Consider the following 57671-nt stretch of genomic DNA (forward strand, 5'->3'; position numbering starts at 1 on the left):
ACCTGTCCCCCTGGCTCACAATGGAAATGAATTGCCACAATGTGTAAAATACAGAAAAAGAGATTAAAAGGAGTTTTTCTATGAGACTATTAGTGCGCGGTGAGAGAGCAAAGCTTGATGACTTTAGTTCTTCTAAACAGCTGGAGGTTGCAGTTGAGGTTCAGTCCGGGATGGAGGTTGATGTTACATGCTTCGGCCTGGATGGAGATAAAAAGCTTTCAGATGATAGATATATGATCTTTTATAATCAGCTTCAGTCACCTGCCGGGGAAATTAGCATGAAAGCCCACAGCAGCGGAGCTGGTACATATGAAATCGATCTGGACAAGCTGCATCCATCCGTAAAGAACCTAGTGTTTACGGCAGCAATTGATGGAGAAGGTACCATGTCGTTGGTTTCATCCGGTACCCTCACTGTGAAAGCGGACGGACAGCCCATTTTGCAGTACAGCTTCACAGGCAGCGATTTTCAAAATGAAAAAGCAATCATAATTGGCGAGTTATACTTGAAGGATATTTGGCGAATTGCCTCGGTGGGAAAAGGATTTGATGGAGGCCTGGCCGCACTCCTTCAGCATTTTGGCGGAGAAGTGGCCGAAGATGAGAGCGGACCGGCGCAGCAGCCGGTGCCAGAAATAGCACCAGCCACGCCTCACGCCCAACAAGCAACGCCGGCCCAGCCGACTCCGGCACAGCACCCCGCCAACAGCAAAAAAGTCATGCTGGAAAAGAAGATGGAGCAGAAGGCGCCAAAAATTCTCGATCTCTCGAAAAAAGTGAAAGTGTCCCTTGAAAAGGCAGGCCTTCAGGACCATAACGCCAAGGTGGCATTATGCCTCGATATTTCCGGCTCCATGGCAGGCCTGTACCGTTCCGGGAAGATCCAGGAATTTGCCGAGCGGATTTTGGCACTTGGCACAAGGTTCGATGACGATGGCTCGATTGATATCTTCCTGTTCGGCCAAAATGCCCATCATGCCGATGAGCTGACCATCGATAATTTTAATGGCTTTGTAAACAGGCTGAACCAGGCGTATCCGCTCGAAGGCGGCACCTATTACGGGAAGGTAATGAAAGAAATTCGCCAGCATTATTTCGGATCTGCAGGAAAACGCTCCAGTCCGGAAGCCCGTAATATGCCGGTATATGTCATGTTTGTAACAGATGGCGCCACCTTTGATGAACGTGAAACGCGGAATCACATTCAGAACTCTTCCTACGAACCGATTTTCTGGCAATTCATGGCCATCGGCAAATCCAACCGCGACGCAAGCAAAAAGAAAGGCCGGCGCGGATTCTTCAAGGCCATGTTCCAATCTGATTTCACCTTCCTCGAAGAACTGGACAACATGGACGGGCGCTACCTCGACAATGCCGACTTCTTCAGCGTCGAAGACCCGAAGGCAATAGCGGAAGAAGAGCTTTATGACTTGCTGATGCAGGAGTATCCGGAATGGGTGAAGAAGGCCAGGAGCGGAGGATTGATTCGGTGAGCCAGGGGGACAGGTCCCTTGGCTCATCTCTGGAAACCATAGGAATTCTTTTTGTCATTTATTTCGTAAGCGATCTCCTGGAGTTTCCATACCTCTTCTTCAGGAAATGATACAGTTGAAATGTCCTTTGCAACTCCAAATAGATTAAACGACTTTATGGTGATACTATCTTTCTGGTGAAATATAAGGTCAAATCGATTCGGCAATTATAAACTAACAGATATGAGAGGCCGACGACTACGATAAGAAACAATAGGAACTTAGATTAATTTTTAATCTTAATTCGATTCGGATTACTCACTATATACCCGCCTCCTTAAAGAGCCACAGGGACAGGTCCCTTGGCCCAGTTTCAAAAAGAGCCAAGGGACCTGTCCCCATGGCTCAAAGCTTTCCCGCTATTCCTCAATCCCTTTTCTGCCAAGCACAATTTCTTTCATTTCCTCTGTCCCAAAAGCACCCAAATTCAATACATTTTCATCCGGCCAATAAACGAAGTTAAAAGACGAACCATCCATAAGGTGGATCCTCAAAAACACTCTATTATCACTGTTAATTTTCTTGTGAGCTTTATCATAACCTGCATATTTCAGTGAAAGGAATTCTTCAACGAAATCAACTGTTTCCTGCTCTGTAAAATCAGATACATGACTCCCATCATAGTCGCTTTCAAGGCTCATCTTCTTCACCTTGCCTTCTATATCTAATAGTTCTGAGATTGTCTTCGCTTTCTTGTTTTCACTGACTTGATAAACTTTATTGCCCGCAAGCACTCTGAAATCAGATCTGTACCCGGCAATTTCAAAAATTTCTGTCCCAACAGGAAGAAATGCAGCATCACCATTTCTCAGCTTATGATTGGAACAGGCGTTGTCTGCTAACATATACCTGACTTCGCCTATTTTTTGCCCTTTTTCTGGAGCTTCTCCTTCCGATAACCCTTCATCTTCACCCTCGTATTTAATGCCATTTATCATCACTACATCTACCCAGGATATCTCTGCATCCGGACATCCGCCGACTGCATTCTTGAAGCTAGAACACGCAGATAATACGAAAACCAGTAAAATGAACAAAACGCTAAGCTTTTTGGCCAAACAACCACCCCTTTAACGATACGTTGCCTTTATTTATACAGAAAAACCTATAGCATCCCCTTTAGTCTGAATACAAACTTTCACCTTCAACTTTTAATTTTGTAAAATAAGGAACCAGCAGTGAACCTAAAAAGGCCAGCAGAATTCCACCGCCGAGGTCTAAATAAATGTTGTCAAAGGGAGCTATGATACCGGCAAAAATAGTCAATGGCCCTATTACAAAAAAAGTATTTACCAGCCTTCCCCCCAATGTTACATAGTGTTCAGAGCCACAGTTGTCACATATTACTGGCTGGTTTACTTCTCTCCATAAAATACGATATTTTTTCCGCCAGTTGAATGGAGCATGGCATTTCTTACAGTTTTGCAAATAGCTAACACCCATTCTTTAACCTCCACTATCCATCTGCAATTCCTTCTGAGCGCTCGAAGCTGTTGTGAGCCAGGGGGTCAGGTCCCATGGCCTGACTTGAGCCAAGGGGACAGGTCCCTAGACCCAACCTCAAAAAGAGCCAAGGGACCTGTCCCCTTGGCTCTTATCTATGCGAGTCATGAATAGGATTGAACAGATCTTCTTCGGCATTCCTGACAACGGAGAAATGCTCTACATTGTAATGGCCATGCAAGGTCTTGTTATGGTGCTTGATGATCTGTTCGGCCGGCAGCACGTCACTGTCCGCTGTTGAATGGCCATCCCCCACTAAAGTGACATCAAATCCGCTGACTGTGGCCGTCCTGACCGCAGTGTCAATGCAATACTGCGTAGCACAGCCCATAATCACAAGATGCTCAATTTCTTGGGAACGCAAATGCTCTAAGAGCCCTGTCCCATGGAAAGAATTAGTGGCCGTCTTATTGAAAGTTACCGCATCCTCAGGAACTTCAATTCCATTATGGACCTGAAATCCTTCTCCTTCCCCACCTGCAATATCAAGGTCTCTGACAAATACAGCCGGAATATCCTTTTCCCTTGCTTTGCCAATAACCAGATTGATATTTCGGATCAGCTGCTCTTTATTAAAAACCGGACTGCTCTCACCATGACTTCCATCAATCAATGCCTGCTGGGCATCAATCACCAATAATGTCTGCTTCAAAATGATTTCCCCTTTCAACTATAAAATGCTGTTGGCTAATTAACTGCTTCTTCTATCTCCCTTATAACCATCCATCTCCGTTAATCAGGCCCCAATTTTCAATTGGTAAACAACCTTGCCAGTACCTCTCCATCCTTCACAATCAACTGCTCATAAAACACGACAGCATTTTCGTTATTTCTTAGTCTGATGACCCTGTTCTCAAACCTCTTCTCCGCACCCCGAAAATGCCGGATCGATTGTCTCATGCCGTCTACCGCTGCTCGCTTCGTAAAAAAGACTGGTTTTTCATTCCCGCCATTGAAAAAGGCCACATAATAATCATCGGCCATCTTTTCTGCCAGGGATGTATCCCCTGAGTTCATAGCATGGCTCCAGCCGCGAATAAATTCATCATGCATTTTGGTGAATTCGTCTAAGCGATTATAGACTTCAAGCATTGTCATCCTCACTTTCATTTTCCGCTTAAAGCTCTATTTCGGCAGGGAGAGGTGGATTTCCTTCTTGGAGCCGGTGAATGAAAAGAACCTGTCCCCAATTTGGGTACAGGCACCTTTTTTAAGTATGTAAAGGCCGTAAGCAGCCTACTGATTCAAAATAAAGATCGATAAATCTCCCCAATAATCCCCTTCATCTGATGAACCCCCGAGTCCGTATTCATCATGATGACAAGGCCGGCCCCCTTATATGGATAAGCAGCCATCATACATTGAAAGCCGACTCCCCATCCAAGAGAGGAGATTTCAAGCTCTTTATCCGATCCGTCTAAAAACACACCCAGACCTGCCCAGTCTTTGCCTTGCTGCTGGATTATTTCCTTTGCTTTCTCTGCAGAGAGACCTATTTTGCTCTCACCATTTATTGCATTCATCAACTCAATAACCAGCCCGGCTAATTCAGCAGGGGCTGTCCATAGCCCAGATGCCGCTGGATATGGATAAACAGAGTACTTTTCCTCAATCAACTGTCCATTTTTGTCATGTCCGCAAGCATAATCCTTACCCGAAATCATCCTTGGAAAAGAGCTGTTCTCCATTTTTAATGGCTCAAAAATCAACTCATATGCGAGCTCCTCAAATGATCTTCCAGTCACATCTTCAATCAGCAGCTGCACAATGCAATAGCCGGCATCTGAGTAATGAAATTCACTCCCTGGCACATATGCCGCCTCTATGGGGACACTGCAATATGCTGTTTTTCCTTCCAGCAGCTCAGCCATTGAGGATGCTTCGTTTCTAAAACCCAACTCCATAAAACTTCCCGCCGGATCCACCACTCCTGATTGATGGCTGAGCAGCTGGCGCAGGGTGACCTTTTTTTCCACAGTGACCCTATTATCAGGAACCTTCCAGCTTTGCAGCCTGTGATTGATATCCTCATCCAAATGAAGAACCCCTCGTTCCGCTAACACCATCACCAGCATTCCTGTCAGGAACTTGCTTATTGAGCAGGCATTGAATATAGATTCTGCCTGCACAGCATTGTCAGTTCCCGCTTCCAACAGCCCATATTGGTCCAGCCTGCTGATCTGGCCATTTTCAATCAGCGCCAGACTCAGCCCCTTTACCTGATAATAATCCATCCGTTCCTTTACGTTGATGAGATTATGTCCCATTCCGCACCCCTGTTTTTTTAACATCATTATACCATTTAGTGGAAAGTACTTTCTCTTACCATATAAAAAAAAGCCTGTCCCCCTCATTGGTAACAGGCTTTTAGCAGTGTGATAAAGACAAACGGATAACCTCCTCTTAAGACAGTGCCGCGCCAGCTTTCAAGATTCTACCGGCTAAAACGCATCTTCTCAATTAAATGTTGTAAAGCATACAATAAATACGCTTTATAGTGGATATAGAGAAAGAACTGGAAATAGCTGATACGAGTTAGGCGGACAATCTTTACCTTCTTGAGAAATGGCAGGAAAACCCATGCGAAAACCACATGAAAAAGAGCATTTAGCAGGATGAATTTTTTAAAATTGCCGTATGAATATTTAAGGATCCACAGAGAAACTGGCATATAAGGACCTATATCAAATGGCAATTCATCCCTTATAAATGATTTAGGCTGATCATAAAATTTCCACCACTTTTTGTGACGTCCATAAAGATGGTTCGTTATCTCAAATATACTGATGATCGCGCCTGCAATTCCATATCGCTTGAAGCTGCGCTTACCGATAAACAGCAGCGAAAACCAAGGGATCATAATGATCGATAAATTAAATACCACATGCCGCCTCGATAACATAAATGAACTTCACCTCACCCTGAACGGTTCCTATCTTTATAAGGTATCCAGATAAGAGGAAAAAATCCAGTTACTGATTGCAAAAGGACTTCTCGTTGCAAAATTGCTCTTACCACCAAAATTGCCCAGCAGGATTGTTTCACATGGAACATAAAAACCAGGGGGACAGACCCCCTGGCCCATTCTTAAAAAGAGCCAAGGGACCCGTCCCCCTGGTTCCTCAAAACCCCAGCCAATTCCTCCAGTCTTCCCCGGGATTCAACTAGATATCGCATTCCTTCTTTCCGCAGGTATCCCTGTTCACAGAACTGGGCGAGTACATGCAGCAGGTGCCGATAGGAAACTCCGAGGAAGTCGCAGACGGTTACATGCTTCTCTTTATACAAATCCCCGTCCGCTGTTTGCAGGATGAAGTCTGCAAGGCGGTTTTCGAGCGGGAAGGCGAGGCTTTGGGAGTATTTAGCAGCCATATTGGTGGCTTTGAGGCTGAGGAATTTGGTGAGTTCACGCAGGAATAGCGTGTCCTCGAGCATTTGATTACGGTATTGGGTTAGGGGAATGGCAAAGCAGATGGTGCGGGTGGAGGCCTGGATGCCTTTTGTGTAGTAGACCTCATGCAAAAGCTCCATCTCGCCGATATAGTCATGAGTGTTAATGAAATTGATGAGAGAGACTTTGCCGTTTTGATAGGTGATGTAAATTTTGGCTTTTCCTTCGATAACATAAAAGAGGTAATCAGGGCGCATACCTTCGCGTATGATCCATTCGTCGCGCTGGTATTCGTGGACTTCGATGCCTTCTTCGATAGGAAATGAGAAAAGATGGGCAATGCTGTGCTTCTCAAGGTGACGCTGCTTTTCTTTCTGCTGAACTTTTTTCATTTTGCATCCCCGCTTCCTTTTTCTCTCAAAACAACCTCAAAATATGAGATATCTCATATTATTTTACTTTTCCTCTTGGTATGATGCAATCATTGGAGGAATGAACGATGAATTCACAACGCTGGATGAGTAGACAATTTTTTAGTTTCTTTTTTACCTGGGGGATCTTTCTTCCCTATTGGACCGGATGGATGATCCATACAAAGGGAATGACGGTTGGCCAGGCTAGCCTGATTATGAGCCTGGGGCTTGTAGTGCGCGGCTTGTCAACACTGTTTGCCTTCCCCTATCTGTCAGGGAAATTCAGCAGCAAGGTATTGATCAATGGAATGGGCATCGGGACTTTCGTTATCCTGCTGCTTTGCATCCCGGCTGATTCGTATTCGACTTTGCTTGCTGCAGTTCTTTTTCTGCACTTCTTTTATCCGACCCTGATGCCGGCGATGGACACGGCTGCCGGTGTGCTTGTGCAGCATAAGCAGCTGAAGAATTACGGGAAGAGCCGCTCATGGGGATCTCTGGGGTTCATTATCAGCGGTCTGATCCTGACGATGTTCACTGGCCGGTTCGGGGACGGCTTCATTCTTTGGGGGCTGCTATTCGGTGTATTTATGCTAACCTGCCTGGGGATGATGCAGGCTCCTGATGTGCTGTCCCAGAAGCCAAAGGCGGACGCCAGGAGCAGAGGCTCGCTGCTGAGGCCATTCAAGGCCCAGCACTTCGGGATTGTGCTCGTGATCGTCATCCTGCTGCAGGCGGCACATGCCTCTTATTACAACTATGGCTACATTTTTCTGCAGGAAATCGACGCGCCGAAATACATGATCGGAGCGATCCTGAATATTGGGGTCGTCGCAGAAATCCTGTTCTTCCTTGTCGCCGACCGCGTCTTCCGCAATGTTTCACCCGGTTCCCTGCTGGCACTAGCGGCTCTCGGCAGCACCGTTCGCTGGATCCTTGTGTTCGCCTTCCCGAATGTAGCGATGTTCTCGGTGTCGCAGCTGCTGCACGCTCTCTCCTTCGCCATGGGGCATTATGCATTCATGAAATACATGATCCAGTACATCCCGCCGAAGGATGTCCCGATCGCCCAGGGCATCTACTCTGCGCTCGCCCTCAGCTGGAGCACGGCAGTATTCACCATCTTTGGCGGATACCTGTATGAGATTGAGCCAAGATATGCCTTCCTCGGGATGCTGGTGTGTACGGTGCCTTCGCTGATTGTGGCGCTGGTTTATCGGAGGATGGCGCATAAGCAAAATATTGCTGGCGTCCATGCTGCTGTAAAAGGTGCTTAAAAGAGAAAAGCCTGGACGTTGCGTCCAGGTTTCTTTTATTTTAAAAGCAGCAGGCCAAGCTGCTTTTAAAATGAAATATTCAAAAATCCACCTTTAACCAGGTACAGGCAGATTGATAAGGCTCAAGTACTCTTGAAACCTTAACATGTTTCATTCGTAATAAAACATGGAGGTGCTTGTATGTATTTTCCGTCCCGAAAGGACTCCTGGCTGACCATACTTATTTGGCTATTTGCTTTTCTTTTTATTATCCCGCCTGTATTTTCCCCTGATTTCGGAGTATGGCTGACACCTGAATTCCTTGATAAACAATGGATAAAGATAGTTGTCCTCTGGTCAGTTGGTTTCTGTTTATTATGGATTTGGTTCAAAACCGGATATACAATAAAAAACGATTCTCTCCAAATACAATCTGGCCCTTATAAGAAGGAAATCGACATTAGTGAGATTCGAAGCATTAGAAAAACAAATAATCCTTTTACAGCTCCCTCGCTTTCCATAGATAGAATTGAAGTCAACTATGGAAAATATAATACAATACAGATTTCACCTAAGAACTTAGATGGATTTATCAGTGAATTAAAAATGAAGAAACCCCATATTCAAATAAAAAATTAGACCAAAAGCTACTTCACCTGTGAAAATCCCTCTGCATCTTCATTTAATTTCTAGAAGTTATCTCAAATAAACCTGGGCTCAATCAGCATGTTATGCTGCCGGGACTTTTTCAGAGTGAATAGAAAAAAGCTGCAGCACTCCCCCCTGGAAGGCTGCAGCTCTTTCTTTATTCAGCGGTTGTGCCGGTTTCAACACTGGCTGGTTCTCCATCCAGGAACGCCTGGATGGCTTCTGTATTTTGTTCAAAGTCGATATCGAGCGCCAGCCCGATTCCGTCATATCTTTCATTGGTATATGAGTTTTCAACAGGAACGGTCAGAGTCTCCACTGTCTCCGGCTGCTTCAGGGCAAGGCTCTTCATTAAGCCGAGAAGGTCTGCACCCTTAAGGTTTGTCTGAATATAGGGCTGCACGGTGCCGAGCATCTTAGGCAGTTTAAGGACGCCATTAGCACTCAGGAGCTGATCCTTCATGGCATTGATGACCTGCTGCTGGCGGCGGACCCGTCCGAAATCAGCTTCGGCATCTTTGCGGAAGCGGGCATATCCAAGCAGTTCCTGCCCATTCAGCCTTTGGAGCCCAGGCTCGAGGGAGACACCGATATTAGCGGACATCTGCTTCTCTACATCGATTTCAACCCCTTCCGGAGCAAGAGCATCAACCACTTTTTCAAACCCTTTAAAGTCGATCAGGGCATAATATTCAATATCCAGGTCAAAATCATTTTTCAGCGTTTCGCGGAGCAGGTCCGGTCCGCCCAGATAAAATGCAGTGTTGAGTTTGTAATTTTTATAGCCTGGGATTTCTGTGTAGATATCCCTCATGACGGAAATAACCTTGGCCGTTCCTTCCTTCGGGTCATATTGTGCGACCATGATAGAGTCTGTGCGTGACTTTTCTTCATCCGGACGTGCATCGACTCCAAGCAAAAGGACGTTGATCTTATCATCAAGGCTTTTCACCCCATTGAACTCAATATCCTCTTCTTTTTGCTTCGCCTTCACCGGGTCAGCCATGTCCACACCCGCCTGGTATTGGTAGGCGAAATAGCCGCCGGCTGCCACAATCATCAGCAGCAGAACAGTGAATACTTTCCATCCGCGTTTTTTCTTTTTATTGCGTGCTAGTCTGCTCATGTTATCTCCAATCCTTTATATAGTCTTTGTTTTTTTCATCGGAAGGGCGTTCATGGCCCAATGGATCACCACGGCATCGTCTAAATATCCGACCGGAAAGAGGTAATCCGGGATGCAGTCAACAGCGGCAATGAAATAAAGGAGGGCGCCTCCCATCAGGGCAAGCTCCGTCTTCGTGCCTTTTTTCAAGGAGAATTTCTCGTACATTTCCTGCAGCTGCTGGATAAAGGGTCCCATGCCTGCCACTTTTTTGACCTTCTCATCAAACTGGCTGAGAATCCTCCCGGTCCCTTCCCCTGTCTGTGAAAGCTCTTCATATTTTGCCAGCTCTTCCTTCACATCTTCAAGACGGAATTCCCCGTCCATCAGGTGGGCCGTTTTGAGGATATCCTGAATCTGGCCAATCGAGTCATTGCGCTCTGACGCGGGGCCGAGCGGATAGCCAGCGGCCTCATATAATCTGGAGATCGGAACGTTCAAATGCTCGGCAAACCGCTGCAGATGCTCAGGGGTCGCCTTGCGCTTTCCGTTGACGATCTTCGAGATCACCGCTGGATCGATCCCCGCCAGCTGGCCCAGCTTTCTCATCGAAAGTGAGCGCTCTTTCAGCAGCCCCTTCAGAAGCCCGCCAATTTCCTTGCTATTCTCTGCCATGCTCTCTTTCCTTTCTAGCTATATCACTTCTATCAATATTACAGAGAGTGTTGACGTTTTGTCAACATTCCTCAGAAGGGAATGCTTGGTTAGGGCATTATCTGTTTGCGGGGGGATTTTTTTAACTGGCAGAAGGAATTTCCAGGCGCTTATTTGCGAGTTTTCGAGTTTATTTGCGAGTTTCGTGAGATATTTGCGACTCCTGGAAGATATTTGCGACTTTACCTTTTTGTTTGCGACTTTCACGATATATTTGCAAGCTGCCCATCTTGCGGGCACACAAAAAAAGAGACCGTCCCCAGCACGGCCTCCCCTCCCACTAATTCGCACTTACCCAACAATCCTAGTCCCATGAATCTCTCGAATATCCAGCTCCGCCGCAATCTCAGGCAGATTCTTATCCGTAATCCCGCCGCCCGGCATAATGGTAATCCGGCCGGCTGCATAATCCATATACTCCTGAAGACGCGGCAGATTCCCAAGGATCTCAGAATCCGCTGGCCCGCCATGCGTCAAAATCCGGTCCACACCATGCTCGGCGAGCCAATCGATGGCCTGCAGCTGTTTGTCCGGCAGGATATGGTCAAACGCCATATGAAAAACAGTCTCCAGCCCTTCCGCAAGCTCCAATAAAGCTTTCATTGCCCCCTCATCAATCCAGCGATCCTCTGTCAGGCAGCCGAATACCACGCCATCTGCACCGAGCTGCACAAGGTGGACAATGTCTTCTTTCATAATTTCAATCTCTTCCGCACTATAGACAAAATTTCCGCCCCTCGGCCTCACCATTGCCATGACTCCCACGTTATGCCCGCGGCAATATTCAATTGCCTTCACCGCAACACCATGACTTATGGTTGTCCCTCCGACCGAAAGATTATCGCACAGCTCCACGCGTTGGGCGCCTTTACTGATCTTCTCGGGAATCAGTGTCAGATTTTCTACACACACTTCCTTCAGCATCTTCTCATCCTTTCGGCTTAAAGCATGTCCCTTAAATTAGTTTGGATTGAATCGGGCAGCATTTGAAAAAACAGCCCCTCAAATAGGATATCCAATACGCCTGCTGCAATTAATAGAAGCAGCAGGATCACCAGCCATCTCTTTTTCGCCATCTTCATCCCCCTATCCTATAAAACCATTCACAAAGTACATGAGCGTTTCTTGTTCTTCATTGGTAAGCGGCCGGCCGTAAAACGCTTCAAGGCCTTTTTTCATCTTGTCCTGATCGCCTTCGTACGCTGCCACTAAGTGGGACAGAGTCCGGAGCAGACTCGCCTCCGCCTGGTATTCTTCTTTTGTAATAGGCTTCCAGTGGGAGATGATATACGTATCCGCATTGAACATCTCAATTTTATCAAGCATGTCGAGTGTTGCCTTGGCCGTAAAACGCCAGGTTGGCGCATACATCTTCGGCGCAGTCGCATCGGCCAGAAAGGCGATCCTCTCTTCTTTTATATAAATAATGACCGAATCAGGGGCGTGGTCTCCGCCCACCTGCTTCAGGACGCAGGTGATGCCGCCAAGGTCGATCGTCATTTCATCCTTGAATGTTATGTCCGGCAGGCTGATCCGGATAGGCCGTTCCTGCTGCGGGAATTCTTCCTTGATCGCATCCGCACAGAACTGGATCTCAATTCCCTCCTCAACCCGCTCGTCCAGTGATCGGTCATCCCACTTAAATGGGACCAGTTTTTCCATCTCCACCCTTGTATCAACAGAGGCAATCGACGGGATATCCAGGGATTCAAGCCCAAAGATATGGTCCCAATGCCAATGGGTAATGGCTGCCACAGTTGGCTCCGGCCTACCCGCTTCTTTTAATTTTTCCAAAAATAGCTTTGCGTGTGCCGCAGAATTGCCGGCATCTATCATTAAGGTATGCTTATCCCCCGAGACAGCCATCAGGATCGGCCTGTCTGTCGGGCCGACAGGCGTTAAATATGAAATCCTGTCTGACCATAGAACCAATTCTTGCTCCATCATTCAATCTCCTTTGGCTGATTTCTATGCCCTTTCTTTATAGCATAATTCAGGGAGATAATCATGGCCATCTTAATGTACTCCTTTAACCGCAGGCACTTCTTCCTTCTTCTTCTTCCCTCTGTAAAAATAGACTACATACAGCAGAAGGAACCACACAGGCGTCAGCAGGAGCGCCGGCCTTGTTTCTTCGGCAATCAGCATGATCAGGAGGATCATCGCAAACAATGCGAGAACGAGATAATTCACTAATGGAGTGAACGGTGCCTTGAAAGCAGATTCCGCATGCAGCTCAGGGCGCGTTCTTTTATACTTCAGATGGCAGATCAGGATGACGCCCCATACCCAGATGAAGCAGATTGCGCTGATGGTGGTCACAATGGCAAACGCCTGTCCTGGCAAGAGCTTGCTTAAAAGAGCCCCCACTGATACGACCAGGGCAGACAGCCACAGAGCGTTGGCCGGTACATGCTGCTTATTCAGCCTGTTCAGACGTGCCGGTGCCTGATTGTTTTTGCTTAGGCTGAACAGAATCCGGCTCGTTGAGAACAGCCCGCTGTTGCAGGCAGATGCAGCTGAAGTCAGGACGACGAAATTGATGATTCCAGCTGCAACCGGGATCCCGATGAGGCTGAAGGTTTTCACAAAGGGACTTTCTGCTGCATTCAGGTCTGTCCATGGATTGATCGACAAAAGGACGATCAGGGCGCCTACATAGAAAAACAGGATGCGGAGCGGGATCTTATTGATGGCAGCCGGGATATTTTTCTGCGGGCTGCTCGTTTCCGCTGCCGAAACGCCAACGAGTTCCACGCCAACGAAGGCAAAGACTACCATCTGGAAGGAAAATAAGAATCCTGCCGCCCCGTTCGGGAATGCTCCGCCATGTTCCCAGAGATTGCTCAGCGAAACGGTTCCCGCATCGGTCTTAAATCCGGTGATCAGCAGGAAGATGCCGACTGCGATCAGCCCAAGGATCGTAATTACTTTTATTAGGGCAAACCAGAACTCCAGCTCCCCGAACAGCTTGACCGTCAGCAGGTTGAATCCGAGCAGGATAATCAAGGAGATGATGGCCGGCACCCATTGCGGGATGTCGAACCAGTATTGAACATAGACGCCGACTGCGATTACATCGGCCATCGCGGTCATGATCCAGCAGAACCAATAGGTCCAGCCTGTCACAAAAGCTGCCCGCGGCCCAAGATAATCTTCGGCGATATCTGTGAAAGATTGATAGCCCGCTTTTGATAAGAGCAGCTCCCCAAGTGCCCTCATGACAAAAAACAAGGCGGTTCCGACGAGCAGATATGCAAGGATGATGGACGGGCCGGCCTGCTGGATCGCTTTTCCGGACCCAAGGAACAACCCTGTCCCAATCGTGCCGCCAATCGCGATCAACTGTACATGCCGATTGGCTAAATCTCTTTTTAACTCCTGCTGTGCCATTCCTGATTCCTCCTCTTAAAATGGGGTCTGACCCCTTAGATGTGAACTATTGAACACAAAGTTTTACTGCAATAAAAAAAGAGACTGGGGAATCCCCAATCTCCTGATCATCAGAATAACGAATATAAAGGCAAGTCATAAAGCATGCCAAATGTATATCCAATACTCTTCTGTCCTTTTGCCTGAGATGGTGAACCCTTCGGCGCCGCGGAAACCCGCGGTCTCTCCAGAAGCTGCTCCTGCCACAGCACGACCCATGGCATTCATAGCTTGGTATGAAATTATACAGCAATATTTTTTATATAATAGTAGCGTACGGGTCGTTTGTCAACCGTTCCGTTTTCCTTCTCTAACAAAAAGAAAAAGGCGCCTCCCCGGGGAAGCACCTCTTGTACCATTATTTAGACAGATTCAAAGCCTTTTCGGAAACATAGAAATCTTTTCCGTTAAAGACCGTGACGCCATCGAGTTTTTTCGTGACAATCCTGTTGTTCTGTACGATATGAGCGATATTTTTGTTCACAGGCAGTTCGATCTTTGTCTTGCTTTTTTCTGCGATAAAGACCGGGTTGTTCGCATCTGTTACATCAATGCGGGTCTTGTAGCCTTTTTTCTCAAACGACTCTTTCGCATTGACGAACAGCTTGTCTGTAACGGATTTCAGGTTGAAGCCCATATGCTTTGCCATTGCTTTAGCAATATCAGTGTTATCGATCAATCCAAAAGGCCTTGATGGTCCATATGCGTACAAGAATACATCCTCGCCGGTATGCCCGCCAGTCGAGAAGCCGATATTCGCGCGGTTTGCGAGCATTTTGGCCATATCAGACTGCAGGTTTGCGGACGCCTTCAATTTATCGAGTTCTTCTTTTGTCAGATTATCCAATCCGTACAGGCCGGCCACTTTTTCCATGTTTGAGCGGTCTGCTTTCAGTTGGCTTAAAGCCCCTTCAAGTGTCATGGACGCTTTTTTCAGCGGGTCGATATAAGCTGATACAGGAATTTCCGGGTAATTGCTGTTTGTGTTGACGTTCCCCATTGTGATTCCGCTGTTTCCGTGGTCACTGACTGCGATGACCATTGTGTTGCCGTCTTTTTTCGCAAAATCGAGTGCTTCTTTCACTGCATCATCAAATGCCAGTACATCACTAAGAATTCCGACGGTGTCATTGGCATGCGCTGCCCAGTCCACCTTGCTTCCTTCAACAAACAGGAAGAAGCCTTCTTTGTTCTTGTCCAGCGTTGTGATCGCTTTTTTCGTCATATCAGCCAGAGAAGGCTGGCTGCTCTTTGCAGCCTTTCGGTCAAAGTCATAGGCCATTGCGGAAGGCGCAAATGAGCCCCAGATTTTATTTGATTTCGATTTTAGGAGGGCTTCCTTTGTCTCGACAAACTGGTAGCCGTTTTGGCTGATCACATTCAATAGATTCTCGCCATCAACGCGGGCATTCTTGGTTGTTCCTGGTGCCAGAGATTCTTTGCCTCCGCCAAGGACTACATCAATGCCCTGGTATACCTGCTGCTCGGCAATGTCCTGATAATTGCTGCGGTGCGCCGCATGTGATGAAAATCCTGCAGGCGTTGCATGCTGAATTTCAGATGTGGAAATGATTCCTGTCGACTTTCCAGCCAGCTTTGCCCCCTCGAGCACATTGGCCACCGGTCTGTGGGCATCCTTCTCGCTGACTGGAGAGACACCCGGTGTATTCACCAGTGCAGGCAGAAGCCCGATTACCTTGTCATTGCTTTTATTGCCTGTCGCTAAAGCCGTTGCAGCAGGTGCAGAATCCGTGATTGCCGATTCTGCGGAATGGGTGCGCACCCCCCCGATGAGGATCTCATCCATCGCCAGATTCCCGCCTTTGTACCATCTCGCCAGGTTAGTGGCCCCTGCGCTTGTCCCGTCCATGACCATCATAATGACATTGGCAGGCTCTTTCTTCTTGTTGTCCTTTGCCTCAGCCAGGTGATTGTTTACAGCAAATCCCAGAGAAGAAAACGCAACAGCCGCAGCCACAGAAATCCCGGCAACCTTATTCCTCAAATGATTCTTCATTTCAAATCCCCCTTTAATTGATAGTTTCTAATTATCAGCATAATGAGGATGTATTAATTTTCTTGTGATATTCTGTTAAGTGATTGTAAATTGCAGGAAACAGGATATATGGCATGTTTTATCCTTTGTTAAAAGTAAGATTTTATTAGGATATTCTGCTCAAGTTCCGAGCTGAAGTGAGCAGTGCCTAATGATTTCCTCATAACTCCTTTTAGAATATGCTCCTTGCAAGCAGGATAATTAACCAACCCTTCATCTGCCCCTAATTTGTGGTAAAGTCATCCATATATGATAAAAAAGAAAGGGAATATGATGATAAACAAACAGCTTTATAACTTATACGAAAAATATTATAAAGGCATGCTCTCTTCTCTTGAAGGAAACAATCTCAGCAACCCTCTTCTTCTGAAAATAAACGATGAGGAACAATATCAAAAAGCCGACTTAAAAGTAATGTTCTTGGGCCAGGAAACGAATACATGGGAAGGCAGCCTGGGCTCTAAATCCATAGAGGAGCTGCTGGGGACCTACTCCAGGTTTTTTGGCGAGGGGAAGTGCTTCCGCTATGGAGGGCCTTTTTGGAACACGGTAAAAGATTATACCGGGGATATAAAAGAAGCTTACCCGGACAAGCGTGTTGAGATAGTCTGGAATAATCTTATCAAGCTAGGAAAGGAAAACAGCAAAGGCGCTCCCAAGAAGAGTCTGGTAGCTATTCAAAAGGAAGCATTCCCTGTGATCAGGGAAGAATTGGAGATCCTGAAGCCTGACGTGGTTCTATTTTTCACAGGACCGCGATATGACCAATACCTGAAAGCCGAGTGGCCGAATTTGACCTATCATCCACTCGCTCATGAACCTGCTGGAAAACTAGCAAGGTTAAAGGAAGGATCTTTGCATCCCCAGGCTTTTCGCACCTATCATCCTAATTATCTTTACAGGGCAGGCAAACCGTTTTACAACTCTGTAAAAAAGTCCATCATCAGCAGCATTTCAATTACACCAAAAGTATTTCCTTGAAAAAACAGGTAAATCTCTTCAGACAGGGAATATATTGGTGAAGAATTGAAGCAAGGAGGAATGAAGATGTTTCAGACATTGGATGGTTTTTTAAAGCTATGGAACTATGAAGTACATACAACACAGAAGGTCCTCGACCAGCTGACAGATGAATCCCTGTCCCAGGAGGTCACAGCCCAGAACTGGACACTGGGAAGGATTGCCTGGCATACGGCAACAGCAATCGGTGTAATGGCCTCTCAAACCGGCCTGGCTTTTGAGGCACCCGCCAAAGACTATCCGGTCCCCCAATCAGCCAAATTCATTTCTGATATCTACCAAAAAGCGAGCAGCGCTCTCGCTCATGCAGTCAAGGAGCAGTGGACAGATAAAACTCTCAGCGAAGAAAAAGACTTCTTCGGCCAAAGAATGTCAAACGGCCAGCTGTTATTCTTCATCATCCAGCACCAAATTCACCATCGCGGGCAAATGACCATCCTTATGCGCCAGGCCGGGTTAACGGTTCCCGGTGTTTATGGCCCAGCCAAAGAGGAATGGGCCATGATGGGGATGGAAGCTCCGCAGATGTGATGATGAAAAGAACTCTGCTGCTTTTCCCATTCGTTTTGATAATTTTCGCAGCTTCCGCCCAGGCATTAAGCTGGGCCTACCCTTTCGTCGTCTGGGATGGAAATGTTTATGAAGTGACAGATGAAAACGTGCCGGAAAGCCTAATCGGAGAGAAGATTGGCGAAGTAGAAACCCGCCCTGATGACATGACGGGAGAATACTACGGGAATGCTTCCAATGAATATCAGATTGGTACAAATTATTTTGAGATAAAGGATCTGCCAACTGACGAGGGCATAGCTGTTGAAATTGCGGACAATGAATGGCGAAAAGCAGCCTTTGCCCATGAGGCTCCTTCTCATTGGATGGATCTGGTTCCTTATGTTCTCCTCACCCTTCTATTGCTGGCATCTGCCATCGCTATTGCTTTTTACCTTAAGAAACGGAAATAGAACAGGTGCCTTCCCCGCTGATATGCAATACGGGGCCAGGCACCTGTTTTTATTCCTTTTTAGGCAATACTTCGTTCACATTTTTGCCATAAATTCCTCTTAAGATTAGCCTTGTACCCAATTTGGCTAAAGGAGAGAAATGTATGAACTTTTTAAAAAGGTCTTTTTTAAGCGTGAAAGCCAGGAAAGGTAAAAGCCTGCTGCAAATTTTTGTTTTCACTGTCATTTGCGTCCTGGTTCTGGCCGGCCTATCCATTCAGACTGCCGCCAAAAAATCTGGCGATCTTGCCCGGCAGAAGCTTGGCGCTAACGTCACCCTGCAGGTCGATATGGAAAAGATGCGCGAGCAGATGCAGTCCCAGCAGACGAACGGAGAACGCATGCGATTCCAGTCTGCCCCGATTCCTGCAGAAGCAGCAGAAGAACTGACCTCATATGAACAAATCAAAGGCTATAATTTCTATTCTTCTACTACCGCCCTTGCTTCAAGCTTTGAACCAATCACAAATAATGAGTCAGGAACAACAGAAGAAGGCACCACAGAATCAGCTGCTCCGGGCGGCAGGATGGGCGGCGGGATGGCCCAGGGAGACGTCAGCCTTCAGGGAGTAAGCTTTACTGATTCCACTGCGGAATTCATGGACGGCACTGCTTCAATCATCGAGGGTGAACATATTACGGAAGACGACCTGGGAAAAAACGTTGTTCTCATTGAACAGACTCTTGCAGAGGAAAACGGACTGAAGGTGGGCGACTCCATTACAGTGGCCAATCCAAGAGATGATTCGGCCACACTCGAGCTCCAAATCAAAGGTATCTATCAAACAGCTTCCACAGGCTCTGACCAGGGCATGGACTTTACTGCCATGATTCCATATAACAAGCTTTATGTGCCTTATACCAATGCTGCTGCACTTAAAGGCAGCGGCTATGAGGGGACCATTGACAGTGCCACTTACTATATTGATGATCCTGCTGATATGGAAAGCTTTGTCGCACAGGCGAAAAAGGAGAGCAGCATTGATTTTGAAACCTTTAAACTTGATGCAAATGATCAGCTGTACCAGCAGATGGTCGGGCCAATCGAGAACGTAGCAAGCTTTTCAAATAATATTGTTTATCTTGTCTCTATTGCAGGTGCCATCATTTTGGGGCTGATTGTGATGATGTCGATTCGTGAACGCAAATATGAGATGGGCGTCCTTTTGGCAATTGGTGAACGGCGCTGGAAAATGGCCGGCCAGTTCATCGCTGAGATTCTTCTCGTTGCGGCGCTTTCCCTCGGAATTGCTACTCTCAGCGGCAATATCGTGGCCAAAGAAGTGAGCGACCAGCTATTGAATCAGGAATTGCAGTCAGCTGCGGAAACCTCAGAACCTGAATCCTTCCGCGGCGGGGGGATGCGCTTTGGGGGCGGAATGCCGGGTATGCCTGAAGCTCAATCAGAGCAGGCTGAAACCATTCAGGAATTGGACGTAAGCGTCACAGCAGAAGATCTTGCCATGCTTGCAATGATTGGCATTCTGATTGCAGCCCTGTCTGCCCTGCTGCCATCCTTAACGGTTTTGCGTCTTCAGCCTAAAACGATATTGAGCAGACAGGATTAAAGGATGGAGGAGACAAAATGACTTTACTCAAATTTGAAAATATTAGTTATTGGTACAAACAAGAGAATAAAAAGCATATGATCCTTAACAATATCAATGTCAGCTTTGAGAGGGGGGCTTTTTACACAATCATCGGCCCATCCGGTTCAGGAAAAACGACGTTCCTTGCGCTCGGCAGCGCCCTGGATGTTCCCAAAGAGGGAGCGGTAGTATATGAGGGGAAGGATATAAAGAAAATCGGGCTAACGAAATTCCGCAATAAGTATGTATCCATTGTTTTTCAATCTTACAATCTGCTTCCCTATATGACAGGGCTTCAAAACGTGATGACGGCAATGGAAATCACAGGGGCAAGCCATAAGAATAAAAAAGAATTCGCATTGAATATGCTGGAGCGTGTCGGCATCTCCAGCAGGCAGGCACACCAGAAAGTGCTGACACTAAGCGGCGGCCAGCAGCAGCGTGTCTCGATTGCCCGGGCACTCTGCTGCGAAGCTGATCTGATTGTGGCCGATGAACCGACAGGAAATCTGGATGAAAACACAGCAAACGAAATTGTGAACCTGCTGAAGGACTTGGCTCATAACGAAGGGAAATGTGTGATTGTTGTAACCCATGACCAGAATATTGCTGAGAAATCTGACATTACGATCAAGCTATCAAAGGGGAAGATTACTTTGAACAAAAGAGAATATGCTGAAACCCTGGTCTGATTGCTGCTGAAAAAATAGGAAAGGTGCCTGGCCCACGCTGCTTTACAGCTCAGAATGGGTCAGGCACCTATATTTATTCTTTCTCCCCCTGCTCTAACACCACTAGCAAATCTCCCTCATTTAGTACAGGCTTTTCGCTGAAGGTGAAAAAAACAAGGCTGCCGTTCTTTCTTTTTACGCATAGCGGAATTCTGTCCGTTTCCGTTTCTTCTTTTTCCACTGTCTGCTTGCTGTCAATTTCAATTGTCTTCAGTTTATAGCCGATATTGACCATTCTGTTCAGCTCAGTAAAGGTCGCTTCTTCTCCAAACAGCAGATGTGCTTTGAACGCGGTGGAGATTTCCTTATGCTCGGTTTTCCTTTCTGCTGTCGGCAGCGAGAAGGTATGGTTATATCCGAATTCAGGAAGATAGGTTTGGCAAACAAGCGCGTTATAGGCTGCATTCCCTTTCATAGCCAGGAGGAAATTATAAGGGCTTTTGTCGATTTCGAAATCGCTGTGCTCGGAAAGGATCTCCCCCTGATAGGTCGGAATCTCCAGCTTTTTTGCAAGGAAGAGGCGGTCAGCGGACGTGTCTGTGATCAGGGCGGAAACGTTTATCTCCTTCAAATGCTTAGCGAAGGCAATCGCGAAACTGCTCGCCCCCACCATCAGGACGCCTGAAGACTCCGGATTTGCCAATTTCAGCTTCCGGGCAATCGGACCGATGGAAAAGCCATGGGCGCACACCGTAATAAAAACAAGGGCCAAGGTGAGCGGCGTTAGTATCGTTGCATTTGAATAGCCATCTTCTATTAATAAAGCGGCAAAATACCCTGAAACCGTCAAGGCAACGATTCCCCTTGGCGCAATCCAGCTCACGAGTGTTTTTTCCTGCAGTGTCAGCTCTGTTCCGATTGTGGAAAGCCAGATAGACACCGGCCTGATAAGAAACAGCATAGTGATGACAAATAAAATGATCGGCCACGTGAAAACGTCCATAATCGTCTCTCTTGTCAAAGAGGCCGTCAATAATATAAAGACAGTGGACGTCAGCATAACCGAAATGTTCTCCATAAAATGGCCGATGCTTCCGATTGAATGGACATGCTTCTTCGTCCGGGCAAGCGTCAGTCCCATGACTGTTACAGCCAGCATCCCAGTCTCATGCATGATCCCTTCGCCAAGCGTGAAGCAAATCAGGACAAAGCAAAAGATCAGCGGTGATTTCAAGTATTCAGGGAACAATCCTCTGCTCACCAGGAAGCTGACAAGCAGCCCTATTACAAGACCGATTAAAGTCGCCAGGAGGGCCTCGATAAAAAACGGAATGAAATCTTTAAACTGAAAAGGTCCATCCAAGGTAATTTTGATAATTTCATAAGCAAATAAGGCCAGTAAAGGACCAATTGGATCTACAATGATTCCTTCCCACTTCAGAACCGAAGAGACGCGGGCAGACAATTTTGCCTGCCTGAGCAATGGGATGATGACTGTAGGCCCGGTCACTACAAATAATCCGCCGATGATAAAGGAAATTTCAAGATCCAGCCCGGCAATATAGTGGGCTGCTAAAGAACCGCCGATCCAGGCAATGAGTGCTCCAAGTGTTACAATGCGAAAAACAGACTTGGAAATGCCTTTCAGCTCGCGTATATCAAGGCTCGTACTGCCCTCAAATAAGATCAGTGCAACAGCAAGAGAGATAATCGGGCTGTACAGCTCCCCCAGCCCTTCCTGCGGATTGACAAGGCCGAATATCGGGCCAATTAAAAGCCCGGCAACCGTCATGATTACGATGGATGGCCACTGAATCCGCCACGCCAGCCACTGCGAAAACATACCGAGTACAATCACAATAACTATGCTCATTAAAGTAAATTCTGGTTGAATCTCAATCACCTTCTCCAATTGGCATATTTTTCACTTATCACATACCGGAAAGTTTACCAAATTATTGGGCGGTATAGAAATAGATTGGCTTCAGATATTGATCCTTGGCGCTTTTCAAATAGAAGAACATGATGGCCGTAACTTCTAATTGCGGAAGGGTAAAATCCGGAAAGAGGAGGTTTTAATGTGGTATTACAGATAAGTTCAGCAATCATCTGATTTTTTTACAGTGATTTTAATTGCTGGTTCTCCGAAAGAATCTATTATTGGGCTTATACTTGGAGCTGCCGGCCAGCTCGGTGTCCCCATATGTGATATGTCAGCAAAGTCATATTAGATATCACTAAAATTTAAGTAAAATGATGTATGGCCCCAATGCTTCAAGCTTTAGAAAAAGTCGGGACCAGGCACCAAATACAGTGTATACTCCGCGCAGATTGCAAAGGGCAAACCCGCTGAATCTCACCTCAGCTATCGTCAGCTCACTTCTTACCTCCCCTCATTCAGGCTTCATAAGATGCCTTCAACAGCAAAATGCCCTATCTGATCGTAGGGCATTCTAAGCTATTTCCGCTTCGCCATTTCTGCTCTATTCGGTGCCAGCGGAGGCTGTTCGAGCCACTTATTTTTCACCATAATATCAAACCAGTTTTTTGTAACCACCAGGTTTTGCAGAATGGTTGCTTCGTACGTAGTGACCAGGTCGGTTCTCATTGCAGAAGCCAGGCCAGCACCATGGTAATTTTGGGCGGCTTGAAATAAGAATCCCATATGATACATAATTAATTTATCGGAAAAAGGCGATTCCGTTGATACAGTAACTTCTGTTTCCCAGGACTTTGGCACCGGCAGATTATCCGCCTGCATGATCTTAGAAAGAGATTTGATCTGGCCATCGGCAGTCTTCTCAGAACTGGTTAAGAACTTTCTTACCTCTTCTGACTGGGCAATTTGACTGAAAGCAATCGAAAGAGTTTTGGCCATAATGCTCTTTTTGATGTTCAAAGAAATACTGATGACCTCCGGTGCCGAAAGCGTTCTGCCATTGCCGAAAAAACCATCCTTAAAATCCTTGTTTGTGACATACTTAGGCTGTCCTTCTGGATAAAACAACGGGTCCCTTTGGAAAAGTCCTTTCTCAAGCAATAAATCAACAGTTTGATGATACATTTGTTTCCCATCTTCATCACATTCGCCGTAAAATAACCTTAAGTCTTTCCTTACCGAAATGCCTAATGATGTGATGTGCCCCAGCAGTCCATGTGTAGTCATGATATTTAAATAATTCAGGCAGAATGTGTCTGTAAACAACCTCTGCTTACCTGGGTACAGGTCGGTTTGGTTAAACCCAATAGGAACAGGAAAACCTTCGTTCTCAATAAACGCCTTTAATTTTGCTTTTTGCCGCTCGAATATCATGATCGCTTCATTAAAAATGCTTTTAATCTCTTCATCCTCAATAATGGAATACATATATCTATTCACTATATCAACCGCTGTTCCGTTTATGTACTCTCCCCACAAGGAACCGATCTCAGAAGATGTCAGTTTGAAATTTTCCTTATCCATATCCAATCACCTCGCAAATATTATGTCCTTTTTTTAGAAAGTCATCATAGCGGAGGGGTGAAATTTTTGATAAAAAAATAAAGCAAGACCGATTCAACGGCCTTGCTTTGTCGATTATTTCAGGTATGCCTTTAACGTCTCTTGAAGCGTCCCCTTTGTTTCAGCACCCTTCTCAAAGCGGATACCGGCACGGACCATCTTTTTGACAAGATCCGGCCTCAGCCCGGTAAGAATGGCCTTTGAACCCATCATGCCCACTCCTGCCAGGACCTTTTCAAAATCATCCATCACATCTTTTTCCATCATGGCAATGCCTGACAGGTCAATAACAAGTGTCTGGATCCTTGTAGCTGCAATTTCATTTAGAACCTTCTCTTCTATTATTTCAACTCTGTACGTATCCATCGAGCCAATCAGAGGCAGGACAGAAACCGTTTCACTGACCGGTATGATAGGTACAGATAGATGTTCAACCGTTTCCCTCTGTTTAAGAAGCATTGTATCTTTATATTTTGAGTAGCTTAAGAAGAAATTGTTAAGAAACTGGTCAATCTGGTCATTCACCGCTTTTTCCAGCTCAAAAAAATCTGAAGCTGGAATCTTCTCATCTCTTTCCTCATTAAGGCTGCCGATAATGTGCCAAGTTGTTCTTCTTATGGCCTGGACCCATTCCAGTTTCAAAGAAAGAGTTAAAGAATGCCCTGCCCAGGCAACCCCTTCTTCCTGAGCAAATGCGATAAGGTCGCTTTCATTGTGGTCAACAATAAAGTAAATTAACTTCCTCGCATTTTTTAGAAGGTCAATATTCCCCTTATTTAAAATCTCATTGATCTTCCCAGAAACATTCACTGCTTCAGACAGCAATTTGTTTTCAAACTCTTCCCCGTGGTTGTTAATAAATTGCACTAACTCATCCTTCAAGATTCGTTTGATACTCATTACTACATCCCCCTACTATGTGCTATATGAATAAAAAACATTTACTTATACCCGGATATTATAACAGTTAAACCAGTTTTTATAGTTTTTTTGAAGCGGAGGGTCGGGTCCCTTGCATCAGGATGGCCAGATGATCTTTTCCCCCGGCCTACCCTCAGCCTATCTTTGCGAGTTTTTGGATATATTTGCGAGTTTTTTTATATATTTGCGACTCTCCCTTTTGGAGGGTCAGATAGAACCCCTAGCTTACTCTCAGCGGCTCTTCTCTTCCACCCGGCAGCCTCTTCCCCTCAGCAGGCTCTTTTTTCAGCGCAATAAATAAAATCATCCCTATAATACAGGCCGTACCCGCCCACTGAAAAACACCAAAAGGCTCCTTCAGCCAAAATACGGTTGTCAGAACAGCCGCAAGCGGCTCGACGCTGCCCAAAAGGCTGGTTTCCTTCGGGAGCAGGCTTTGCAGGCTTTCTATATAAAACCAAAAGGCAATCATCGTCCCAAAAAGGACCACAAAGGCTAAATACACATAAGCTTCTCCCGTAAAGCTCAGAATGTCCATTCGCCAGGGAGGATGGACAAAGCTCAGCGCGAGCCCGCCAATCACCATTGCCCACCCGACAATGACAAGGGAATCGTATTCCTTAAGCAGCGGCACAGCATACAGCGTATAAAAGGCCAAAGCCGCCCCGGACAAAACTCCCCATACGACCGCTGGCACCGGCACAGATAACTGCGAGATGGAGCCGTTCGTCAGCAAGAAGAAGCTTCCGAACAAAGCCAAAGCGATGGTCAGCAAATCTCCCCGCGTCAGCACCATTTGTTTGCGGAGGACCAGGTATAAGATGATCATCACAGGGGCCAAATACTGCAGAAGCGTTGCCACCGCGGCATTTCCATGCTCAATCGATGCCATATAGGTGTATTGGACAGCAAGCATTCCGAGCAGACCAAAAATAATCAAACGAAGAGCCGAGCTCTTCTTTTTCCACACACCAAGGATCTGGGCACGATCTTTTGCAAAGTATTGGACGGCTAAAAGCAAAACCCCTGCAATGAGCAGCCGGACTGTCACCAGCCAATCCACATCAATCAGAAAATCCTGAAAAAGCTTCTTGGCCGCTGTACCGCCAATTCCCCAAAACATCGCGCCAGTCATAACAAGAAGTATTCCCTTACGCCTGTCCATGCTTGATTCTCCACCTTTCAAAGGCCATGGGAAAGGCCATGGGGACAGGTCCTCTGGCCCAAAATGGGCCAAGGGACCTGTCCCCCCGGCCCAACTCCGTCTTAATAACCCAGCCTATAAACAATCTCCCCATCAATCACCCGGCCGTCAGCCTCAAATCCAAGCTTTTCATACATTTCCTTCGCCCGGTCGTTCTCCGGCTCAAAGCTTAAATAGATCACTTGGTGGTCCTTGTCCTCCTTGATCAGCTCAATCAGCTTCTCCATCGCCGCTTTCCCATAGCCTTGGGACTGATATTTGGCATCAATCATCAATCGGTAGATTCAATATTCCTTATCGTCAAAATCTATGCAGTACATCGTAAATCCTACCAGCTTTTCCTCATGGTAGATTGCCAGGCAGTTGCACTCTGGAAATGCCTTCGCCTGTGCCAGCGAGAACAGATTCGTCGCGACAAATGACTTCTGCTCTTCAGCTACCTTTAAATCAATCACATCAAAAAAATTATGTCTGTCTACTTCTTTTAAAAAAATCATCATATCTCCCTGCATTTATGTATTTTGCTTTGTTCCGCTGACAAACTCTTGTATGACCCGCTTATGCTCATCCTCCCGCTCCGTAAATTCCCCGTTTGTATATTCATCTATCACACACCGCCAAAACCCTTGGGCGGGCTTGTTTTTCTCGATCTGGAAAATCTCCCACCTGCCTTTATGCAGCCCAAAGATATCCTTCGCCACCTGCTTCCCAAGGCCTTCCCGGCGGTATTTTTTTAAAATAAAAAACTCGTTGATGGAAAGAGACTGGCTGTCTTCTGTCACCAGCACAAAACCGGCATAGCGCTCATCCAGCTTGATTATATAGGGGAAATGGCCCTCTTCCGTCCAATAGCCGCTCAGCGGATACTCGCTGAATCTCCCATTCTCTTCGACATATGCATCGATAAACTCGGAAAAGTCATAAATATAAAACTGCAATAAATTCTGGAGCGCTTCCTCATGTTCCGCTCCTGCTTTGATGATTTCGTATTCCATCCCTTTGCACTCCTCTGGCCGGCATCTTCTGTATATTCACCGCGATATGCTGGAAATCCTGCTATACAAAAAAAGACAGCCGGGCGGTATGCTACCTAGTTGTCTTTAGAGGGCGCATCTGCGCATATATTCAGCTCCAGGCGCTCATGCCGCCTTTTACATTCGTAATATGTTTAAAGCCTGCCTTTTTCAGCAGTTTGCCTGCTTTATTGCTTCTCATCCCGCTCTGGCAGATCACGACCACTTCTTTATCTTTGTCCAGCCCGTTTGATTTGCCATGAAGCTCATGCAGAGGGATGTTTTTAAATTCCTTGATATGATTGGTTTGAAATTCCCTGTTGGTGCGGACATCGATAAATTGTTTCTTTTTATCCTTTAACTCGCCCTTTAGTTCAGCGGTTGTAATCTGCCTTATTCCCTTTGCCGGCAGCATCCGCTGCAGCAGTAAGAATACTAATAGCCCGATCAGCAGATAGTTTAGATATTCCATCAAGGCTTCCTCCTCAGTGTTTTTTACCTGCAAGGGTATGAAAATTTATCTTAGCCCCGGTTCCAGATCTCCTCTTCTTCCAGAATGCTGTTCTACCATTTCATAGCTCACAACCTGGAATCCTTTCTTTCTCAAAAACCGGATGCCCAAGTTCAGCTCCAGCCGGTCAGAAGCGATAACATGGATTTTGCCTGGACTGATTTCATTATAAAAACGCCTTAAATAGGCATAAGGTATATCTGCAGAATCACAGTTTATATCTATAGCTTTATTATTATAATCCCTGATATCGACTATGGTCAGGCCAGAATCATGGGTGCCGTCTCCGGTGCAAGGGACTTGGGGAACAGGGACATAACGCTTATAGAGGCTTGCAGCTAAAGCTACTAGTATTAACATCATGATTGAAATAAGCATACCCACCACCCTATCTTTTATTTATAGCTTGATAATATACCCCATTAGGTATAATGTCAAGCATGGCAAATCAAAAATCCGCTATAGAGAAACAAAGGACTTTTCCAATAAAAAAAGGGCTATTACAGCCCTCCTTCACCATACCTTCAACAAATCTTTTACCTTACAGCACACCGGTTCGGCCCTGTTTCCATTTCGCCCTGCTCATCCACTTCCGGCCGCATTTTTCCCATATTGGTTTTCCTGATTTTTTCATAAGAGTTTGGCTGCGGAGGAAGATTCTCTGTTACTGCTTTCCGGAAGCTTTCTTTGCTTTCGATGTTGAGGCCATGATTCCGGCTATATAAATCCCCTAATTTTGCTGACACGCTGCCGTCTTCGTGCATTTCTTCAATCGACATATAGTGGGCAGGGAGCACAACTGCATCATCATGGATCTCCTTGTAGCGGGAGTACAGGGTCTCTCTCAAATCATCGGCCCATCCCCCTGCTTTTCCAGCCAGATCCGGACGGCCGATCGAATCAATGAACAGAATATCGCCTGTTAAAAGATAGTCTCCATCGACAAGCAGGGATGTGCTGCCGATCGTGTGGCCTGGTGAATACACTGCCTTGATTGAAACATTGTCGATTGAAATATCATCCCCATCCTGAAGTTCCTTATAGGAAAACTCCACCTCCTCCGCATCCTTCGGCGGGAGATAATAGTCCGCGCCTGCCTCCTCGGCAAGCCTTCTTCCCCCTGAAATATGGTCCGCATGAAGATGGGTATCAATAAGAGACTTAAGCATGACACTGCTTTCATGTTCCCGGATAAAATCCTGGTATTGTTCAATCATACGGTTGGCATCTACAATCGCCCCTTCTCCATTCGAAACAACCAAATATGAAAGACAGCCTTTGCCAATCCGGACAAACTGATAGATCGAACCTCCGCTTTTCAGATCAGCGATCTTGATCGGTTCTAAATGCTCACTCCATGCTTTCATACCGCCCTCAATGGAATAAACATCCGTGAATCCCGCTTTAACGAATTCCTCGGCCTCCTTTTTAGAGGAATTTCCTTTTGCACAAACAACATAGATTTCCTTATTTTTTGGAAGCTTGTCCAGAATAGGTTCGATCCCCTCTTCTGTCACCTTCTTATAAGGGGCATTCAATACTTCTATATTCTTCCCCTCGATCTTCCAGTCATCAAAAGCATCTGTACTCCTGGCATCCACGATGAAAAGTTCTTCTCCACTGATCACTTTTTCTGCAAGTTTTTTTACTGAAATTGTTTTTACAGACATATGCAGGTCTCCTTTCAGGCAAAAATTCTTCATGCCCTTACTCGTTCTTATACGCTTTTGTCCAGGCAGCCGATCAGGCGCTGTTCAATGTCTTCCGCCATTTCCTGCAGCGGCTTTTGGTCCAGCATGCTGATGAGGGATGTCGGCCGGGGCAGGCCGATTTTCGTTTGGCCTTCTTCTTTATACACAACAATTTTGCAGGGCAGGAAGTATCCTGCAAGTTTAGTTTCCTTCAGTACCCGCTCTGCTTCTTTCGGATTGCAAACCTCAAGGACGATGAACTCTTCATCCAGATGGCATCCTTTTTCCTCGAGCTTTTCCTTGATATCAAATGTCCATAGAACTCCAAATTTCTCCTCTTTCAGATTGTTCTCCAATGCAGTGAACGCTTCCTGTATGGATTTGCGGGTGGTGACGGTGTAATGAAAATTCATCTGACTTCATTCCTTTCTTTTAATAAAACTTTAGATTGGCTTGTATTTGCCTATGCTAGAATACTAGTAGGGGTATTAAACTATGCCCTTATTCGGCCCGGCAGTAAACTTCTTATTTTTTTTCGGGACAAAAGGACCCTTTTAACGAAAACTTAACAGAGAGCATGGATACTGTAAGAAAGGAGTGAAAGAGTATGGCTGATATTGGTATATGGTTCGCTTTGACTGCGGGGATATTATCGTTTTTTTCTCCCTGTGTGTTTCCGCTTCTGCCCGCTTATGTCACACATTTGACTGGCGGGACAATTGAGAATGCGAAACTGCAGGTCGAGCGCAGCAAGCTTTTCGTCCGATCTTCCGGATTTATTATTGGCTTCAGCCTGATATTTATTACATTGGGGGCGTCTGCCAGCCTGCTGGGACAGGTGCTGGCTGATTACCGGAGTTATGTCATGCAGGCGGCCGGCCTTCTGATCATCATTTTTGGATTGCAGATGGCGGGAATAATAAAACTCAAGCTGCTGATGAAGGAGAAGAAAGTGCAGTCGGACCGAAAGCCAAAAGGGCTCTTCAGTTCTATCTTATTGGGAATGGCCTTTGCCAGCGGATGGTCCCCTTGTGTCGGACTCGCCCTATCATCGATCCTGCTTCTGGCAAGTTCCCATGATACGCTCATCCAGGGGGTCTACCTGCTGACCGCGTACTCTATAGGAATGGCAGTACCTTTCCTGCTCATTTCCATCCTCGTTTCTTATTCACTGAAAAGCATCAGAAAGATCAACAAGCATTTATCAAAGCTGGCCGTCATTAATGGCGTCATCATGATCGCTCTCGGGCTGTTCATTTTAACAGGGCAGATGCAAAAAATCAGTGCCTGGCTTTCCGCCTACAGTTTATTTGAATTCTAGAAATGGGGTAGCACATGGATAACAGCTATTTAATCGGCAAAACCGTACTGGTTGTAGAAGATGATCCGAAAATCCGGAATCTGGTGAAAATCTATCTGGCCAAAGAAGGCTATGAAGTACTGGAAGCAGAAACCGGGGCAGAGGCGAAGGACAAGATCCTGCAATATGACCCCTGTCTACTGATTCTCGACCTCATGCTGCCCCTGGTGAGCGGGGAAGAGCTTTGCAGATGGGTAAGGGCCGACCAGAAAAGCATGGTCCCGATCATCATGCTGACGGCAAAAGCATCCGAGAAACAGCGGATAGCAGGTTTCAAGCTTGGGGCGGATGACTATGTGGTAAAACCGTTCAGCCCGGCAGAGCTGATGGTCAGGATTGAGGCGGTGCTGCGCCGGACAGCAAGCCGGTGCGGAAAGCTCAGCTTCGCCGGCCTGACCATCAAGCCTGTAAAAGGAGAAGCCCGCTTTAACGGCGTACCGCTTGAACTGACCAATTTTGAATTCAAATTGCTTCATATGTTCATGAAGCATCCTGAACAAATCCTTTCCCGTGAGCAAATCCTGAACTTCATCTATGAACATCAGGAAAAAGCGGTAACCGAAAGGACAATCGATGTCCACATCAAGCATCTGCGCGAAAAAATCAAAGAGAAGACACCGAACGAATATATCCACACAGTCAGGGGGATGGGATACAAATTTGAAGCATATTAAAAAATACGCCCAGCTCCTGATGTCCAAGCTGATTGCCGTCAACAGCCTTGTCATCGTCATCGTCATCCTGATCGCCGGCCTGTCCGTGAACAATTATGCCTGCTATCTGGTCAATGCGAAGGAAATGGAAGGCCAGGAATTCGTCCGGACATTGGGGAGGTTTCTCATTGCTGCCAGCATCATCGCTTTCCTCTTCGCGGGCCTTGTCCATTATCTTTCTGTAAGAAGGATCCTGCGGCCCATCCAATCAATATCAGAGGCTGCTGTCGAGATTAATGCCGGGCAGTTCCCTGATAAAATCACCCCCCGGCCTTCAGGGGAAGTCGGCCAGCTTGTGAGTAATTTCAACACGATGGCAGAATCCCTGAAATCAGCCCACCAGCAGCGTGATACCATGCTCAGGGACATTTCCCATGAACTCCGGACCCCCCTGACAAATATCAACGGATACCTGGAAGCACTGCAGGGCCGGGTCATCCAAGGGAATCCGGAATTATTCGGCTCCCTTCTGGAAGAATCGCTCCGCATTACCCGGATCGTCGAACTGATCACCGAACTGGATAGATGGGAACGGGGCAATGTCTTCCTGGAAAAATCATTTGAACCCGTCAGGCTGGATGAGATTCTGTCAGAAACCATTTCTGCCTTCAAGCTGAAATTGGATGCCCGGTTCCATGAAGTCCACATACACCTAGCCCCTTTTGCGATGGATGGCCACAGGGATGGGCTGAAGCAAGTGTTTACCAATATGCTTCAGAATATTGTTGACTATGATACAGGCCACTTGCTTGCGATTGAATCAGAAAGGGTGCAAAACCGCTGTATGATTCGGTTTATCCATCAAGGCGAGTTCATTGATCCCGGCGAAAAAGAGCTGATTTTTCAAAGATTCTACAGACTGGAGTCCTCGCGCACGAAGAAAGCTGAAGGTGCCGGGCTTGGACTGTCAATCAGCCGGAAAATTGCAGAGGCACATGGAGGAGAGATTGGATTGGAGACAGACGGCACTCATCACACCTTCTGGATTGCCTTTCCAGCCGGAAAACGTGACTAACGCTATAGAATCGGGTGAGAAAATTGTCTTACGTTAATATCGGAAGCCTCAGCATGCAGGTGGAATGGCTTTCTGTTGCTGTGGCGCTTATCACAGCATCATTGCTTTTTCGGCTGATCATGAAAAAGAAAACCGGGGATTGGCATTGGAATGCTTTTTTTGCTTATATCGTTGTCTGGAAAGGAAGCTATATCTTCTTCCATTTTGGACTGTTCCTCCAGAATCCCCTTTCTGTCCTATTCTTTAGCGGAGGAATCAAAGGACATACTTTAGGCATCATTACAGTGATTGTCTATCTTTTTTTACAGCTCAAAAAGAACAGCCTGTTTCCTGATTTGCCAATCTTATTCAGTCTCTTCTTTTTTATATACGAGGCATTCATGATCTATTTGGAGGGCGACCCTGTCCATTTATTAGCCCAGATTTTGTTTACCTTAAGCTTCATCATCTATCTGCAGCTCCGGAAACCAGAAGGATACAAAGAGTTCAAACAGGTATTTCTCCTGTTTCAAATGATGCAGATCCTGATCATCAGCATTTTCGGCACCATCATCTCTGTGGACCTGTACAGCTGTGCAGGGATCGCACTTTTTATTCTTTTTTCATATAAGAGGGAGGTTTGCCGCAATTGAAGAAAAATATAATAGCTGCCAGCATCATGGCCATAGCGATTGCCATTGTGCTTGTGAACGTATGGAAGTCCAGCCCGCCTGAAGAGCCGGTCCAAACCAGCACAGAAGAAGAAGAAAGCCCGCCAGCATCATCGGCCCCTGAAGAAGGGGCGGTTCCGCCTGACTTTGAACTGACGACGCTTGCAGGAGAGACCGTCCGGCTTTCCGATTATAAAGGCCAAAAGGTCATATTGAATTTCTGGGCAACCTGGTGCCCGCCATGCAAAGCCGAAATGCCGCATATGCAGAAATTCTACGAAGAAAACAAAGACAAGGACGTTGAAATCCTTGCCGTCAATTTGACCAATGCGGATAACGGCACAAAGGCCATTGAAAGCTTTGTCCAGGAATATGGGCTCACCTTCCCCATTCCCCTTGACCAGGATGGACAGCTCGGCGTGCAGTACCAGGTATTCTCAATCCCTACCAGCTATATCATTGACACCAATGGGGTTGTCAGCAAAAAAATCATCGGGCCGATGGACGAAGAAATGATAAAGAATCTGGTGAAATGAAGCCAGGGGGACAGGTCCCTTGGCCCAAACGGGCCAAGGGACCTGTCCCCCCGGCTCTTTTACACTTTCAATGTCCGCTTCAAAAATTCCCTGGTCCGCTCCTGATCAGGGTTATTGAAGATCTGTTCAGGACTTCCTTCTTCCGCAATGACTCCTTTGTCCATAAAGACGACGCGGTCGGATACTTCTTTAGCGAATTCCATTTCATGGGTAACGATCAGCATCGTTTGACCGGAACCGGCCAGTTCCTTCATGACTTTCAGGACTTCTCCCACCATCTCCGGGTCAAGGGCCGATGTCGGCTCATCGAACAGCATCACATCAGGCTCCATGGACAGTGCCCGCGCAATGGCGACACGCTGCTTTTGCCCGCCTGACAGCTGCCTTGGCTTGGCATTGACATATTGATCCATGCCCACCACTTTCAAATATTTCATGGCGACTTTTTCCGCTTCTTCCTTAGAGCGTTTCAGCACCTTGACCTGGCCAACCACACAATTATTCAGGACATTATGATTATTGAAGAGGTTGAATTGCTGGAACACCATTCCTAAGTTCTGGCGGTAAGCAAAAATATCATGCTTGTCGTCGAGGATGTTCTCGCCATTATAGATAATCTGGCCGCCGCTTGGCTTCTCCAGCAGGTTAATGCAGCGAAGGAGGGTCGATTTCCCTGATCCCGAGGAGCCGATAATCGTGACCACCTCTCCTTTTCTGACTGAAAAATCAATGTCCTTCAATACCAGATTTGTGCCGAAGGATTTGCTTAAGTGCTGAACTTCAATGACTTTTTCCATAGCCGCTCCCCCTTCCCTTACAGATTATTTTCACCTTTGCCCAGCAAATCGAAATTGTCAGGACCGTCTAATTTCCGTTCAAAATAACGCAGGATTCTTGTAACAATGAATGTCATGACAAAATAAATCACGCATGCCACAAAGAATGACTCAAAGTATCTAAAATTATTCCCTGCTACTGATTTGGTCATAAAGTATAGTTCCGATACTGATATAACATTAAGGACAGATGTGTCTTTGATATTGATGACAAAGTGGTTGCCTGTTGCCGGCAAGATATTGCGGATGACCTGCGGGAGCACGACATTCCACATCGTCTGATAATGATTCATCCCGATGGCCTGGGCTGCTTCAAACTGCCCTTTATCAACGGAAACAATTCCTCCTCGGACGATTTCAGCCATATAGGCCCCTGTATTGATGGATACAACAATGATGGCCGCTGCCAGGACATTGATGTCAACGCCGAATGCCAAAGCAGATCCATAATAAATGACCATCGCCTGGACGATCATTGGTGTTCCGCGGAAAAATTCGATATATACTGAAAGGACGAAATTAATCACCTTCAGCAAGATTTTTTTGGGTCCGCGCTCTGGTGCCGGGATGGTCCGGACCACTCCCGCCAATAAGCCAATGCCGGCTCCGATGATAGTTCCGATCAAGGAAATAAGAAGCGTGATCCCAGCTCCCCGAAGGAACATCGGCCAGTTTTCAGAGATGATTCTAACGATCCAATCGAAGCTCATCTTTCTCCCCCTCTATATTCATCATAAAACCGACTGTAAGCTTACAGCCGGCTCTATGCGTTTCTTATTGTGCTGCTGGTTGGTTCTGGATGGCTTCATCCATGATAGTGGTACGCTCTTCTTCTGAAATGCCTTTTAAAATCTCGTTGATTTTCTCTGTGAGTTCACTGCCCTTTTCAAGCCCGACAGCGATTGCTGTATCATCTTCGGAAGTTTCGAATCCTTCCTCAAAATCAACCATCGCAAAATTGTCATTGGCAGCAGAAGCACTGACTGCCTCAGGACGCTCAGACACGTATCCATCAATGATTCCGGATTCCAATGCAACCCTCATCGCAGGGAAATTGTCCATCGCTGTTTCTTTGGACACACCATCGATCTGGTCAATCACGGAATAGTGGAATGTATTCAATTGAGCTGTGATTTTAGCTCCGTTAAAGTCATTGAGGCTAGTCGCGTTTTCGTATTTTCCGCCTTTTTTCACGACCATAACTAGCTGGGAGTTATAGTAGTTCTCAGAGAAATCGATCGTCTCTTTGCGCTCTGCCGTTGGCGACATCCCCGCAATGATGGCATCGATCTTGCCTGACGTCAGCGCCGGCACAAGGCCATCCCATTCTGTCTTAACGATTTCTAATTCCTTGCCAAGCCCGTCAGCGATCTTCTTTGCAATTTCAACATCATAGCCGCCCGCATATTCAGCAGAGCCTTTGATTTTTACACCGCCATTGGAATCATCTTTCTGCGTCCAGTTGAACGGAGCGTAGCCTGCCTCCAGGCCAACCTTGAACGTACCACTTTCCGATGACCCTGAATCTGAACCTGAACTTGTGCTTGATCCGCAGCCGGCCAGCAAAAGGACTGCCGAAAGCATACCCGCTAAAAATAATGAAGCTTTTTTCATGTTTTCTCCCCCTATATTTGTATGATGAGAACAAAATAAAAACGACCTAAGATTAACTTAGGTCGTTATATACATATGCCCATAAGTCCTCTTTTTTTCCCTAAATGAGATAGCACAACTCAATAAGCCGGGAAGCCCATTGAGACAGTCCTGCAGCTCTTAACTGCAGACCCAGCAGGCAATACTGAGATATATGTGCCCGCTTCGGCGATATTTCCTTCTCCCTAGCATCATCGCTTCTCAAGCTCCGCTAAAGACTGTTAAACACCGCGCCTCTACCTCACTGGTAAAGTGAGGTCTTATTTAATTTTCTCTAATAGTCTACAACTATATAAATAATCTGTCAATCCTTCGTCCTGGGCACTATGTCAGGTATGATTTTCCTGGAGGTACCAATTCAAGCAGGTATTATTGCCGCAGATGATAGCTTCCCATTTGCTGGACCGGATGATGTGCTCTATATCAGTCTCTTTGGCCAGAAACAGTGTGATGAAAGAATCTATTACACTCATAAAAGCGTAATCCATCTGCTGATCGGTGATGATCAGCTCCGCATTTGAAAGCCCGAGAATCCCTAAAGGAGCAGCTTCCTTTAACGGCATGGAACCTTCTGTCAACGGGATGGGGCTGGAATAATAAATGCTTTCCGCCTGCTTTGACCCAAGAACATTCAACAGACTCCCCAACAGAAATACAGATGTCTGGTCCTCTGGCGGCAAATAAAGGTCCGGATCCATATAATTATCCAGAGCTTCGGCTAAATCCTTCCGTGCATACTCTTTCCTCAATCCCACAATCGCCGTCTGCAAGGCGAGTGCCAGTTCATCAAGTGAATTCAGCCCGCTGTCCTTCATCACCTTTTGCCATGGTACAGGCTGGCCTTTTTCCAGGGCCTCTTCTCCACTTAAAAAAACGTCCTCTGAATCAGGCTGTGCCGCTGTCCAGCCGGCAGGCATCCTGACAAAGGGATGAAGCAGGATCGCACAGGACTTGAACGGTGCCGGGAGCTGTCCGAGAATTGGGGAACAGTGATCCAGCCATAAGTAATTTAACATAGACTGCCACCTCGCTTTTATTCGTTCACTTATTAAACGAAGGAGCGAGGAAAAGGTAACACAAAATGGTGACAGGCCGGGGGGACAGGTCCCTTGGCCCAAACGGGCCAGAGGACCTGTCCCCCCGGCTCAATTTTTCCTTAGCTGAACCTGGTCAATTCATTATTTACCAGGCTCAGCTTTCCGGCCAGCTGGCCATCGGGGTCCAGTCCCCAGACAGAAATCAGGACTCTGTCACTGGAAGGGAAGAACCTGAGTTCAAATAAATCAAAGTTGGCATAATAGGTTCTTGTGATGGTGGAGCCCGGTGAGCTTTCCGGCGCAAGCGGGTTCAGCTCCAGCACATAGAGATTCTGGGTGTCAGTCAGATAATAGCCCTCGATCCTGACCGTTTCTTCCGTGTCACTGACGTTCTCAATTACAACATACAGCTGGCTAATCGGCCGGCCTGCTGAGGGCAGGTTGGCAATCGGCCCGGTAGTAACGAACGGCACTCCAGGCGGCACCCGCAGGAAAGGAATGAACTCAACCGGGCCCGGCCCTCCGATGTCATCCCCGCCAGGTGTGTTCGGCCCGGCAGGTCCCCAGTAATTGTTTTCCGCATTGACAGTTACAGCAGAGGCGTTGAATAACCCCCACTCTTCATTGCCGCTGAATGTATTTAGCTGAATCACTGGCGGTGTCACTGCAGTAGCCTCGACGAAGATGCCAATTCTGTTTTCTAGAATCTCGTTCCTTGTCACCACTTGTTCTGCCGGGCTTCCGAGCCTCATTCCGGCATCAGTGGCCCCTTTAACGGCATTTTCCGCGATTTCTACCCGGCCTCTTACTTCCGGGCTTGTCGCGATGCCTCTCTTCACATTGGCAGCACCTCCCTCAGGTGCCTCAATTCTATTCCCCCGTACAAGGACATTTGCCGTTTCTCTTTTCACAGCGACCGCAGTACTTTCTTCACTCAGGGCTTGAATATTGTAAACCCGGTTACCCTCAAGGGTTACGTCATTGGCAAGCTGCTGCTGAGAGGTGCCCTCAATAGAAATGCCAATGGCCGGTGCAGAGGCACTCGCATGCCTGATCTCAGAGATTTCATTATCAGCTGCCCGAAGCCTTTCTATCGCACTCGTCCTGATTCCATATGTCCCTTCAATTGCCTGCCGGGCCGGTGTTCCAATTTCCCTGATGATGTTTCCGCGAATCTCCACATCACTCGGCGCAACAGCCTGGTCTATTAATCGGGTCCTGACTCCAACAGCTTCCGCGGAACCGCTGTAAAGCGGATTTGTGATCGTAAAGCCCTCAAGAACCACATTGGCTGCAGAAATCTCCACCACAATATTACGCTCTTCTTCACTGTTTCCATTCAAAAACGTCACTTCAGGCCCTCCACTGGATCTTACTGTCAGCGGTTTATCAATCCTGATAAGTGTCGGACCTGTAATATCTGGTTCCTCATAGGTACCAGGGTTCACAGTAATAATATCTCCAGGCTCAGCTCCATCAATAAAATCCTGAATGCGCTGGCCCGGATTTACGATGAATTCAGTCATAATATTTCATCCTCCTTCCTTATAAAATATGCAAGGAGAGGGGGAGTGCTTGGACAAGGCACTATTAATTGCTTGTCTGTTAAAGAGTGCGACTGTAAAAACGGGTTCTGGTCCGACTGCTATTGCTAGAAAAAGAGACATATCCAGGGATATGCCTCTATTATGTACATCCACTTTCAATCCGTTAAATTTCCATTGCATTTTGCACGTAAAGCAGCTGAACCCCTCAAACTTCTAAAGTGGCGCAGACAGAAAAAGAGCCGGGATCATCCCCGGCTCTCGCCTCATTAATCTAAGTCTTCGATTGAATCAGCTTCCACGTAAGAAGGAACGACAAGTCCTGTTTTCGCGCCTTCAAGGTTTTCACCAAGGCGTTCCATATCGTCGCCATACTGATCAAGATAGTCTTTATGTGTCAGCGGCAGCCAGCCGGAAACGGTCGCATCTGCGTCGCCATTGGCCACAGCTGTAAACATTGGGCCTGCATCCAATTGAACCATTTCCACATTATAGCCGATGCTTTCGAGCACTTTCGCTACTACATTGGTGCTTGCAATCTCAGAATCCCACGCCACATAAGAAAGTGAGATATCTTCCCCGCTTACTTCCTCTGCGCCGTTTGTCCACTCGGCTACTTTATCGCTATTGTCTTTCACCCATGTGTCAGCAGCTTCGGCAGGATCTGTCCCTTCCTGGATTGCAACCATGACTTCACCGATATCATCATTTGTCCAGAAAAATTGGTCAAGCACTTTGTAAGCACTTGGCTGGTCTTCTTCCAGGCCTTTGCGTGTGAAGGTTTCGATTTTCTCTGCTTCACCGTAGATCCCTTTAGGGTCTTCCAGATATTTCAGATCATACTTAGCGAACATCCAGTGCGGCGTCCAGCCAGTTACGATGATAGGCTCTTCATCTTTGATGGCGTTGTCCAGCTCAGCAGCCATAGCAGCCGAAGAAGACTCAACCAGTGTATAGTCTTCCAGATTATCATACTCTTCCAATGCTTTATTGGTTGCCGACATGATTCCGGCACCAGGCTCGATGCCAGTGATTTTGTAATCCACTCCATCACCGATCGTGCTGCCTTCCTCTGAATCTTGAGAATCATTTCCGCAGGCAGCCAATCCGACAGACAATGCAAGGATTGAAGCCAACCCGGCCATACGCAATTTTTTCATTGTGATACTTCCCCCTTAGTTTTTAGTGATTCTTATATTTTGAGAAATCCGGTCAAGCACGATCGCCAGGATGACGATGGCGAGACCAGCTTCAAAACCTGTACCGACTTTCAGCTGGGTCACGGCACGGTACACATCTGCACCCAGTCCCGGCGCACCTACAAGGGATGCGATAACAACCATGGATAGAGCAAGCATGATGCTTTGGTTGATTCCGGCCATGATGGTGTTCATTGCCAATGGCAGCTGAACCTTGAATAACTTCTGGCTTGGCGTTGAGCCAAATGCGTCAGATGCTTCTACAAGATCCTCCGGCACCTGGCGAATTCCGAGATTGGTCAATCGGATCGTTGGCGGCATCGAGAAGATGACGGAAGCAATGATACCTGGTACGACCCCGATCCCAAAGAAAATGATGGCCGGGATCAAATATACAAAGGCCGGCATCGTCTGCATAAAGTCAAGGATCGGCGTAAGGATGCTTTGCGCACGGTCGCTTTGTGAAATCCAGATTCCAATAGGAATTCCTATGATGATCGATATAATGACCGATGCCAGGACAAGGGCAAGCGTATCGATCGTGCCATCCCAATAGCCGAGATTATCAATCAGCAATAAACCTATAGCGGTAAATAATGCTATCGTCCAGCGGCTTACCCACCAGGCCAAGCCTGCAAATATCAAAATCAGCAGCAGTGCCGGTATCGATTCCAATACCATGACAAAGAATTCAACAACTGCTCCGATTCCATCTGTCAGGATGTCAAAGAACGGGCCCAGAATGTCTTTGATCCAGCTGACCGCACTATCTACCCAGCTGGCTAACGGAAGCTTCGGCAAAAATGTCATATGCTTTCCACCTCATTTCCCTGAACATCTGCATTAAGATCAGACTCCAGCCCTGCAAGTGCACCAAGTACAGCGCCCCTTACAATGACTCCCTTGAGCCGTCCTTCCTCATTGATGACAGGCAGCGGAAGTACAGCCGTAGCCACCTGCTCGAACAAGTCTACGAGAAGGGTCTCCGGTTTAATGGAATCGAGATCAGTAATGAGGATCTCTTCTAGGGTCTGCTGGTTCTTGACGGCAGCTGAAGCAGCTTCGATTGTGACGGTGCCGAGGAGCTTCTGCTTGCTGTCAACTACGAACAGATGGGATATCCCTTCATTTTTCATGACCTTCACAGCCACACGCGGACCGCGGTCGATGCGCACCATTTCAGGGCGTTTCATGACATGCTCTGCCGTTAGGACCTTCGAGAGGTCAACATCCTCAACAAACCGCTCCACATATTCATTGGCAGGGTTTGTCATGATTTCTTCAGGCGTACCGATCTGGACGATGTTCCCATCCTTCATCAGAGCAATTCGGTCGCCGATGCGGAGAGCTTCATCAAGATCATGGGTGATGAAAACGATCGTTTTCTCCATCTTTTCCTGCAGTTCAAGCAATTCGTTCTGCATATCTTTGCGGATCAATGGATCGAGCGCACTGAACGCTTCATCCATCAGCAGGATGTCAGGGTCGTTCGCAAGGGCACGGGCCAGGCCGACACGCTGCTGCATACCGCCGCTCAGTTCGCTCGGATAGCTGTTTTCATATCCTTTAAGGCCGACAAGCTCTAATGACTCCATTGCCTTCTGTCTGCATGCGGACTTTTCTGCTCCTTGGATTTCAAGGCCGTATTCAGTATTTTCGAGAACAGTTCGGTGAGGGAATAATGCGAAGCGCTGGAATACCATGCTCAGTTTCTTCCGTCTTACTTCCCGCAGCTCTTGGGGGTTGAGCTTAACGATGTTCTTTCCATCAATATGTACTTCTCCATCGGTTGGGTCGATCAGCCGATTCAGCATCCGGACCAATGTGGATTTTCCGCTCCCGGATAATCCCATAATGACGAATATCTCCCCGGCATACACATCGAAGCTCGCTTTATTGACACCGACAGTCATTCCAGTCTTTTCAAGTATCTCCCGCTTTGATTTCCCCTCATTCAGGAGTCTGACTCCCTGATGGGGCGATTTACCAAAGACTTTCGTAACGTTTTGGACGCTTATTTTCTTTTCAGCCATAAATCCACCTCTAAACTTTGTTTATACATGACGATTTCTGTCGAATCGAACTGTTTTTCCAGCGTACTTAAAAAGTATAAGGGACTTTAGTTGCATACAAAAAACCTATAAATCCATCAAATTCCATCAATAAAGTACGTACAGTTTGAACTGTACGTACTAAATTATCTTATTCTTAGATTTCTTCTGATATGCTCCCTTTTCCTCAACTTGCATTTACTTTACTTTAGTGGGTTCAAACTTTAAAATGAATCAAGATGAATGGATTAGCATAATTATCCTCTCATTTGTGACTAGAATGGTGGTGTATCATGCATAACGAAGAATTGGTCGCACAGGCACGGGAGAGAGTCATTGAATCTGTCGCGAGAAACATGCATTTATACGGAGTTCCCGCCTCTATCGGGCGTATCTATGGAACCCTCTATTTTGAAAATAAACCTATGACATTGGATGAATTGAAGGAAGAGCTCGAAATGAGCAAAACCAGTATGTCCACTGGTGTCAGGACCCTGCTGGAATTAAATATGGTTGAAAAGGTCTGGCGAAAAGGAGAAAGAAAAGATTTATACCAGGTCAAAGGGGATTGGTACCAGAATTTCATCGATCGCTTTTGTACGCAATGGAGAAAAGGAACCCAGATGAACCTGGATGCCTCGCTTAGATCACTTAAGGACCTCGAAGAAGTCCTATCACATACAGAAGATGATGAAACGGTAAAGAAAGCCGAAAACCATCTTCAAAAGATCACTTACGCCATTGAATACTATACCTGGCTCAACAAAGTCATCGATCTTTTTGAATCAAGGGAGATCTTTGAACTGACAAAGTCTGAGGATGAAAAAAAGGAAGAGTAGATGCTCTCCAAAAAGGTGCCTGCCCCCTGATGGGGCAGGCACCTTTTTGGATTAGGGGATCAGCGGCAGGCACTGGCTGGTTCAAGCCCTTTTCTGGAGCTGGATACACAGCTGGCGATAGGCATCTGATTCGTAGTCCATCCCTTTTTCATGGTAGGTTTTCGCCAGCCATTGCAGAGGTCTCGGATCAGCGGGCTTCAGCTCCATTTCCCAGCTGAAGCATTCAACCGCTTTATCCAGCTGGCTCAGTTCAAAATACAGCTCCCCAAGCTGCTGCATATCATCGGGATCTTCATAAAGCTTTTGCATCATATCAATTTTTTCAACTATCGCCAGCTTCTTATTCTTGTCTTTTAATGGCTTCAGCCAATTTTGGATATATGGCAGCTCATGAGTATTCAGCAGCGATATGACAAACTTTTTAAGGAGCTTGTCAGCTTTTTCAGGGAATCTGCTGATATATCGCTTGATGAGGGGATACAGCAGTTCAGGCTGGACAGGCTGAGTGTCCGGCTCCCACTCTTCCAGCATTTCCCCAACGGCATATATCTGAGAATCTTCCAGCTGAAAAGCATTGGTTTTCATCAGTTTGAAAACTTTATCAGCAGCATGGTTTTGTATATATTTTTCTAATAGATCCTTTTGCAATGGAAGGAAGGCAGGCAATTGAAAAGATAAGGACTCTTGAATGTGGAGGGAATCTATTTCTGTATGCTGAGCTAGCAATCTTAAAAGATGGGCATAGCAGTCAGGTGAAGGTGACGCTATGAGTTTTTGTATGGATAAGGCGATGAGGTCCATCCAGCGGGACTCTTTTTCCAGCCGGTCAATAAGCTGCTGGAAGCATACTTCGTCCTCCCTCTGGGAATAGAGTGTTTTTTCTGCAAAGATGGGATCTTTGGCAAACAGTTTCTCAGGCTTTTCACTGTACTGCCAGGCATATTTACTGAAGATCATATCATTGCTATGCGAAACAGCCAGACTCGTTTTTGGGGCAAACTCCATGATCAGGCGGATCATCTGATAGCCTGAAAAATAGTCTCCATTGCGGCGGTATTCATAATAGACGGATTTAATTTCATTGAACAGATCCCTTTTGGGTATCAGTGATTCGAAAAAGGTAAGAATAAATGACTTTTCCTGGGGGGTGTATTGCCTTTCCAGCTTTTTTAGCAGCTGCTTAAAGCTGATGCATTGGCAAGGTTGATTAGAAGAAAGCAGTATTTTGATAAGCGGGTGGGGACTTTCGAAGACTATGCCTTTTTTAAAGGCGTGCTCAATGTAAGAATGGCGGCGGAGTTTCGTGGTTTTCACCGCTGTCAGGAAATGATATTTATAAAAGATAAGATAATAAACTTCATTCTTTTCACTGAACGCTTCAATTATCTGACCTTGCAGATAGAATGCTGCCCGCTCCGCTTTTAGACTGATCTGTTTTTTATGATCATAAAGCAAGAATTGATCCTGTCTCATTTCAAATCCCCCCTTATTTCTGCTGTAAACAATAACTGATCTGTATAAAATAACCCTCTATCAGTATTTTAGCATACGGAAGCGCCACACCCTAACTTCGGGTTCTGGCATACAAGTTTCTTCTCCCAAGGCTGGAGTCACATTGCCAGGTGCCCGCTGCCATTTTCCGGGCCGCATCTGATGATTGGTCATTGCATAGATGCTAAGTGCTGCTTGGAAGCAAAATAAAAAACCTGCAGTGCAGGCCTATTTTTCCAGACGGAAGTCTTTCTTTCCTTCATCTATAAATTCCGGTTTTTGAAACACACTATTGCCGTCCTGCCGGCTTTTCTTTTGATATTCACTGAATCCGGAGATCTCTTTTTCTTCCCAGATCCAACGTGCTTTCTTTTCCCCGCCGCTAACATAATACATATTATGGTTGATGCTGTTGCCTTCACTTTTCCTGAAAGGGCTGCTGATCAAAAGTCCCGATTCACCCGCAACCATGATATTATTCTTGATTGTATTATGTTTAGTATTGTATTGAATGAGCACTTGCCCGCCGTCCTGATATTCCCTGTCATTCTTATACAGTACATTATCAGTAATGCTGGATTCAACCGTATTGCCTCTTTCCTCGTCATACCCGCCTATGGCAATGCCGGCACTTCTATTTTCAAAGATTATATTTTTGCGGATACTTATCCCGCTTGTCGACTTCCCTTTATGTTCACTGGCTGCTTCGATGCCGATATCATTCTGATAGACCCGGTTCTCCTCAATTGTTATATCCTTTCCTCCATCCACATAAATGCCGCCGGCTGTGTAATGGGGGCCATATGCAGGGTTGCCGTAGCTCGATATCCCGCAGACGGTATTATGGCTGACAAGTCCATTCCTGGCCTGGTCATAAGCCTCCCGGGGCGATGTTCCTTCATATCCGATCATATCAATTCCGATGTTATTACTCTGCCTGACGATATTTTTGGTCACTTTAAAATGGCTCACATTCCCGTTTAATACAATTGCTTCACTCCAGCCAAGCTTTAAGTCCTCTACGAGGTTCCCCGTGATCTCTATATCTTCAACTGCTTCCGGCGCCTTTGTTCCATAGACTGCAATCCCGTGGGCATTGCCGTTTTCATGTAGCGTCTCAATATGGTGAACATGATTCCGCAAAATCCGGATACCCTTTCCGCTGCCGCTGACAGAGATGCCGATCGGCACCAAATCTTCTTCCGCTGTTTTATAGTTTCTGACTTCAAACCCGTCAATCGTAATATAACTTTTATTATGGATGGATATCAGACCTTGGTTGTCCCCGTTTGCCTTAAGGCTTGTTCCATCCAATACTGCTTTCTCTTTTTTATATGACTTAATCATAATAGGCGCATTCTTGGATCCGGATTCCCTGATAACAACCTGCTCCTTATAAATACCTTCTCTAACATAAACGACAGTTCCCGGCTCTGCTGAATCAGCTGCCTTTTGTATGTTTTTTAAAGGCTTTTGCTTGCTTCCCGAATTTTTGTCGCTGCCGTCCGGCGACACATATAGAACTTTTTTCGGGGAAGTCCCTGTCTCCATTTCATTGATGAACATTACGATGGCAAAAAAAACCAGGATCAGCACCAGCCCTGCAATCCACTTATTCAATACTATTTCACTCCCGTCAGCTTCACTCCAGCCAGTCCCTTTTTAAGAAGAGGCATGGCAGCCTAGAAAATCAGCCTATTGCTATTTTCATCCTGCTTCATAATATCGGCAAAAACCTCATCCATTTCAATAGAAATTAAGCATAAACCGCCGGCTGCCGCTTTATGCAGCCCTTCATCATAACTAGAAGCCCAACAGCGCATGCTATGGGTGCAAGCTGCCTTTTGAAAAATCCTAAAAGCACAGCAAAGTCACAGGATCCTGAATCAACTGTGCCTGCTATACAATGTTCCTCCCAGTTTTCTGAATTCTAAATATTCTATTGACATCATCATCCATACCATATAAATTAATGATAGTGATAATTATTATCAATTACGTTCAGAGAAGGAAGGAAAAACAAGATGAATGCCAAACGAAGATTTTCTATTTTTACAACATTCCTGATCGCTTTGCTGACTTTTGCATTAGCTGGCTGTTCAGATGATCAATCAAATGGAAACTCAGAATCTGCCGGGAATTCCAACACAGATAAGGCTGAATCCGAAGAAGCTTCTGCTGAGTATCCAATCGTAATCAAACATGCTTTTGGCGAAACTACTATAGAAGAAAAACCTGAGCGCGTTGCTACGATTGCATGGTCGAACCATGACGTCGCTCTTGCTCTAGGCGTGGTGCCTGTAGGCTTCTCTGCTGCAAACTATGGTGTTCAGGATGACAGCGGGATGCTGCCTTGGACAGCGGATGCACTGAAAGAACTTGATGCCGATACCCCTGTTATTTTTCAGGATACTGACGGCCTTGATTTCGAAGCCATTGCTGATGTAAGCCCGGATGTGATCCTTGCCGCATACTCAGGCATCACTCAGGAAGAATATGATACACTAAGCGAAATTGCCCCAGTTGTTGCCTATCAGACAAGCCCTTGGGTGGCCTCATGGCGCGAGCAAGTAACCTATAATTCAATGGGCTTGGGCATGGAAGAAGAAGGCAAGCAGCTGATTGCCGATACAGAAAAACTGATTGCAGATAAAGTGAGCGAACATCCGGAGGTCAAAGGGAAGAAGGCTGCATTCGTAAGCTTTGATGCTTCTGATTTGTCCAAGTTTTATATCTACTCTCCAGCAGATCCGCGCGGTGCATTCCTTTCTGAGCTGGAGATGGAATATCCTGAAAGTCTCACAAGCCAAATGACTGATCCAAACAGCTTCTATATCGAAGTAAGTGCTGAAAATGCAGATATGCTGAACGATGCTGAAATTATCGTATCTTATGGAAATGATGAAACTCTTGCAGCCCTGCAGGCTGATCCTATCCTTGGAAAAATCCCTGCAGTAGAAAGAGGCTCTGTTGTCATCATCGGAGATAACACTCCGCTTGCAGCAGCAGGTACACCGAGCCCGCTCTCGATTGAATATTCCATTGACGAGTATCTGACATTGCTTTCAGAAGCTGCAGGCAAAGTTCAGTAAAATGAATCATACTTCCGTTTCAGAAAATAAGCAGCTGCATCTGCCGAAGCATTTCATCATGGTGCTGGTCCTTTCTATGGTCCTGCTCGGCTTATGCGTATTGGCTTCACTTGCTTTTGGATCCCGCATTGTGGGATGGAATGATCTGATGGACGGCTTATTCCATCCGGAAGCAGAGAGCCATGGAGCAAATGTGGTGCGCCAAAGAATTGCCAGGACTGTATTCAGCTTAATGTGCGGAGCGGCATTAGGAGTTTCCGGTGCCCTCATGCAGTCGGTCACCCGCAATCCAATTGCAGACCCAAGCATATTGGGAGTCAACACAGGGGCAGCCTTATTCGTTGTCTGCGGAATTTCCTTTTTGGATATAGGCAGTGCTGGCCAGTATATCTGGCTTGCATTGGCTGGTGCATTCATAACTGCCATTTTTGTATTCGGAATTGGTTCAATGGGGAGTGGCGGTGCCACGCCCCTTAAGCTCGTTTTAGCGGGTGCTGCCACAAGTGCTGCGTTATCATCCCTTGTGATGGCGGTTATGATTCCCCGCTCCAACGTGATGGATCAGTTCAGATTCTGGCAGGTGGGCAGTGTTGGGGCAGGAAATTGGAACTCTGTCTCCATTTTCATACCCTTTCTTATTATTGGACTGCTGATTGCCGTCTTTACAGCTCCAGGACTGAATGCACTGGCACTAGGTGATGAAGCCGCCAAGGGGCTGGGAGTCCGGACAGGAACCCTCAGGCTTTCCGCTGCCTTTGGCGGCGTCCTTTTATGCGGCGCGGCGACAGCGCTGGCAGGCCCCATCGGCTTTATCGGCCTGTTGGCCACACACCTGATCCGGCTCGTCATCGGCCCGGATCTGCGGTTTGTCATCCCGATGTCTGCTCTTTCAGGCGCAGCCATCTTAACCATAGCAGATGTGTGCGGCCGGGTACTGGGAAGTCCGGGAGAGCTTGAAGTCGGTGTTGTTACAGCCTTTATCGGGGCTCCTATATTGATCTTAATTACTATGAAAGCGAAAATGCGTGCGTTATGATGAATGAATCCATGAATCTTATTATGATGGGCAGACTAAAGAGACGACGCCGGTTTGTCCTTGTCACTTCGCTTCTTGCCATGATCGCCTTCTCCCTCTGCGGGACCATGCTTATGCTGGGAAACACGATTTATCCTGTTTCAGATGTCATCAGCGTGCTGATGGGCGAAAAAGTAAAAGGCGCTTCATTTGCAGTGGGCACCATACGCTTCCCGAGAATGATTGCAGGTGTTTTTACAGGGTTTGCTTTTGGCGCTGCGGGACATGTCTTCCAAACGATGCTCCGCAATCCCCTGGCAAACCCGAATGTGATCGGCATAACAGCCGGATCCAGCGCCGCTGCGGTTTTTTGCATTACCGTCCTCCACGCGAGCGATACCTTAGTTTCCATCGCATCCATTATCGGCGGGCTTACTGCAGTGGCTGTTATTTTTCTATTATCAAAAGGTTCTTCTTTCTCAATAGGCAGATTAATCCTGATCGGGATCGGCATCCAGGCCATGCTTGATGCTGCCGTATCCTACTTATTGCTGATTGGCCAGCAGAATGACCTCCCTGCTGCCATGAGATGGCTGACCGGGAGCCTGAACGGGGCGAAAATGGAAGATCTTTATCCGCTCATGATTACAGTCCTGATCTTTGCCCCCATCATCATGATGCTCGGGAAAAGGCTGGATATGCTGGAACTTGGGGAACAGGCAGCCACCTCACTCGGGGTAGATACCAATAAGACGCGATTGATGCTCATCATCAGTTCAGTGCTGATCATTGCATTAGCTACCGCGGCCACAGGACCGATCGCATTCATCGCGTTCCTTTCCGGGCCCATTGCCAAGAGGCTGGTGGGGGTTGGATTCTCTAGCATCGTCCCGGCAGGCCTTGTCGGCATCATTTTAGTACTGGCAGGAGACCTTATCGGACAGTTCGCATTCGATGCTAGATATCCTGTAGGTGTGATCACAGGCATTATCGGTGCCCCATATTTGATCTACCTGCTGATCCGAATGAATCGAAAGGGTGATTTATAATGAAACCGACACATGATTTCCGGGCTGAAGGAGTCACTGCCGGATATGATCAGAAAACCATCCTGCATGATATAAGCATCAGCATTCCCAGCAGCCAAATAAGCATCATCATCGGTGCCAACGGCTGCGGTAAATCGACCCTGCTCAAAACAATGGCAAGGCTGATCAAACCTGATTCCGGGCAGGTTACCCTGGGAGGTAAGCCCATTCATAAAATTCCGCCAAAACAGCTGGCCCGGGTCCTCGGGCTTCTTCCTCAAACACCGATTGTTCCTGAGGGAATAACGGTTGCAGACCTGGTTGGACGCGGAAGATTCCCGCACCAGTCTTTTCTGAAAGGCTGGACTAAGAAGGATTATGAAGCTGTTGCTGAAGCAATGGAGCTGATGAAGATCACTGAATTTGCCGACCGCCATATCGATGAACTCTCAGGCGGCCAAAGACAGCGTGTCTGGATTGCCATGGCGCTGGCACAGCAGACTGACATCCTGTTCCTGGATGAGCCGACAACCTACTTGGATATCACCTACCAGGTCGAGATCCTCGACCTGCTGACAGACCTTAACCGGAAGCACGGAACGACAATCGTCATGGTCCTTCATGATATCAACCTGTCTGCCCGTTATGCAGACCATATTTTTGCTCTCGATAAAGGAAAGCTTGTGGCAGAGGGAGCGCCATCAGAGGTTATTACAAGCAAATTGATCGAAGATATTTTCGGCCTTCACTGTACGGTTGTAGAAGACCCTGTTGCAGGATGCCCATCTGTAGTGCCTATAGGGCGCCATCATGTAAAAAGGGAATTTTCCCTGGCTTAAATACGGCTTTGTTCAAGCAGAAAAAGGAAAGAGGCAAGCCCAATGCGGCTTGCCTCTTTCCTTTTGAATGGGTTCAGAACCCACTCTATCACTCTTTCATTTACGCACTTTTTTCAGCATTCAGTTTATTTTCCCCGATTTTCTCGATTTCTTCCAGGCTGCGCCCGCGGGTTTCAGGGACGCATGTCCGGATAAATACTACCCCGAGGATACAAATGATGCCGAAGATGGCAAACACAGCTTCCTGGGCCATATTAGCGGTCATGATCGGGAATAGAAGCCCAACCAGGAAAGAACCGATCCAGTTGAAGGATGAAGCCAGTCCGGAAGCACGCCCGCGGATGGCAAGCGGGAAGATTTCCCCGACGATGACCCAAGTTAAAGGGGCCCATGTGAATGAATATAACGCTACATAGATACTCAAGAAAACAACCATCATCATCGGATCTGCATTAGGAAGCAGGACATTCAAAACAGCCGGCAATATAAATGAGAGCCCCATGATGGTTCCGCCTGCTGTCAGTAAGGTGCGGCGATTGAATTTGTCGGCAATCAGCAGGAATACCAATGAACCCAGAACAAGGATGACCCCTTGGATGATCGGCCACATCAATGCAGAGCTGGCTGCGTGCCCTGTAGCGTTTTCCACAATTAAAGGTATGTAATAAAAAATGGCATTAGCACCCTGGAATTGCTGGAAAGCAGCCACACCCACACCGGCAATCAATAAATACCGGTATTTATTGCTGAAAAGTGTGCCCCATGATGCTTTTTGGCTGGCCTTTCTTTCCTCTTTGGCCGCGTCCTGAATATGCTTGATTTCAGTATCAATCTCTTGTTTATTAACCCGGATATAGCTCAGCACCCTGCGGGCTTCATCCAGCTTATTATTCTTGATTAAAAAACGCGGTGATTCTGGAAGCTTTAACATTCCGAAAAATAGGATGACAGCCGGGATGGCAGCTAAGCCAAGCATTAACCGCCAGGCCATTGTTTCCGGCAGATCCTTCAGCAGGTAATCTACTATATACGAAAGCAGCATTCCAGATACGATCATCGTTTGATTGATTCCTGACAATCGTCCGCGCAGGCGTGCCGGGGCCATTTCTGACATATAGGCCGGGACCAGTGCGGAAGCAGCACCAACTGCCAGGCCCAATAATACCCGGGCAACAATCAAAAAGAGAATCCCATCATGCGGGGCGATTCCTGATAAGATGGAGCCAGCCACAAAAATTACAGCCGATATCAGGATCATTTTGCGCCGTCCTAAGCGGTCGGAAAGCTGTCCGGCCAGCGCACCCCCAAAAATAGCTCCTAACATGACTGAAGAAGTAATCCAGCCTATAGCGCCAGCTTCATTCTGAAGGTTCCAATCACTTTGCAGAAAAGGCAGTGCTCCTGTCATGACACCGATATCATAACCAAAGAGAATGCCGGCAAATGCTCCAAAAAAGTAAATGAAGCCGCTTGAGATTTTCTTTTCATTCCCCATTCCAGTTCCTCCTCAAGGTTGTCTCTCACTGTTGAAAATACGAATGGCAACTAGACCAAGTGCAAGGCTCAGAAACATTTTCCCATGCATTATGCAACGTCCTTTATATATTTAAATGCTTGTCCGAAAGCATGATTACGCTTACATTAAAGGCCAGAGACTCATGCGTGATCGGCATCTGTGCCTCATGTTCTTATATATGCTTGATTGTAACTCCCGGGAGGCAGCCTCCCAGGAGAACAAATATATTATTTGATTACGACATAGTCTAAATCAACAAGTTTGGCATAAGAGATAATTTGGTCTGCTGTCAGATTCAAAGAAACAACCGTATGGTGGCCTCCGCCATTTTCAAGCCATGCTTTTACCCCATCCTGGAAGTTTGGCTTCACTTCCCAAAGTACACGGGCAACAGGAAGATTCGGTGCAGGCACTTCCGGCTCGAATGCAGTAACTTCGTTAATCAGGAGCTTAAAATGAGTCCCGAAATCTGCCATTGAAACGACCACACCGTCCCCGGCTTTTCCGTCAAATACCAAACGGGCAGGATCTTCACGATCACCGATGCCCAATGGTGATACGACAATCTTAGGCTTGCTGCTGGCGAGGGAAGGATCTACTTCAAGCATATGCGATTGAAGGATCGATTCCCGGCCGGCTGCCAGCTCATAGGTGTAATCTTCCATAAAACCTGTTGACTGGTTGCGGCTCATGACTTTCAGCAGGCGGTCAAGTGCAGCCGTCTTCCAGTCCCCTTCACCCGCAAAGCCATATCCCTGCGCCATCAAACGCTGAACGGCGAGGCCGGGGAGCTGTTTCATCCCATGTAAATCCTCGAAGTTAGAGGTAAAGGCAGTATAGCCGCCTTCATCAAGGAAGCGCTTAATTGCGATTTCATAGCTTGCTTGCACTTTTACGCTTTTCTCCCAATCTTCCTTGCTATAGCTGCCATAATCAAACTCATATCGGTCCGCGTATTCTTCCATTAAAGCCTGGATCTCTTCGTCCTTAACTTCATTTACATATTGGACTAAATCTCCGATGCCAAAATAATCAACAGTCCATCCAAACTGGATTTGGGCTTCAATCTTGTCCCCTTCAGTTACAGCAACATTGCGCATATTGTCGCCAAAGCGGGCAACCTTGATATGAAAGCTTTCGTTATAAGCAGCCGCCACATCCATCCAATCGGCAATCTGCTGCTGCACCTCAGGGCGCTCCCAGTACCCTGTAACAATTTTGTTTTGCTTCTTCAGCCGGGCATTGATAAACCCATATTCACGATCACCGTGTGCAGATTGATTCAGGTTCATAAAGTCCATATCAATCGTATCCCAAGGAATGCTTTCATTGAATTGCGTTGCCAGATGAAGCAATGGCTTCTGCAGCAATTTCGTGCCGCGGATCCACATTTTTGCTGGTGAGAATGTATGCATCCAGGTAATGACACCGGCTACTTCGTCTCGGTAATTCACTTCTTTCATGATGCTTGTGATTTTATCTGCGCTGACGGCCAAGTCCTGCAACACAAGCAGGTATGGGAGGACACCGCTTTCATTCAATGCATCGGCCATTTTCTGTGCGTTAGCCCTGACTTCTGCCAGCGCTTCTTCTCCATATAGATGCTGTGAACCTACAACAAACCAAAATTCTTTGTTCCCTGCTGTTAGCATAATCATCCTCTTTTCTTCTTTTAATAGATTGATAGAACTCTATTTTTGGCCATAATAAGCATTCTTGCCGTGCTTCCGGAGATAATGCTTATCTAATATCCTCTGCGGCAATGCCTCTGCAAAGTGATTTAACTCCCGGGTAAATAAATTCATTTTTGCCACTTCGTCGAGCACTACACTATTCAATACGGCTGCTTTTGCATCCTTGCCCCATGTAAACGGGCCGTGCCCATGTAGCAGGACGCCAGGGACTGCTAAAATATCCAAACCGCGCTCTTGGAATGTTTCAATGATTACTTTGCCTGTTTCAGCTTCATATCCCCGGTCGATCTCCTCTTGCGTCAAATGGCGGGCACATGGCACGGAACCATAGAATGTGTCGGCATGAGTAGTTCCCATCGCCGGCACATCCAGGCCGGCCTGTGCCCAGATTGTCGCCCAGGTGGAATGGGTGTGCACAATGCCGCCGATCTCCCCATAATGTTTATATAATACGGCATGAGTCGCTGTGTCTGATGAAGGCCGCAGCTCTCCTTCAACAACATTGCCGTTTAAATCCAGGATTACCATGTCACTAGGCTTCATCGTTTCATAATCAACGCCGCTGGGCTTGATGGCAAACAAGCCCGTTTCGCGGTCTATAGCACTGGCATTTCCCCAAGTATGCTTCACAAGCCCATATTTAGGCAGGTCCAGATTTGCTTGATATACCTCTTCTTTCAATTTTTCCAGCATAGCTATGCCTCCCTTAAAGAACCAGATGATCTATAGCGGCCTGCTCAATCATCAGCCCTTTTTTATATCGTTCAAGAAATTCTTCGAACCCTTTTACATCTAATTGGTCAGGATAGATTTCATGTCTCTCAACCTCTTTAAAGACTCTATTATCAAGAAAATCTTCTAAGCTTTCTTCTCCGCCCCTATTCATCATATAAGAAGCAAGGATCGCCATCCCCCATGCACCGCCTTCTCCGGCTGTGGCTGTGACTGATACCGGCGTGTTCATGGCAGCTGCTGCCATTTTTTGCCCGACAAGAGGTGTCTTGAACAGACCGCCATGAGCCAGAATACTATCGATTACGATATGTTCCTTCCGGGTCAGGATATCCATCCCCATTTTCAGCGCACAAAAAGCGGAAAACAAATGCGTCCTCATGAAGTTTGCCAGATTGAAAGTGCTCTCCGGAGAGCGGACAAATAATGGCCTTCCTTGTTCCAGCCCTGTGATATTTTCACCTGAATAGTAGCCATAGCTTAGCAGGCCGCCGCCATCCGCATCTGCCTCTAATGCTTTGTTCAGCATCACTTCAAACAATTTATCTTTATCTGCTTTGTGCCCCATAGCCTCGGAGAATTCACTGAACAGCCCCATCCAGGCATTAAGATCACTGGAGCAATTATTCGCATGAACCATTCCAACAGGGCTGCCGCTTGGGGTTGTGACCAGATCGATTTCCGGATATACCTTTGAAAGTTCTTTTTCTAATACAATCATGGCAAACACGGAAGTTCCCACCGAAACATTCCCGGTGCGTTTCCTCACACTATTGGTCGCGACCATCCCTGTTCCGGCATCGCCTTCCGGGGGACAAACAGGAATACCAGGCTGCAGATTTTGTGATCGGTCGAGAATTTTTGCTCCAATTTCAGTCAGCTGGCCAGCCTGTTCGCCTGCACCCAATACTTTGGGAAGTATGTCCTTCAGTTTCCAGAAGCCTTTGTCCGCAATCAACTCGTCAAACTGCTTTGCCATGGTTTCATTGTAATCCTGCCTGGATTCATCAATTGGGAAGATGCCAGATGCATCCCCGATGCCGATTGCTTTTTCACCAGTAAGCAGCCAATGGATGTATCCAGCCAGAGTGGTCATATAATCGATGCGGTTCAAATGTTTCTCGTCATTCAATATGGCTTGATAAAGATGGGCGATACTCCACCGCTCAGGGATATTGAACTGAAAAATATCGGTCAATTCTTTTGCTGCAGCACCGGTAGTCGAGTTGCGCCAGGTCCGGAATGGGACGAGCAGCTCCCCTGTTTTATCAAAAGCCATATATCCGTGCATCATAGCCGAAAATCCAATTGATCCGATTTTGCGGATGGTGAGGCCGTAATTCCGTTCAACATCCAGCTTCATTTCACTGTAAGCTGCTTGCAGGCCAGTGATGATATCGACTAAGTTGTACGTCCAATATCCATCCTCTAGGCAGTTTTCCCATTCATAACTTCCTGAAGCAATGGTCTCGAAGCTGCCATCAATAAGCACAGCTTTAATGCGTGTGGATCCTAATTCAATTCCAAGTGAAGTGGTCCCCTCAGCAATCGCTTGTACGATTTTTGAATGATTCATGGTCATATTCCCCTTCCCGGGCAGCTTATATATATAAGGAAGTGCTTTATTCTTCTGCCGCACTTCTTTGACAGCGATTTCAAAAATGGCAATCAGTAAGGAAGCGCTTTAATTCGTCTACAAACCCAGTATAATTTTTTGTACGTACATTTGTCAATTATCAAAGCGATTAATACATACAAATTATTTAAGATTCTTGCCTGCAGAAGTGCTGTGCTTATTTTCATTCATCAGAAAGCATGCTAAGATATGTCCATATACAACTCTTCGGCGGCAATGAATTTGTATGTGACCAGCCAGGAAAGAAGTGAAATACTATGAAACCAAAATATCAGGTAATCCTTGATGATATTAAAGATAAAATTCTCTCCGGAGAGTATCGTGTAGGAGAACAGATTCCTACAGAATCAGCTCTCCAGGAAAAATACACCGTCAGCAGGCATACGATACGGAAGGCCATATTGGAGCTGTCAAACGAGGGGTACCTGCGGAGTGAAAAAGGCTCCGGCACCTATGTCAGCAGCCAATTCCAGTCAAAATCGAACCGCAATCATAATAAAACAATCGGCGTTATTACTACCTATATTTCTGACTATATTTTTCCTTCCATCATCCGCGGCATTGAGAAAAGATTGAAGGAGGATAATTACTCGCTTTTGCTGGCCAGTACCAATAATGATGTCGAGCAAGAGAAAAAAGCATTGGAAATGATGCTTTCATACGGAGTGGATGGCCTCATCATTGAACCTACAAAAAGCAATCAATATAACCCCAATATTGCCTACTATCTGTTGTTCAAGGAGCAGGACGTCCCTTTTATCATGATCAATGCTTATTACGAAGAATTAGAAGTCCCCTTCCTTTCCCTTAATGATGTAGAATCCAGCTATCTTGCGGCAAAAGAATTAATATCAAAGGGCCATACACAAATCGGGATTATATCAAAAATGGATGATCTGCAGGGGAAATATCGGATGAAGGGGTATATAAAGGCGCTTCAAGAAGCAAAGATACGATTCCGGCCGGAGCATGTTCTTACGTTTACAACAGAGACAAAGCTGGATTTATACTCAAATTTAAAAACCTTCCTGGACGAAAATAGAGATATTTTATCAGCAGTTGTATGCTATAACGATGAAGTAGGATTAGAAGTGGCAAATGTGTGCAGACAACTTTCCATTTCCATTCCAGATGAGCTGTCCATCATCGGCCAGGATAATTCCTATATCGCCCAAAATGCGAATATTAAACTGACAACCTTGACGCATCCACAAGAACAGATGGGGCGGGATGCAGCGGATTGGGTGATCAAGAAATTACAGGGGAAAAAAGATTTGCCAAACGAAACCTATTATCAGCCTGTGCTGATTGAAGGGGAAACAGTCGAAGAATTGAAGTAAGCCGTTCTGCCCCGTGATATAAGCACTTAATCAAAAAGGGCCAGACCCATCTTTGGATAAGATGGGTCTGGCCCTTTTTATTTTCTATTTAAAATTCTTCCTTTTCAATTGGATGTGAGGCCTCATAAATCAGTATATCCAGCTCTTCTGTGTAAGCTGCTGCCTGTTCCTCTGACCAGCTGAATTCTTTTTTCATGAACATGATCACAGCATCCTTATGTTCCCGGACCCACCCGATGTCAAAGAAGAGGGCCCCTGTCCTTCTGATGAAGAAGTCGACAGGCTTGTAGGCCATTTCGTAGTCAATGCTGTATCTTAAGCCCGCGTAGACGACTGGATCAAGATTTTCTGCCAAAGCCTTTTCTTTGCCGTTTTTATAGATTTCAAAGACGATGTCCACGTTGGAGCCATAGCGCTGAACAAGCTTCCTTGCTGCTTCTTCGGTCAAGCCCAGCTCTTTTCCTTCGCTCACTTTGTTTGTCATAAATGACTTAAATCCTTCAGAACCGCCCACATCGCCGCCGGATATTGGCAGGTGCATCGTGGCTGTTTTAGGATAGTCTGCTTCATCTTCCTCACCCAGCTGCTTTGCCACTAGATCGACGATGCTTTCCGCCATTTTCCGGTAGCCTGTCAGTTTGCCGCCGGCGATGGAAATGAATCCGGAATGCGACACAAAGAT

General features: G+C 46.5%; 59 protein-coding genes and 2 riboswitches (1 of these 61 running past the window's edge). Of the genes, 19 read left to right on the forward strand and 40 right to left on the reverse strand.

Annotated features, from left to right (window positions below; genetic code table 11):
• Window positions 1-80: 80 nt before the first annotated feature.
• On the forward strand, window positions 81-1493 hold the full coding sequence (locus ABU165_RS21465; protein ID WP_318060954.1) for a VWA domain-containing protein: 1413 nt from the start codon (window positions 81-83) through the stop codon (window positions 1491-1493).
• A 398-nt stretch (window positions 1494-1891) separates the two neighbouring features.
• On the opposite strand, the gene ABU165_RS21470 is transcribed toward ABU165_RS21465, so the two are convergent.
• From ABU165_RS21470 to yeiL, 7 genes are all read right to left on the reverse strand, one after another.
• Window positions 1892-2590 (reverse strand): hypothetical protein, encoded by a 699-nt coding sequence (locus ABU165_RS21470; protein WP_009794626.1) that lies wholly within the window; start codon window positions 2588-2590, stop codon window positions 1892-1894.
• Window positions 2591-2651: 61 nt separating this feature from the next.
• Window positions 2652-2975, reverse strand: coding sequence for a TIGR04104 family putative zinc finger protein (locus tag ABU165_RS21475; protein ID WP_318060953.1), 324 nt, complete (start codon window positions 2973-2975; stop codon window positions 2652-2654).
• A 151-nt stretch (window positions 2976-3126) separates the two neighbouring features.
• Window positions 3127-3687: a cysteine hydrolase family protein gene (locus tag ABU165_RS21480; RefSeq protein ID WP_129613104.1), complete on the reverse strand. Its 561-nt coding sequence runs from the start codon at window positions 3685-3687 to the stop codon at window positions 3127-3129.
• A gap of 98 nt (window positions 3688-3785) precedes the next feature.
• On the reverse strand, window positions 3786-4127 hold the full coding sequence (locus ABU165_RS21485) for a hypothetical protein (protein ID WP_224948605.1): 342 nt from the start codon (window positions 4125-4127) through the stop codon (window positions 3786-3788).
• Between the two features lie 152 nt (window positions 4128-4279).
• A complete protein-coding gene (locus tag ABU165_RS21490; RefSeq protein ID WP_318060952.1) occupies window positions 4280-5302 on the reverse strand; it encodes a serine hydrolase domain-containing protein in 1023 nt (340 codons plus the stop codon).
• A gap of 167 nt (window positions 5303-5469) precedes the next feature.
• The gene (locus ABU165_RS21495; RefSeq protein ID WP_022544611.1) at window positions 5470-5937 is read right to left on the reverse strand and encodes a hypothetical protein; all 468 of its coding nucleotides are present in this window, start codon (window positions 5935-5937) and stop codon (window positions 5470-5472) included.
• A 185-nt stretch (window positions 5938-6122) separates the two neighbouring features.
• A complete protein-coding gene (gene yeiL / locus ABU165_RS21500) occupies window positions 6123-6818 on the reverse strand; it encodes a transcriptional regulator YeiL (RefSeq protein ID WP_009794633.1) in 696 nt (231 codons plus the stop codon).
• A 107-nt stretch (window positions 6819-6925) separates the two neighbouring features.
• Between yeiL and ABU165_RS21505 the strand changes: the two genes are divergently transcribed.
• A complete protein-coding gene (locus ABU165_RS21505; protein ID WP_101548566.1) occupies window positions 6926-8116 on the forward strand; it encodes an MFS transporter in 1191 nt (396 codons plus the stop codon).
• Between the two features lie 180 nt (window positions 8117-8296).
• Window positions 8297-8734 (forward strand): PH domain-containing protein, encoded by a 438-nt coding sequence (locus tag ABU165_RS21510; RefSeq protein ID WP_101548564.1) that lies wholly within the window; start codon window positions 8297-8299, stop codon window positions 8732-8734.
• 166 nt (window positions 8735-8900) lie between these two features.
• On the opposite strand, the gene ABU165_RS21515 is transcribed toward ABU165_RS21510, so the two are convergent.
• The 7 genes from ABU165_RS21515 to ABU165_RS21545 form a co-directional block, all read right to left on the reverse strand.
• Complete coding sequence (locus ABU165_RS21515) at window positions 8901-9869, reverse strand: LCP family protein (protein WP_318060951.1); 969 nt, start codon at window positions 9867-9869, stop codon at window positions 8901-8903.
• A 15-nt stretch (window positions 9870-9884) separates the two neighbouring features.
• Window positions 9885-10523: a helix-turn-helix domain-containing protein gene (locus tag ABU165_RS21520; RefSeq protein ID WP_148950013.1), complete on the reverse strand. Its 639-nt coding sequence runs from the start codon at window positions 10521-10523 to the stop codon at window positions 9885-9887.
• A 330-nt stretch (window positions 10524-10853) separates the two neighbouring features.
• On the reverse strand, window positions 10854-11486 hold the full coding sequence (locus ABU165_RS21525; RefSeq protein ID WP_253618951.1) for a copper homeostasis protein CutC: 633 nt from the start codon (window positions 11484-11486) through the stop codon (window positions 10854-10856).
• A 17-nt stretch (window positions 11487-11503) separates the two neighbouring features.
• Window positions 11504-11638, reverse strand: coding sequence for a hypothetical protein (locus ABU165_RS21530; RefSeq protein ID WP_009794643.1), 135 nt, complete (start codon window positions 11636-11638; stop codon window positions 11504-11506).
• Window positions 11639-11648: 10 nt separating this feature from the next.
• Entirely contained in the window at window positions 11649-12509 is an 861-nt protein-coding gene (locus ABU165_RS21535; RefSeq protein ID WP_094767828.1) for an MBL fold metallo-hydrolase, read from the reverse strand.
• A 69-nt stretch (window positions 12510-12578) separates the two neighbouring features.
• Window positions 12579-13955 (reverse strand): amino acid permease, encoded by a 1377-nt coding sequence (locus ABU165_RS21540; protein ID WP_129613100.1) that lies wholly within the window; start codon window positions 13953-13955, stop codon window positions 12579-12581.
• 160 nt (window positions 13956-14115) lie between these two features.
• Window positions 14116-14195: riboswitch (glycine riboswitch) on the reverse strand.
• A 157-nt stretch (window positions 14196-14352) separates the two neighbouring features.
• Window positions 14353-16011, reverse strand: a complete 1659-nt coding sequence (locus ABU165_RS21545; protein WP_009794649.1) for an alkaline phosphatase — start codon at window positions 16009-16011, stop codon at window positions 14353-14355.
• A gap of 312 nt (window positions 16012-16323) precedes the next feature.
• On the opposite strand from ABU165_RS21545, the gene ABU165_RS21550 reads away from it, so the two are divergent.
• The 5 genes from ABU165_RS21550 (at window position 16324) to ABU165_RS21570 (ending at window position 20352) form a co-directional block, all read left to right on the forward strand.
• Window positions 16324-17031, forward strand: a complete 708-nt coding sequence (locus ABU165_RS21550; protein WP_353762687.1) for a uracil-DNA glycosylase family protein — start codon at window positions 16324-16326, stop codon at window positions 17029-17031.
• Window positions 17032-17097: 66 nt separating this feature from the next.
• Window positions 17098-17601, forward strand: coding sequence for a DinB family protein (locus ABU165_RS21555; protein ID WP_009794651.1), 504 nt, complete (start codon window positions 17098-17100; stop codon window positions 17599-17601).
• Window positions 17601-18032, forward strand: coding sequence for a hypothetical protein (locus ABU165_RS21560; RefSeq protein WP_318060949.1), 432 nt, complete (start codon window positions 17601-17603; stop codon window positions 18030-18032). The genes ABU165_RS21555 and ABU165_RS21560 overlap by 1 nt, the downstream gene beginning before the upstream one ends.
• Window positions 18033-18175: 143 nt before the next feature.
• Window positions 18176-19639: an ABC transporter permease gene (locus tag ABU165_RS21565; protein ID WP_129613096.1), complete on the forward strand. Its 1464-nt coding sequence runs from the start codon at window positions 18176-18178 to the stop codon at window positions 19637-19639.
• A 17-nt stretch (window positions 19640-19656) separates the two neighbouring features.
• Complete coding sequence (locus ABU165_RS21570; protein ID WP_129613095.1) at window positions 19657-20352, forward strand: ABC transporter ATP-binding protein; 696 nt, start codon at window positions 19657-19659, stop codon at window positions 20350-20352.
• Window positions 20353-20425: 73 nt separating this feature from the next.
• Here ABU165_RS21570 and ABU165_RS21575 read toward each other — a convergent pair whose 3' ends face one another.
• The 11 genes from ABU165_RS21575 to ABU165_RS21625 form a co-directional block, all read right to left on the reverse strand.
• Entirely contained in the window at window positions 20426-22204 is a 1779-nt protein-coding gene (locus ABU165_RS21575) for a cation:proton antiporter (protein WP_101548549.1), read from the reverse strand.
• A gap of 585 nt (window positions 22205-22789) precedes the next feature.
• Window positions 22790-23794 (reverse strand): DUF3231 family protein, encoded by a 1005-nt coding sequence (locus ABU165_RS21580; RefSeq protein ID WP_248138049.1) that lies wholly within the window; start codon window positions 23792-23794, stop codon window positions 22790-22792.
• 114 nt (window positions 23795-23908) lie between these two features.
• On the reverse strand, window positions 23909-24733 hold the full coding sequence (locus ABU165_RS21585; protein WP_180827270.1) for an STAS domain-containing protein: 825 nt from the start codon (window positions 24731-24733) through the stop codon (window positions 23909-23911).
• 241 nt (window positions 24734-24974) lie between these two features.
• Complete coding sequence (locus tag ABU165_RS21590) at window positions 24975-25919, reverse strand: DMT family transporter (protein WP_318060948.1); 945 nt, start codon at window positions 25917-25919, stop codon at window positions 24975-24977.
• Window positions 25920-26020: 101 nt separating this feature from the next.
• On the reverse strand, window positions 26021-26230 hold the full coding sequence (locus tag ABU165_RS21595) for a GNAT family N-acetyltransferase (RefSeq protein WP_318060957.1): 210 nt from the start codon (window positions 26228-26230) through the stop codon (window positions 26021-26023).
• A 12-nt stretch (window positions 26231-26242) separates the two neighbouring features.
• Window positions 26243-26455 (reverse strand): hypothetical protein, encoded by a 213-nt coding sequence (locus ABU165_RS21600; RefSeq protein WP_353762688.1) that lies wholly within the window; start codon window positions 26453-26455, stop codon window positions 26243-26245.
• A 15-nt stretch (window positions 26456-26470) separates the two neighbouring features.
• Entirely contained in the window at window positions 26471-26953 is a 483-nt protein-coding gene (locus tag ABU165_RS21605; protein WP_148950022.1) for a GNAT family N-acetyltransferase, read from the reverse strand.
• Between the two features lie 130 nt (window positions 26954-27083).
• Window positions 27084-27443, reverse strand: a complete 360-nt coding sequence (locus tag ABU165_RS21610; protein WP_101548543.1) for a rhodanese-like domain-containing protein — start codon at window positions 27441-27443, stop codon at window positions 27084-27086.
• Window positions 27444-27488: 45 nt separating this feature from the next.
• Entirely contained in the window at window positions 27489-27860 is a 372-nt protein-coding gene (locus ABU165_RS21615) for a sulfurtransferase (RefSeq protein WP_253618964.1), read from the reverse strand.
• Between the two features lie 158 nt (window positions 27861-28018).
• Window positions 28019-29152 carry an MBL fold metallo-hydrolase gene (locus ABU165_RS21620; protein WP_318060946.1) on the reverse strand — a complete coding sequence of 378 codons (1134 nt, stop codon included), beginning with the start codon at window positions 29150-29152 and terminating at the stop codon, window positions 28019-28021.
• Window positions 29153-29199: 47 nt separating this feature from the next.
• Window positions 29200-29586, reverse strand: coding sequence for a DUF302 domain-containing protein (locus ABU165_RS21625; protein ID WP_101548540.1), 387 nt, complete (start codon window positions 29584-29586; stop codon window positions 29200-29202).
• 194 nt (window positions 29587-29780) lie between these two features.
• Here ABU165_RS21625 and ABU165_RS21630 point away from each other — a divergent pair, with 194 nt between their 5' ends.
• From ABU165_RS21630 to ABU165_RS21650, 5 genes are read left to right on the forward strand one after another with little or no spacing between them, the layout of a single operon-like run.
• Entirely contained in the window at window positions 29781-30494 is a 714-nt protein-coding gene (locus tag ABU165_RS21630) for a cytochrome c biogenesis CcdA family protein (RefSeq protein ID WP_318060945.1), read from the forward strand.
• Window positions 30495-30508: 14 nt separating this feature from the next.
• Window positions 30509-31207 (forward strand): response regulator transcription factor, encoded by a 699-nt coding sequence (locus tag ABU165_RS21635; protein ID WP_253618967.1) that lies wholly within the window; start codon window positions 30509-30511, stop codon window positions 31205-31207.
• Window positions 31194-32261, forward strand: coding sequence for a sensor histidine kinase (locus ABU165_RS21640; RefSeq protein ID WP_318060944.1), 1068 nt, complete (start codon window positions 31194-31196; stop codon window positions 32259-32261). Before ABU165_RS21635 ends, ABU165_RS21640 begins: the two co-directional genes overlap by 14 nt.
• A 23-nt stretch (window positions 32262-32284) precedes the next feature.
• Entirely contained in the window at window positions 32285-32893 is a 609-nt protein-coding gene (locus ABU165_RS21645) for a hypothetical protein (protein ID WP_142385229.1), read from the forward strand.
• Window positions 32890-33447 carry a peroxiredoxin family protein gene (locus ABU165_RS21650; protein ID WP_311225168.1) on the forward strand — a complete coding sequence of 186 codons (558 nt, stop codon included), beginning with the start codon at window positions 32890-32892 and terminating at the stop codon, window positions 33445-33447. The genes ABU165_RS21645 and ABU165_RS21650 overlap by 4 nt, the downstream gene beginning before the upstream one ends.
• A gap of 59 nt (window positions 33448-33506) precedes the next feature.
• Here ABU165_RS21650 and ABU165_RS21655 read toward each other — a convergent pair whose 3' ends face one another.
• From ABU165_RS21655 to proV, 8 genes are all read right to left on the reverse strand, one after another.
• Window positions 33507-34244 carry an amino acid ABC transporter ATP-binding protein gene (locus tag ABU165_RS21655; protein ID WP_009794661.1) on the reverse strand — a complete coding sequence of 246 codons (738 nt, stop codon included), beginning with the start codon at window positions 34242-34244 and terminating at the stop codon, window positions 33507-33509.
• A gap of 17 nt (window positions 34245-34261) precedes the next feature.
• Window positions 34262-34993: an amino acid ABC transporter permease gene (locus ABU165_RS21660; RefSeq protein ID WP_318060943.1), complete on the reverse strand. Its 732-nt coding sequence runs from the start codon at window positions 34991-34993 to the stop codon at window positions 34262-34264.
• Window positions 34994-35057: 64 nt separating this feature from the next.
• Complete coding sequence (locus ABU165_RS21665; protein WP_318060942.1) at window positions 35058-35897, reverse strand: transporter substrate-binding domain-containing protein; 840 nt, start codon at window positions 35895-35897, stop codon at window positions 35058-35060.
• A 102-nt stretch (window positions 35898-35999) separates the two neighbouring features.
• Window positions 36000-36183: riboswitch (Lysine riboswitch) on the reverse strand.
• 82 nt (window positions 36184-36265) lie between these two features.
• Window positions 36266-36952, reverse strand: a complete 687-nt coding sequence (locus ABU165_RS21670; protein WP_101548535.1) for a DUF2711 domain-containing protein — start codon at window positions 36950-36952, stop codon at window positions 36266-36268.
• A 140-nt stretch (window positions 36953-37092) separates the two neighbouring features.
• A complete protein-coding gene (locus ABU165_RS21675; RefSeq protein WP_224948556.1) occupies window positions 37093-38499 on the reverse strand; it encodes a right-handed parallel beta-helix repeat-containing protein in 1407 nt (468 codons plus the stop codon).
• Window positions 38500-38786: 287 nt separating this feature from the next.
• Window positions 38787-39677 (reverse strand): glycine betaine ABC transporter substrate-binding protein, encoded by an 891-nt coding sequence (locus ABU165_RS21680; protein ID WP_009794666.1) that lies wholly within the window; start codon window positions 39675-39677, stop codon window positions 38787-38789.
• Between the two features lie 15 nt (window positions 39678-39692).
• The gene (locus tag ABU165_RS21685) at window positions 39693-40526 is read right to left on the reverse strand and encodes an ABC transporter permease (RefSeq protein ID WP_009794667.1); all 834 of its coding nucleotides are present in this window, start codon (window positions 40524-40526) and stop codon (window positions 39693-39695) included.
• A complete protein-coding gene (proV, locus tag ABU165_RS21690; RefSeq protein WP_009794668.1) occupies window positions 40523-41749 on the reverse strand; it encodes a glycine betaine/L-proline ABC transporter ATP-binding protein ProV in 1227 nt (408 codons plus the stop codon). Before proV ends, ABU165_RS21685 begins: the two co-directional genes overlap by 4 nt.
• Before the next feature lie 311 nt (window positions 41750-42060).
• On the opposite strand from proV, the gene ABU165_RS21695 reads away from it, so the two are divergent.
• Window positions 42061-42606, forward strand: coding sequence for a GbsR/MarR family transcriptional regulator (locus ABU165_RS21695; RefSeq protein WP_009794669.1), 546 nt, complete (start codon window positions 42061-42063; stop codon window positions 42604-42606).
• Between the two features lie 81 nt (window positions 42607-42687).
• Here ABU165_RS21695 and ABU165_RS21700 read toward each other — a convergent pair whose 3' ends face one another.
• Window positions 42688-44079 carry a hypothetical protein gene (locus tag ABU165_RS21700; protein ID WP_318060941.1) on the reverse strand — a complete coding sequence of 464 codons (1392 nt, stop codon included), beginning with the start codon at window positions 44077-44079 and terminating at the stop codon, window positions 42688-42690.
• A gap of 246 nt (window positions 44080-44325) precedes the next feature.
• Window positions 44326-45717, reverse strand: a complete 1392-nt coding sequence (locus ABU165_RS21705; protein ID WP_318060940.1) for a DUF1565 domain-containing protein — start codon at window positions 45715-45717, stop codon at window positions 44326-44328.
• Window positions 45718-46121: 404 nt separating this feature from the next.
• On the opposite strand from ABU165_RS21705, the gene ABU165_RS21710 reads away from it, so the two are divergent.
• Genes ABU165_RS21710 through ABU165_RS21725 form a run of 4 tightly spaced genes read left to right on the forward strand, consistent with a single transcriptional unit; the run spans window position 46122 to window position 50071 of the window.
• The gene (locus tag ABU165_RS21710; RefSeq protein WP_009794673.1) at window positions 46122-47189 is read left to right on the forward strand and encodes an iron-siderophore ABC transporter substrate-binding protein; all 1068 of its coding nucleotides are present in this window, start codon (window positions 46122-46124) and stop codon (window positions 47187-47189) included.
• A 1-nt stretch (window position 47190) separates the two neighbouring features.
• Complete coding sequence (locus ABU165_RS21715; RefSeq protein WP_009794674.1) at window positions 47191-48225, forward strand: FecCD family ABC transporter permease; 1035 nt, start codon at window positions 47191-47193, stop codon at window positions 48223-48225.
• A complete protein-coding gene (locus ABU165_RS21720) occupies window positions 48222-49253 on the forward strand; it encodes a FecCD family ABC transporter permease (RefSeq protein WP_094767812.1) in 1032 nt (343 codons plus the stop codon). The genes ABU165_RS21715 and ABU165_RS21720 overlap by 4 nt, the downstream gene beginning before the upstream one ends.
• Complete coding sequence (locus ABU165_RS21725; RefSeq protein ID WP_094767811.1) at window positions 49253-50071, forward strand: ABC transporter ATP-binding protein; 819 nt, start codon at window positions 49253-49255, stop codon at window positions 50069-50071. The genes ABU165_RS21720 and ABU165_RS21725 overlap by 1 nt, the downstream gene beginning before the upstream one ends.
• A 100-nt stretch (window positions 50072-50171) precedes the next feature.
• On the opposite strand, the gene ABU165_RS21730 is transcribed toward ABU165_RS21725, so the two are convergent.
• The 4 genes from ABU165_RS21730 to ABU165_RS21745 all read right to left on the reverse strand — a co-directional run bounded on the left by ABU165_RS21730 (window position 50172) and on the right by ABU165_RS21745 (window position 55589).
• Window positions 50172-51566, reverse strand: coding sequence for a sugar porter family MFS transporter (locus ABU165_RS21730; protein ID WP_318060939.1), 1395 nt, complete (start codon window positions 51564-51566; stop codon window positions 50172-50174).
• A gap of 248 nt (window positions 51567-51814) precedes the next feature.
• Window positions 51815-53239 (reverse strand): L-arabinose isomerase, encoded by a 1425-nt coding sequence (gene araA, locus ABU165_RS21735; protein WP_094767809.1) that lies wholly within the window; start codon window positions 53237-53239, stop codon window positions 51815-51817.
• A 39-nt stretch (window positions 53240-53278) separates the two neighbouring features.
• On the reverse strand, window positions 53279-53974 hold the full coding sequence (locus tag ABU165_RS21740; RefSeq protein WP_318060938.1) for an L-ribulose-5-phosphate 4-epimerase: 696 nt from the start codon (window positions 53972-53974) through the stop codon (window positions 53279-53281).
• A 13-nt stretch (window positions 53975-53987) separates the two neighbouring features.
• Window positions 53988-55589, reverse strand: a complete 1602-nt coding sequence (locus tag ABU165_RS21745) for a xylulokinase (RefSeq protein ID WP_318060937.1) — start codon at window positions 55587-55589, stop codon at window positions 53988-53990.
• A gap of 317 nt (window positions 55590-55906) precedes the next feature.
• Here ABU165_RS21745 and ABU165_RS21750 point away from each other — a divergent pair, with 317 nt between their 5' ends.
• On the forward strand, window positions 55907-56989 hold the full coding sequence (locus ABU165_RS21750) for a GntR family transcriptional regulator (RefSeq protein ID WP_094767806.1): 1083 nt from the start codon (window positions 55907-55909) through the stop codon (window positions 56987-56989).
• 88 nt (window positions 56990-57077) lie between these two features.
• Here the strand turns inward: ABU165_RS21750 and ABU165_RS21755 are convergent, their stop codons facing one another.
• A protein-coding gene (locus tag ABU165_RS21755; RefSeq protein ID WP_318060936.1) for a glycerol-3-phosphate dehydrogenase/oxidase crosses the window boundary here: on the reverse strand, window positions 57078-57671 show its end. 1074 nt of this gene lie beyond the right edge of the window; only the last 594 of its 1668 coding nucleotides appear in the window; its start codon lies beyond the right edge, outside the window — the gene reads right to left on this strand; its stop codon occupies window positions 57078-57080.

Origin of the sequence: Cytobacillus sp. T106 (assembly GCF_040492155.1) — a bacterium.
GTDB classification, from domain to species: domain Bacteria; phylum Bacillota; class Bacilli; order Bacillales; family Cytobacillaceae; genus Bacillus_AB; species Bacillus_AB infantis.

Excerpts from the sequence above, each read along its gene's own strand:
- ABU165_RS21465 (WP_318060954.1), top strand. The coding sequence starts at position 81 with ATGAGACTATTAGTGCGCGGTGAGAGAGCAAAGCTTGATGACTTTAGT.
- ABU165_RS21475 (WP_318060953.1), bottom strand. The coding sequence starts at position 2,975 with ATGGGTGTTAGCTATTTGCAAAACTGTAAGAAATGCCATGCTCCATTC.
- ABU165_RS21485 (WP_224948605.1), bottom strand. The coding sequence starts at position 4,127 with ATGCTTGAAGTCTATAATCGCTTAGACGAATTCACCAAAATGCATGAT.
- ABU165_RS21490 (WP_318060952.1), bottom strand. The coding sequence starts at position 5,302 with ATGGGACATAATCTCATCAACGTAAAGGAACGGATGGATTATTATCAG.
- ABU165_RS21495 (WP_022544611.1), bottom strand. The coding sequence starts at position 5,937 with ATGTTATCGAGGCGGCATGTGGTATTTAATTTATCGATCATTATGATC.
- yeiL (WP_009794633.1), bottom strand. The coding sequence starts at position 6,818 with ATGAAAAAAGTTCAGCAGAAAGAAAAGCAGCGTCACCTTGAGAAGCAC.
- ABU165_RS21505 (WP_101548566.1), top strand. The coding sequence starts at position 6,926 with ATGAATTCACAACGCTGGATGAGTAGACAATTTTTTAGTTTCTTTTTT.
- ABU165_RS21510 (WP_101548564.1), top strand. The coding sequence starts at position 8,297 with ATGTATTTTCCGTCCCGAAAGGACTCCTGGCTGACCATACTTATTTGG.
- ABU165_RS21515 (WP_318060951.1), bottom strand. The coding sequence starts at position 9,869 with ATGAGCAGACTAGCACGCAATAAAAAGAAAAAACGCGGATGGAAAGTA.
- ABU165_RS21520 (WP_148950013.1), bottom strand. The coding sequence starts at position 10,523 with ATGGCAGAGAATAGCAAGGAAATTGGCGGGCTTCTGAAGGGGCTGCTG.
- ABU165_RS21525 (WP_253618951.1), bottom strand. The coding sequence starts at position 11,486 with ATGCTGAAGGAAGTGTGTGTAGAAAATCTGACACTGATTCCCGAGAAG.
- ABU165_RS21530 (WP_009794643.1), bottom strand. The coding sequence starts at position 11,638 with ATGGCGAAAAAGAGATGGCTGGTGATCCTGCTGCTTCTATTAATTGCA.
- ABU165_RS21535 (WP_094767828.1), bottom strand. The coding sequence starts at position 12,509 with ATGATGGAGCAAGAATTGGTTCTATGGTCAGACAGGATTTCATATTTA.
- ABU165_RS21540 (WP_129613100.1), bottom strand. The coding sequence starts at position 13,955 with ATGGCACAGCAGGAGTTAAAAAGAGATTTAGCCAATCGGCATGTACAG.
- ABU165_RS21545 (WP_009794649.1), bottom strand. The coding sequence starts at position 16,011 with ATGAAGAATCATTTGAGGAATAAGGTTGCCGGGATTTCTGTGGCTGCG.
- ABU165_RS21550 (WP_353762687.1), top strand. The coding sequence starts at position 16,324 with ATGATAAACAAACAGCTTTATAACTTATACGAAAAATATTATAAAGGC.
- ABU165_RS21555 (WP_009794651.1), top strand. The coding sequence starts at position 17,098 with ATGTTTCAGACATTGGATGGTTTTTTAAAGCTATGGAACTATGAAGTA.
- ABU165_RS21560 (WP_318060949.1), top strand. The coding sequence starts at position 17,601 with ATGATGAAAAGAACTCTGCTGCTTTTCCCATTCGTTTTGATAATTTTC.
- ABU165_RS21565 (WP_129613096.1), top strand. The coding sequence starts at position 18,176 with ATGAACTTTTTAAAAAGGTCTTTTTTAAGCGTGAAAGCCAGGAAAGGT.
- ABU165_RS21570 (WP_129613095.1), top strand. The coding sequence starts at position 19,657 with ATGACTTTACTCAAATTTGAAAATATTAGTTATTGGTACAAACAAGAG.
- ABU165_RS21575 (WP_101548549.1), bottom strand. The coding sequence starts at position 22,204 with ATGAGCATAGTTATTGTGATTGTACTCGGTATGTTTTCGCAGTGGCTG.
- ABU165_RS21580 (WP_248138049.1), bottom strand. The coding sequence starts at position 23,794 with ATGGATAAGGAAAATTTCAAACTGACATCTTCTGAGATCGGTTCCTTG.
- ABU165_RS21585 (WP_180827270.1), bottom strand. The coding sequence starts at position 24,733 with ATGAGTATCAAACGAATCTTGAAGGATGAGTTAGTGCAATTTATTAAC.
- ABU165_RS21590 (WP_318060948.1), bottom strand. The coding sequence starts at position 25,919 with ATGGACAGGCGTAAGGGAATACTTCTTGTTATGACTGGCGCGATGTTT.
- ABU165_RS21595 (WP_318060957.1), bottom strand. The coding sequence starts at position 26,230 with ATGATTGATGCCAAATATCAGTCCCAAGGCTATGGGAAAGCGGCGATG.
- ABU165_RS21600 (WP_353762688.1), bottom strand. The coding sequence starts at position 26,455 with ATGATTTTTTTAAAAGAAGTAGACAGACATAATTTTTTTGATGTGATT.
- ABU165_RS21605 (WP_148950022.1), bottom strand. The coding sequence starts at position 26,953 with ATGGAATACGAAATCATCAAAGCAGGAGCGGAACATGAGGAAGCGCTC.
- ABU165_RS21610 (WP_101548543.1), bottom strand. The coding sequence starts at position 27,443 with ATGGAATATCTAAACTATCTGCTGATCGGGCTATTAGTATTCTTACTG.
- ABU165_RS21615 (WP_253618964.1), bottom strand. The coding sequence starts at position 27,860 with ATGCTTATTTCAATCATGATGTTAATACTAGTAGCTTTAGCTGCAAGC.
- ABU165_RS21620 (WP_318060946.1), bottom strand. The coding sequence starts at position 29,152 with ATGTCTGTAAAAACAATTTCAGTAAAAAAACTTGCAGAAAAAGTGATC.
- ABU165_RS21625 (WP_101548540.1), bottom strand. The coding sequence starts at position 29,586 with ATGAATTTTCATTACACCGTCACCACCCGCAAATCCATACAGGAAGCG.
- ABU165_RS21630 (WP_318060945.1), top strand. The coding sequence starts at position 29,781 with ATGGCTGATATTGGTATATGGTTCGCTTTGACTGCGGGGATATTATCG.
- ABU165_RS21635 (WP_253618967.1), top strand. The coding sequence starts at position 30,509 with ATGGATAACAGCTATTTAATCGGCAAAACCGTACTGGTTGTAGAAGAT.
- ABU165_RS21655 (WP_009794661.1), bottom strand. The coding sequence starts at position 34,244 with ATGGAAAAAGTCATTGAAGTTCAGCACTTAAGCAAATCCTTCGGCACA.
- ABU165_RS21660 (WP_318060943.1), bottom strand. The coding sequence starts at position 34,993 with ATGAGCTTCGATTGGATCGTTAGAATCATCTCTGAAAACTGGCCGATG.
- ABU165_RS21665 (WP_318060942.1), bottom strand. The coding sequence starts at position 35,897 with ATGAAAAAAGCTTCATTATTTTTAGCGGGTATGCTTTCGGCAGTCCTT.
- ABU165_RS21670 (WP_101548535.1), bottom strand. The coding sequence starts at position 36,952 with ATGTTAAATTACTTATGGCTGGATCACTGTTCCCCAATTCTCGGACAG.
- ABU165_RS21675 (WP_224948556.1), bottom strand. The coding sequence starts at position 38,499 with ATGACTGAATTCATCGTAAATCCGGGCCAGCGCATTCAGGATTTTATT.
- ABU165_RS21680 (WP_009794666.1), bottom strand. The coding sequence starts at position 39,677 with ATGAAAAAATTGCGTATGGCCGGGTTGGCTTCAATCCTTGCATTGTCT.
- ABU165_RS21685 (WP_009794667.1), bottom strand. The coding sequence starts at position 40,526 with ATGACATTTTTGCCGAAGCTTCCGTTAGCCAGCTGGGTAGATAGTGCG.
- proV (WP_009794668.1), bottom strand. The coding sequence starts at position 41,749 with ATGGCTGAAAAGAAAATAAGCGTCCAAAACGTTACGAAAGTCTTTGGT.
- ABU165_RS21695 (WP_009794669.1), top strand. The coding sequence starts at position 42,061 with ATGCATAACGAAGAATTGGTCGCACAGGCACGGGAGAGAGTCATTGAA.
- ABU165_RS21700 (WP_318060941.1), bottom strand. The coding sequence starts at position 44,079 with ATGAGACAGGATCAATTCTTGCTTTATGATCATAAAAAACAGATCAGT.
- ABU165_RS21710 (WP_009794673.1), top strand. The coding sequence starts at position 46,122 with ATGAATGCCAAACGAAGATTTTCTATTTTTACAACATTCCTGATCGCT.
- ABU165_RS21715 (WP_009794674.1), top strand. The coding sequence starts at position 47,191 with ATGAATCATACTTCCGTTTCAGAAAATAAGCAGCTGCATCTGCCGAAG.
- ABU165_RS21720 (WP_094767812.1), top strand. The coding sequence starts at position 48,222 with ATGATGAATGAATCCATGAATCTTATTATGATGGGCAGACTAAAGAGA.
- ABU165_RS21725 (WP_094767811.1), top strand. The coding sequence starts at position 49,253 with ATGAAACCGACACATGATTTCCGGGCTGAAGGAGTCACTGCCGGATAT.
- ABU165_RS21730 (WP_318060939.1), bottom strand. The coding sequence starts at position 51,566 with ATGGGGAATGAAAAGAAAATCTCAAGCGGCTTCATTTACTTTTTTGGA.
- araA (WP_094767809.1), bottom strand. The coding sequence starts at position 53,239 with ATGCTAACAGCAGGGAACAAAGAATTTTGGTTTGTTGTAGGTTCACAG.
- ABU165_RS21740 (WP_318060938.1), bottom strand. The coding sequence starts at position 53,974 with ATGCTGGAAAAATTGAAAGAAGAGGTATATCAAGCAAATCTGGACCTG.
- ABU165_RS21745 (WP_318060937.1), bottom strand. The coding sequence starts at position 55,589 with ATGAATCATTCAAAAATCGTACAAGCGATTGCTGAGGGGACCACTTCA.
- ABU165_RS21750 (WP_094767806.1), top strand. The coding sequence starts at position 55,907 with ATGAAACCAAAATATCAGGTAATCCTTGATGATATTAAAGATAAAATT.